The 57671-nt window shown below is 48.6% G+C and carries 48 protein-coding genes (1 of these 48 running past the window's edge); 18 read left to right on the forward strand and 30 right to left on the reverse strand.

Annotation, left to right across the window (positions count from 1 at the left end):
* Nucleotides 1-214: 214 nt before the first annotated feature.
* The gene (locus ACO0LE_RS16410; RefSeq protein ID WP_422961416.1) at nt 215-1270 is read left to right on the forward strand and encodes an acyltransferase family protein; all 1056 of its coding nucleotides are present in this window, start codon (nt 215-217) and stop codon (nt 1268-1270) included.
* A gap of 10 nt (nt 1271-1280) precedes the next feature.
* Here ACO0LE_RS16410 and ACO0LE_RS16415 read toward each other — a convergent pair whose 3' ends face one another.
* Both ACO0LE_RS16415 and ACO0LE_RS16420 read right to left on the reverse strand, forming a co-directional pair.
* Complete coding sequence (locus tag ACO0LE_RS16415; protein WP_422961417.1) at nt 1281-2996, reverse strand: DUF885 domain-containing protein; 1716 nt, start codon at nt 2994-2996, stop codon at nt 1281-1283.
* A gap of 96 nt (nt 2997-3092) precedes the next feature.
* Nucleotides 3093-6257, reverse strand: a complete 3165-nt coding sequence (locus ACO0LE_RS16420) for a PAS domain-containing sensor histidine kinase (RefSeq protein WP_422961418.1) — start codon at nt 6255-6257, stop codon at nt 3093-3095.
* 211 nt (nt 6258-6468) lie between these two features.
* Here ACO0LE_RS16420 and ACO0LE_RS16425 point away from each other — a divergent pair, with 211 nt between their 5' ends.
* Nucleotides 6469-7128, forward strand: a complete 660-nt coding sequence (locus tag ACO0LE_RS16425; RefSeq protein ID WP_422961419.1) for a hypothetical protein — start codon at nt 6469-6471, stop codon at nt 7126-7128.
* Between the two features lie 85 nt (nt 7129-7213).
* Here ACO0LE_RS16425 and maiA read toward each other — a convergent pair whose 3' ends face one another.
* From maiA to ACO0LE_RS16440, 3 genes are all read right to left on the reverse strand, one after another.
* The gene (gene maiA / locus ACO0LE_RS16430) at nt 7214-7870 is read right to left on the reverse strand and encodes a maleylacetoacetate isomerase (RefSeq protein WP_422961420.1); all 657 of its coding nucleotides are present in this window, start codon (nt 7868-7870) and stop codon (nt 7214-7216) included.
* Nucleotides 7871-7889: 19 nt separating this feature from the next.
* Nucleotides 7890-8582 carry a fumarylacetoacetate hydrolase family protein gene (locus ACO0LE_RS16435; protein WP_422961421.1) on the reverse strand — a complete coding sequence of 231 codons (693 nt, stop codon included), beginning with the start codon at nt 8580-8582 and terminating at the stop codon, nt 7890-7892.
* Nucleotides 8583-8650: 68 nt separating this feature from the next.
* Nucleotides 8651-11194, reverse strand: coding sequence for a DUF349 domain-containing protein (locus ACO0LE_RS16440; RefSeq protein ID WP_422961422.1), 2544 nt, complete (start codon nt 11192-11194; stop codon nt 8651-8653).
* A 297-nt stretch (nt 11195-11491) separates the two neighbouring features.
* Between ACO0LE_RS16440 and ACO0LE_RS16445 the strand changes: the two genes are divergently transcribed.
* Together ACO0LE_RS16445 and ACO0LE_RS16450 are read left to right on the forward strand one after the other, a co-directional pair.
* A complete protein-coding gene (locus ACO0LE_RS16445) occupies nt 11492-12811 on the forward strand; it encodes a TRZ/ATZ family hydrolase (protein ID WP_422961423.1) in 1320 nt (439 codons plus the stop codon).
* A gap of 55 nt (nt 12812-12866) precedes the next feature.
* Entirely contained in the window at nt 12867-14696 is a 1830-nt protein-coding gene (locus ACO0LE_RS16450; protein ID WP_422961424.1) for a M14 family zinc carboxypeptidase, read from the forward strand.
* Nucleotides 14697-14721: 25 nt separating this feature from the next.
* Here ACO0LE_RS16450 and ACO0LE_RS16455 read toward each other — a convergent pair whose 3' ends face one another.
* Complete coding sequence (locus ACO0LE_RS16455; protein ID WP_422961425.1) at nt 14722-15153, reverse strand: hypothetical protein; 432 nt, start codon at nt 15151-15153, stop codon at nt 14722-14724.
* A gap of 451 nt (nt 15154-15604) precedes the next feature.
* Here ACO0LE_RS16455 and ACO0LE_RS16460 point away from each other — a divergent pair, with 451 nt between their 5' ends.
* Nucleotides 15605-16117 (forward strand): hypothetical protein, encoded by a 513-nt coding sequence (locus tag ACO0LE_RS16460; protein ID WP_422961426.1) that lies wholly within the window; start codon nt 15605-15607, stop codon nt 16115-16117.
* Nucleotides 16118-16167: 50 nt separating this feature from the next.
* Here ACO0LE_RS16460 and ACO0LE_RS16465 read toward each other — a convergent pair whose 3' ends face one another.
* Nucleotides 16168-16824, reverse strand: a complete 657-nt coding sequence (locus ACO0LE_RS16465; RefSeq protein ID WP_422961427.1) for a DUF1345 domain-containing protein — start codon at nt 16822-16824, stop codon at nt 16168-16170.
* A 183-nt stretch (nt 16825-17007) separates the two neighbouring features.
* On the opposite strand from ACO0LE_RS16465, the gene ACO0LE_RS16470 reads away from it, so the two are divergent.
* From ACO0LE_RS16470 to ACO0LE_RS16480, 3 genes are read left to right on the forward strand one after another with little or no spacing between them, the layout of a single operon-like run.
* Complete coding sequence (locus tag ACO0LE_RS16470; RefSeq protein ID WP_422961428.1) at nt 17008-17340, forward strand: hypothetical protein; 333 nt, start codon at nt 17008-17010, stop codon at nt 17338-17340.
* Nucleotides 17337-18203, forward strand: coding sequence for an HDOD domain-containing protein (locus ACO0LE_RS16475; RefSeq protein ID WP_422961429.1), 867 nt, complete (start codon nt 17337-17339; stop codon nt 18201-18203). The genes ACO0LE_RS16470 and ACO0LE_RS16475 overlap by 4 nt, the downstream gene beginning before the upstream one ends.
* A gap of 38 nt (nt 18204-18241) precedes the next feature.
* Nucleotides 18242-19225 carry a GGDEF domain-containing protein gene (locus tag ACO0LE_RS16480; protein ID WP_422961430.1) on the forward strand — a complete coding sequence of 328 codons (984 nt, stop codon included), beginning with the start codon at nt 18242-18244 and terminating at the stop codon, nt 19223-19225.
* 112 nt (nt 19226-19337) lie between these two features.
* Here ACO0LE_RS16480 and ACO0LE_RS16485 read toward each other — a convergent pair whose 3' ends face one another.
* The 9 genes from ACO0LE_RS16485 to ACO0LE_RS16525 all read right to left on the reverse strand — a co-directional run bounded on the left by ACO0LE_RS16485 (nt 19338) and on the right by ACO0LE_RS16525 (nt 30003).
* Nucleotides 19338-20021: an OmpW/AlkL family protein gene (locus ACO0LE_RS16485; protein WP_422961431.1), complete on the reverse strand. Its 684-nt coding sequence runs from the start codon at nt 20019-20021 to the stop codon at nt 19338-19340.
* Nucleotides 20022-20183: 162 nt separating this feature from the next.
* Nucleotides 20184-21431, reverse strand: a complete 1248-nt coding sequence (locus ACO0LE_RS16490; protein ID WP_422961432.1) for an SGNH/GDSL hydrolase family protein — start codon at nt 21429-21431, stop codon at nt 20184-20186.
* A gap of 249 nt (nt 21432-21680) precedes the next feature.
* Nucleotides 21681-24797 carry an efflux RND transporter permease subunit gene (locus ACO0LE_RS16495; RefSeq protein WP_422961433.1) on the reverse strand — a complete coding sequence of 1039 codons (3117 nt, stop codon included), beginning with the start codon at nt 24795-24797 and terminating at the stop codon, nt 21681-21683.
* Nucleotides 24798-24800: 3 nt separating this feature from the next.
* Nucleotides 24801-26015 carry an efflux RND transporter periplasmic adaptor subunit gene (locus ACO0LE_RS16500; protein WP_422961434.1) on the reverse strand — a complete coding sequence of 405 codons (1215 nt, stop codon included), beginning with the start codon at nt 26013-26015 and terminating at the stop codon, nt 24801-24803.
* A 246-nt stretch (nt 26016-26261) separates the two neighbouring features.
* Nucleotides 26262-27365, reverse strand: coding sequence for a hypothetical protein (locus ACO0LE_RS16505; RefSeq protein WP_422961435.1), 1104 nt, complete (start codon nt 27363-27365; stop codon nt 26262-26264).
* Nucleotides 27366-27472: 107 nt separating this feature from the next.
* Entirely contained in the window at nt 27473-27949 is a 477-nt protein-coding gene (locus ACO0LE_RS16510; protein WP_422961436.1) for a DoxX family protein, read from the reverse strand.
* Between the two features lie 89 nt (nt 27950-28038).
* Nucleotides 28039-28740, reverse strand: coding sequence for a putative DNA-binding domain-containing protein (locus ACO0LE_RS16515; RefSeq protein WP_422961437.1), 702 nt, complete (start codon nt 28738-28740; stop codon nt 28039-28041).
* A 128-nt stretch (nt 28741-28868) separates the two neighbouring features.
* Entirely contained in the window at nt 28869-29735 is an 867-nt protein-coding gene (locus tag ACO0LE_RS16520; RefSeq protein ID WP_422961438.1) for a DUF692 domain-containing protein, read from the reverse strand.
* A gap of 16 nt (nt 29736-29751) precedes the next feature.
* The gene (locus tag ACO0LE_RS16525; RefSeq protein WP_422961439.1) at nt 29752-30003 is read right to left on the reverse strand and encodes a DUF2282 domain-containing protein; all 252 of its coding nucleotides are present in this window, start codon (nt 30001-30003) and stop codon (nt 29752-29754) included.
* 253 nt (nt 30004-30256) lie between these two features.
* On the opposite strand from ACO0LE_RS16525, the gene ACO0LE_RS16530 reads away from it, so the two are divergent.
* Together ACO0LE_RS16530 and ACO0LE_RS16535 are read left to right on the forward strand one after the other, a co-directional pair.
* Nucleotides 30257-30535 (forward strand): hypothetical protein, encoded by a 279-nt coding sequence (locus ACO0LE_RS16530; protein ID WP_422961440.1) that lies wholly within the window; start codon nt 30257-30259, stop codon nt 30533-30535.
* A 130-nt stretch (nt 30536-30665) separates the two neighbouring features.
* The gene (locus ACO0LE_RS16535) at nt 30666-30881 is read left to right on the forward strand and encodes an RNA-binding S4 domain-containing protein (RefSeq protein WP_422961441.1); all 216 of its coding nucleotides are present in this window, start codon (nt 30666-30668) and stop codon (nt 30879-30881) included.
* A 93-nt stretch (nt 30882-30974) separates the two neighbouring features.
* On the opposite strand, the gene ACO0LE_RS16540 is transcribed toward ACO0LE_RS16535, so the two are convergent.
* From ACO0LE_RS16540 to edd, 7 genes are all read right to left on the reverse strand, one after another.
* On the reverse strand, nt 30975-31391 hold the full coding sequence (locus ACO0LE_RS16540; RefSeq protein ID WP_422961442.1) for a hemerythrin domain-containing protein: 417 nt from the start codon (nt 31389-31391) through the stop codon (nt 30975-30977).
* Nucleotides 31392-31717: 326 nt separating this feature from the next.
* Nucleotides 31718-31918: a YjfB family protein gene (locus ACO0LE_RS16545; protein WP_422961443.1), complete on the reverse strand. Its 201-nt coding sequence runs from the start codon at nt 31916-31918 to the stop codon at nt 31718-31720.
* 27 nt (nt 31919-31945) lie between these two features.
* On the reverse strand, nt 31946-32500 hold the full coding sequence (gene mobB, locus ACO0LE_RS16550) for a molybdopterin-guanine dinucleotide biosynthesis protein B (RefSeq protein ID WP_422961444.1): 555 nt from the start codon (nt 32498-32500) through the stop codon (nt 31946-31948).
* A gap of 145 nt (nt 32501-32645) precedes the next feature.
* Entirely contained in the window at nt 32646-35426 is a 2781-nt protein-coding gene (gene ppc / locus ACO0LE_RS16555; RefSeq protein WP_422961445.1) for a phosphoenolpyruvate carboxylase, read from the reverse strand.
* 279 nt (nt 35427-35705) lie between these two features.
* A complete protein-coding gene (gene pgi / locus ACO0LE_RS16560) occupies nt 35706-37352 on the reverse strand; it encodes a glucose-6-phosphate isomerase (protein ID WP_422961446.1) in 1647 nt (548 codons plus the stop codon).
* A gap of 178 nt (nt 37353-37530) precedes the next feature.
* Nucleotides 37531-38169, reverse strand: coding sequence for a bifunctional 4-hydroxy-2-oxoglutarate aldolase/2-dehydro-3-deoxy-phosphogluconate aldolase (eda, locus tag ACO0LE_RS16565; protein ID WP_422961447.1), 639 nt, complete (start codon nt 38167-38169; stop codon nt 37531-37533).
* A gap of 68 nt (nt 38170-38237) precedes the next feature.
* A complete protein-coding gene (gene edd, locus ACO0LE_RS16570) occupies nt 38238-40100 on the reverse strand; it encodes a phosphogluconate dehydratase (RefSeq protein ID WP_422961449.1) in 1863 nt (620 codons plus the stop codon).
* 394 nt (nt 40101-40494) lie between these two features.
* On the opposite strand from edd, the gene zwf reads away from it, so the two are divergent.
* From zwf to ACO0LE_RS16595, 5 genes are all read left to right on the forward strand, one after another.
* The gene (zwf, locus tag ACO0LE_RS16575) at nt 40495-41964 is read left to right on the forward strand and encodes a glucose-6-phosphate dehydrogenase (protein ID WP_422961450.1); all 1470 of its coding nucleotides are present in this window, start codon (nt 40495-40497) and stop codon (nt 41962-41964) included.
* Complete coding sequence (pgl, locus tag ACO0LE_RS16580; protein ID WP_422961451.1) at nt 41951-42640, forward strand: 6-phosphogluconolactonase; 690 nt, start codon at nt 41951-41953, stop codon at nt 42638-42640. The genes zwf and pgl overlap by 14 nt, the downstream gene beginning before the upstream one ends.
* A 230-nt stretch (nt 42641-42870) precedes the next feature.
* Nucleotides 42871-43773 carry an SIS domain-containing protein gene (locus ACO0LE_RS16585; protein ID WP_422961452.1) on the forward strand — a complete coding sequence of 301 codons (903 nt, stop codon included), beginning with the start codon at nt 42871-42873 and terminating at the stop codon, nt 43771-43773.
* A gap of 162 nt (nt 43774-43935) precedes the next feature.
* On the forward strand, nt 43936-44778 hold the full coding sequence (locus ACO0LE_RS16590; protein WP_422961453.1) for an HDOD domain-containing protein: 843 nt from the start codon (nt 43936-43938) through the stop codon (nt 44776-44778).
* A 140-nt stretch (nt 44779-44918) separates the two neighbouring features.
* On the forward strand, nt 44919-45860 hold the full coding sequence (locus tag ACO0LE_RS16595) for a DedA family protein/thiosulfate sulfurtransferase GlpE (protein ID WP_422961454.1): 942 nt from the start codon (nt 44919-44921) through the stop codon (nt 45858-45860).
* Between the two features lie 141 nt (nt 45861-46001).
* Here ACO0LE_RS16595 and ribA read toward each other — a convergent pair whose 3' ends face one another.
* The 3 genes from ribA to pepN all read right to left on the reverse strand — a co-directional run bounded on the left by ribA (nt 46002) and on the right by pepN (nt 50708).
* Entirely contained in the window at nt 46002-46634 is a 633-nt protein-coding gene (gene ribA, locus ACO0LE_RS16600) for a GTP cyclohydrolase II (protein ID WP_422961455.1), read from the reverse strand.
* Between the two features lie 314 nt (nt 46635-46948).
* Nucleotides 46949-47950 (reverse strand): class 1 fructose-bisphosphatase, encoded by a 1002-nt coding sequence (locus ACO0LE_RS16605; protein ID WP_422961456.1) that lies wholly within the window; start codon nt 47948-47950, stop codon nt 46949-46951.
* 79 nt (nt 47951-48029) lie between these two features.
* A complete protein-coding gene (pepN, locus tag ACO0LE_RS16610; protein WP_422961457.1) occupies nt 48030-50708 on the reverse strand; it encodes an aminopeptidase N in 2679 nt (892 codons plus the stop codon).
* Between the two features lie 373 nt (nt 50709-51081).
* On the opposite strand from pepN, the gene ACO0LE_RS16615 reads away from it, so the two are divergent.
* On the forward strand, nt 51082-51738 hold the full coding sequence (locus ACO0LE_RS16615; protein ID WP_422961458.1) for a hypothetical protein: 657 nt from the start codon (nt 51082-51084) through the stop codon (nt 51736-51738).
* Nucleotides 51739-51791: 53 nt separating this feature from the next.
* Here the strand turns inward: ACO0LE_RS16615 and ACO0LE_RS16620 are convergent, their stop codons facing one another.
* The 4 genes from ACO0LE_RS16620 to ACO0LE_RS16635 all read right to left on the reverse strand — a co-directional run bounded on the left by ACO0LE_RS16620 (nt 51792) and on the right by ACO0LE_RS16635 (nt 56241).
* Nucleotides 51792-53948, reverse strand: a complete 2157-nt coding sequence (locus ACO0LE_RS16620; protein WP_422961459.1) for a DUF1631 family protein — start codon at nt 53946-53948, stop codon at nt 51792-51794.
* Nucleotides 53949-54041: 93 nt separating this feature from the next.
* Complete coding sequence (locus ACO0LE_RS16625; protein WP_422961460.1) at nt 54042-54197, reverse strand: hypothetical protein; 156 nt, start codon at nt 54195-54197, stop codon at nt 54042-54044.
* Nucleotides 54198-54269: 72 nt separating this feature from the next.
* Nucleotides 54270-55256, reverse strand: a complete 987-nt coding sequence (locus ACO0LE_RS16630) for a quinone oxidoreductase family protein (protein ID WP_422961461.1) — start codon at nt 55254-55256, stop codon at nt 54270-54272.
* A gap of 67 nt (nt 55257-55323) precedes the next feature.
* Entirely contained in the window at nt 55324-56241 is a 918-nt protein-coding gene (locus ACO0LE_RS16635; protein WP_422961462.1) for a DMT family transporter, read from the reverse strand.
* 277 nt (nt 56242-56518) lie between these two features.
* Between ACO0LE_RS16635 and ACO0LE_RS16640 the strand changes: the two genes are divergently transcribed.
* Together ACO0LE_RS16640 and ACO0LE_RS16645 are read left to right on the forward strand one after the other, a co-directional pair.
* Nucleotides 56519-57232 carry a GAF domain-containing protein gene (locus tag ACO0LE_RS16640; protein WP_422961463.1) on the forward strand — a complete coding sequence of 238 codons (714 nt, stop codon included), beginning with the start codon at nt 56519-56521 and terminating at the stop codon, nt 57230-57232.
* Between the two features lie 72 nt (nt 57233-57304).
* Nucleotides 57305-57671, forward strand: partial view of an S-(hydroxymethyl)glutathione dehydrogenase/class III alcohol dehydrogenase gene (locus tag ACO0LE_RS16645; protein WP_354334331.1) — the 5' portion only. The gene runs 740 nt beyond the window's last position; 367 of the gene's 1107 nt are visible here — the first part of the coding sequence; its start codon is at nt 57305-57307; its stop codon lies off the right edge, out of view.

The raw sequence follows: 57671 nt of genomic DNA on the forward strand, positions 1-57671 counted from the left end.
CACGCTTAACTACCCGCTTCTAACTCTTCACTTCTAAAACCTGTATCAACTACTTCACTTTCTTTTCTCCCCCCGCCTCTCGACGGGAGCCGAACTATAGCAAATACCACACACCATTGCAAGGACTATGTCTAAAAATATTCTTCATTAGAAATGGTCAATATTAAAACCCGCTTTGTTACTATCCAAAACACGATCGGCCAATCACATATCAATGACAAACTTCCAAAGACATCAGTACCACACGCTAGATGGCATGCGCGGAATAGCCGCGCTATTGATAGTTTTGTTTCATACGTCCAATTATTTTGCGGGGCTATTTTTTCCTGAGAGTTACCTGGCTGTTGATTTGTTTTTTGTTCTAAGCGGATTTGTCATTGCAAAAGCATATGCACAACGCCTGGACGAGGGAGTATCGACTTACTCTTTTATGTGTATACGTTTGATCAGGCTTTATCCACTCTATGCAATGGGAACTTTGCTGGGAATTATTTTGGCAATAGCGAGTGTTATTGCCGGAAACAATGCCGCCAATTGGAGTATCACGACCTTATTGCTCACTAGCATATTGGCAATACTCGTTCTACCATCCCCGTTGACACCTCAGCTCTACGGGATTAACGCACCATCCTGGTCGCTACTATTTGAATTATTTGCCAATGCGCTTTATGCGATGTTTTATCGGTTGCTTAGCATCAAGAAATTAATCCTCATCACATTTTTAGCAGCGATTGGATTAAGTATTTGTGCAGTTAAATTCGGACATCTGGATCTAGGGTACCAATGGTCTAGTGCCGTCGGCGGCATTCCCAGGGTGACGTATTCTTTTTGTGTCGGTCTGCTCATCGCAGCCTACAGGGGCCAATCTCTCCGCTTGAAGCTACCCAGTTGGTTTGTTCTGGAACTTTGCGTAAGTTTGCTATGCATGAGCCCGCCAGCAGATCTACGGCCTTTATATGATCTCGCAACGGTTTTATTTCTGTTCCCTTTATTGGTATTGATCGGAAGCAGAACAGAATCAGACAAGAAATGGATTAAAACCAGTTATGCAACATTAGGTTCTATTAGTTATGGGCTTTATGTGCTGCATGTTCCTGCGACTCATTTAATTGACATTGCCTGCAAAAAATTAACTGGCAAAGAATTTGCCGCCTACGCGCCAATCTCAGGAATTATCTTCCTGCTTACTTTGGCACTAATAACCCGGTGGCTCGATCGCATCTATGACCAGCCAATCCGAAAAAAACTAACGCAACTGCTGAAATATTGAGCTCACGTGCTCATTTCATGTCGGGATAAGGACTTTTACCGCCCTCAGAAATAAAGCGATCGATACGTTGCTCTAGTACCGATAGCGGAACAGAGCCCAACTCCAAAACTGTATCGTGGAAATTGCGGATATCGAATTTTTCCTTCAATGCAGCTTCTGCTTTGCGACGAGCCTGCCAGATAGTCATCTCACCTAAATAGTATGAAAGAGCCTGTGCCGGCCAAGAAATATATCGGTCAACTTCCGTTTCAACTTCATGCATGGAAAGTGCTGTGTTTTCTTTCAAATACTGCTGCGCCTGCTCCCGGCTCCAGCCCTTAGTATGAATACCGGTATCAACGACCAAGCGAGCTGCCCGCCAAGCCTGATAACTTAGCATTCCAAATAATTCGTAGGGCGAGTCATACATGCCCATTTCAACACCAAGCCGCTCAGCATATAAAGCCCAGCCTTCTCCGTAAGCCGATAGAAAAGCCTGCCGAAACTCGGGCCGCCCCTTTTGTTCCATCGCAACGGGCATCTGAAATGCATGTCCCGGTGCCGACTCATGCAAGGTCAATGCAGGCAAACTATATAAACCTCGCGATGGTAAATCATATGTATTGACTAGGTAAATCCCAGGACCGCCGCGCCCTGATGTGTAAAACGGTGCTTGATCATCAGGAACCGGCTTAATGGCAAAGCGTCTACGCGGCAAATAGCCAAAATAAGCGGCGGCCTTACCATCAAATTTCTTCGCAATAAACGCGGCTCTCATCAATAATTCTTCAGGCGTCTTTGCATAAAACTGAGTATCAGATCTGAGAAATTGTAAAAAAGCTGGAATATCTCCTTTAAAACCGGATTGACGAATCACTTCACCCATTTCTCGCCGTATCTTCGCAATTTCATTCAGACCGATCTCATGAATATCGCCTGGAGATAGTGTTAAGGTCGTAAATTCTTCTATTTTTGACCGGTAGTAAGCCTTGCCATCTGGGAGGCTTTCTGCGCTTAGGTCTTGCCTAGATTGAGGAAAATATTCAGTTCGCAAAAATTGCAATAATAGTTTGTGCGAAGGAAGCACGAATTCTCGTACCGCCTTGATAGCAGCCTCCCGTAAACGAACTTGTTCTGTTATTGGTACAGAATCAGGCATCTTAATAAAAGGAGCGAAGTAAATATTACTCTCTATATTTGACGCATTAATAACCGACTCAACAGATGCGTCACGCCCCAGCAAAGTCACGCGCGGCGGAGTGAAACCTCTCTGCAAACCCGATCGCATATTTTCAATTTGCTCAAAAAAATAGCGCGGCATATCACTTAACTGCGCAAGATAATGATCGAAATCCAGACTACGTGACATTGGTACTTTAGCGATATAAGTCAGATCAGACCAAAAAGCAGAATCGGCATTGAGCGGCTTTTCATAGTCACGAAATTCCTGGCTACGGAGCAAGCTAGAAATCTGCATTTTATAGACGGTAAAATCAACTTCCTCAGAAGTAGACAACTCAGCAGTATTAATTTTATTCAGCTGATCGACAACGTCGGCCCAATAACGTCGCTTAGACTCCTGCACGAAATAACTGACCCTTGGCAAGCTGGCAGATACTTTTTGCACAGACTCTTCATCGACCTCACCGGTCTCGGCTTGCCGCCAAGCCCATTCTTTGATGTAAATTTCTTTAAATCGATTACTGGCAGTATCACTTTCGGCATAACACTGGACACTCGACAACAAGATGATGCAACAGGTGATTTTAGTAAGTGTTGTTCTCATGAATACTTATCAATATTGATGTCTATCTAAAATCAACATCATGACTTACACAAAAATTTACTTATCGGCACGATAAGGATCAACTTCAGGAGAAATCTCTGGTGCAACCAGCGGCAATACCATCGTGAAGCGAGTGCCTTTCCCGATGTGACTTTCCAGATCAATTGAGCCCCCCAATACACCGGTGACCAGGTTATACACGATATGCATACCCAGTCCAGAACCGCCCTGCCCCAGTTTTGTAGTAAAAAATGGATCGAAGACGCGCTTTTGATCTGCATCTGCAATGCCGTTGCCATCATCCGCAAACACAATCTCCACATGTCCGGCATCACGAAGACGGCTTGATATCCGCATCTCGCCACTCTCTTTGCCGTCAAAGGCGTGATTCAACGCATTTGTCATAAAGTTGGTAATAATTTGCCCAAGAGGACCTGGAAAACTGTCCATGGCCACATCTTGAATTAAATCAGTTTTCAAAACAAAAGTGCCTTTATGAAACATAGGCATCAATGTCGCAATAACCTCCTCTAGAGCCGATTTTAAATCGAACTGCCGTCGCTGATTGCTAGACTGATCCACAGCAACTTGCTTAAAACTCCTGACCAGTTCACGCGCAATACCTAAGGTCCTCATCAAAAGTGCGGTACCAGTTCCAGCGCTCTGTAAATAGCTATCCAAGGTCGAGCGACGTAATTTACCCTCCTCAATATCTTGTAGCAATTCTCTGGTTTTATCCTGCAAAGTACTGGCAACGGTGACACTATTGCCGATCGGCGTATTTAGCTCATGCGCAACGCCTGCCACAAGAGAGCCGAGCGCCGCCATTTTTTCGGAGCGGATCAATTCATCCTGCGTCCTCTTCAGCGACTCCATTGCTTCAGCGAGTTCTATATTCGCCTGCTCAAGCTTGATCGTTCTTAGCCTGACTCTGGCCTCCAGTTGCACCGTCATCTCGCGTACTTCCTGCTCAATCTGGTATTGTCGAGTGACATCATGCAAGCCAAAAATAAACACTTTTTCGCCGTTCATCGTAAACAGCCGCGCCGACAATAAACAAATCAGCACCTGCCCGTTTTGGTGGCGATGATGTATTTCAAAACGATCGACACGCCCTTCGTTAAATAGCAACTGCATCATGGCATCGCGCTGCTCATGTTTTTCCCAGAATTGCAATTCGAGTACCGTTCTACCTACAACATCGCCGCGCAAATAGCCGAACAAATCGAGCCACACATCGTTGACCTCGATGAATAAGGACGAGTTCACACTAACAAGTCCTAACGCGATTGGGGACAACTGGAAGATCGTCGAGTATTTATATTCATTCTCACGCAAAAGCAATTCAGCTTTTGCTCTTGCCATCTCGGCGGCAATTTCCTGATCAATATTATGAGAGGCCAACAAAAGATAAGTCTCATCACCTGCAATAAATTTAGAGCCAGAAACACGGCATTGAAAAATATGTCCCGCCTTATGACGAAAGGCGATTTGCATCCCCCTCACTTCCCCATCCCGCTTGACCAGCTCAATCATCTTTTGACGCTGATCCAGGGACGCCCAAAGATGCAGATCTCCGGACGTGCGTCCAATCGCCTCTCCGCGCGTATAACCCGACAAAGGCTCCCAGTTTCTATTTACATCAATATATTGACCATCAGCCATGCGGGTAATCGTCAGCGTGTCCGGAACCAATTGGAAGACCGTTGCCAGAACAGCTTCCCTTTCCCGCAAATTAACTTCGGCTCGCTTTCTTGCCTGTCCACTTTCACGAATTTCGGTAATGTCGCGCATTGCCGTCAACAAGTACTTCTGTCCATCGGATTCAAAGATTGTACAAAAAGCTTCCGCCAAGATCGACGCACCTCCCTTACCTCTAAGCCTGACCTCCTCACTGCCTATGCTATCCCCACGGTCTAAGTTCAATAACCTTTTGACGAATTGCGCTCTACCCTCAGTATCCTGCCAGAGACTTAAGTCATGCTCCGGATGTTTGTCAATTGCCTGATCGCGCTGCAAACCAAACATAGATAACCAGTGCGTATTAACATCTACCAACGTGCCGTTATCCATACGGATAATACTGATCGCCTCTGGAACAAGATCAAATATTTTGACAAATCTCTTTTCGCGCTCGCGAAGCTGAATCAAAGCCTCTTTGCGCTGATTTTCAATTCTATGAAATTCAGTCCGGTCCTCGACCAGATACATCACAAAAGACTCTCCGCCAACATCAAAACGCACACCGGAAATACTCACAAAATAATGGTGTCCCAGTTTATGCCTGTAGATTGCCCGAAGGTCATGCACCTCACCAGTAGTCCGTATAGACTCAAGCAATTCATCGCGCTGACTGGTATCGACCCAAAGCTGCAACTCTAATGAATATTTACCTAGAGATTCTTCACGGCTATAACCAGTCACCGCTTCCCAGTGTCTGTTTACTTCGACATAGCGGCCATCCCTTTCTTTGCAGATGACGAGTACATCCGGTACAAATTGAAAGACTTTTTCAAACAAAGCCTCTCGCTCTCTCAACACCCCCTCAGCTTGCTTACGTACGCTCATTTCATCTTGAATTGAGGCTGACAACATCTCGCTCTGCTTTCTCTGCTCCAGAATAGCGACTACCAATAAAAGCATGCCTATACTTAAGTCCAACAAACTGGACAACATGAAACCCCATGGCAGCAAATCACTGTTACCGCGAACAAAAGGAAAATCAAGAAGATGCATGCCTCTCAATGCAATCAATAGCGATACTGTCTTATACCCACCATTGCGATCAGTCTGCGGGACACGCCAAAAACTGACCGCCGATCCAATCAGCATGAGGCCAGCAAATGAATACACGGGAAATTCACGGAAAAGGCGATCAATTCCGGTCAGATGCGAGACAAAACTCAATAGCACCAGCAAGGAGAAGCACAAAATAATACGGGGAGTCGCAACAGATTTATGTAAAAAAATGCGCGTACCGTACCAAAAGGAACATGCGAGCCCTACCGTAAAAAAATCAACTCCCATTGCAGATAACGGAAATCGATAAACCTCTAATAAGGCGCAGAATTGACGAAGAGCAATGCAAGCATACGCAATCGCCCAGAATCGGGTGGCGCTGGCACTGACTTTGATGCGCTGCAAATACACCAGAACAAGCATGGTAATCAAGCTGATGCCAATTGCCCAAGCGATTGCAACGGGTAGAAAAAAAGACGGCATAGAGACTGTGCTCAGACGAGTGTAGGATTACCAAATACTACGATAATGAATATTACCACCGCGTATTTGCACTGACGTAATTTGACATAGAAAATATGCTAATTAGTTGTCATTTGTTAAAAATAGTGGTTCGACCTCTTGATTATCATAAGCGCTTCACATAAGATTAAAACAGAGAAAAAATTTAATTCAAGCAACAGGGAGAAAACTGATGAAGCTTCAGAACAGTAAGATGCCCGGCTTGTTAAACCTCCACGATAGCGATAGTCTGACACCACATTATTTAATGGCATCTGGCATCCATCTCCGAGGATTTAAGCAAACAGGCATGATTGCACGCCTGTCTGACAATTTGATCTCCAGCTGCTCCGTTGGTCAGAACGATGATGACGATCTCATTGATTTCTTGGACGAAGAGCTGGAAACGCAAGATCCCAAACTGGCAATGCTCCCTTGGAAAATCCTGATTGCCGATGATGACAGTAATGTCCACGACACGACCCTGCTTGCATTGAGTGGAGTGAAAATTCATGGTCGCCCACTTGAATTTCTGCATGCTTACTCAGCAAAAGAAGCGCGCCAGTTAGTCGTCGACCATGCCGATATCGCCCTCATTTTGCTGGACGTCGTCATGGAAACCGTTGATGCGGGACTGAAACTCGTCAGTGTCATCCGCAATGAGTTGGGTCGTCAGAATTTGCGTATCGTATTACGCACTGGTCAACCTGGCTATGCGCCGGAAAAACAGGTTAACTACGAATTTGCGATTGACGGCTACACAACCAAGTCCAAATTAACACGATCAATTTTGATCTCGGTGTTAAATGACACTCTCTCTGAGGAACCTCCTGCACAGAATTTGCCAAACTAGCTCATTACCGTTAAACCATTGCAAATAAAAAAGGATATTAAACAAACTAACATCCTTTTTTAATGTTCACGACTGACGGCCAAGCTTACTCAGCGTCTATCTGTTTCGCTGGAGATGCGTCAATAAAAGCTGGAAGCTGCATGCAATGCTGATTAATACTCATCAGAGTAGGCACCTGACTTAAATCACAGTTAAAGCGCTGAGCATTAAAAATCTGGGGTATCAGACAGCAATCCGCCAGACTTGGCATATCACCAAAACAAAAACGGCCAGCACACTGATCTTCAACCAGGCGCTGTTCTAAAACCCGCAATCCTGACGTACACCAATGTTGATACCAGGCGTTTTTTTGCTCATCGCTTAGTCCCAGATCTTTGGATAAATACTTCAATACCCGTAAATTATTTACCGGATGAATTTCACAAGCGATTCCAAGTGCAAACGCGCGAATTTTGGCGCGAACAACCGGATCCTTGGGCATTAGTGGAATATCCGGATACACCTCCTCCAGATATTCCATTATAGCCAGCGATTGATTAATCGAAAATTCCTGCCCCTGATAGTGATCCAGCAAAGCGGGCACCAGCGCGTCAGGATTAATTTGTTTAAACGTATCCGATAATTGTTCGCCGCCATTTTTTAACAGATGAACAGGAAGGATCTCATACTCAAGGCCTTTCAGGTTCAAGGCGATACGTACGCGATACGAAGCTGAACTGCGGAAGTAACTATAGAGCTTCATAAAATTTATTTAGGTAGTCTTAAGAAATACGGACTTTTAATTCGCCGACACCTGCAATACGTGCCTCCATTAAGTCACCCGGCTTTACCGCAGCAACTCCCTCTGGCGTGCCTGAAAATATCAAATCGCCAGGCTGCAATTCATACAAGGTGGATAAAGTGGAGATCACTTCCGCCACATTCCAGATCAATTTATTGACATCGCTGTCTTGCCTCTTCACTTGATTTACATCGAGATGAATATTGCCTTGTTCTATCCACCCAGTCTGTGACACTGGATGAATTGGTGAAACTGGAGCTGAAAAATCAAAACCCTTCGCCGTACACCATGGTCGTCCTTGCTCTTTAGATTCCAGTTGTAAATCCCTGCGTGTCATATCCAGACCTACTGCATATCCCCACACATGGGACATCGCAGTTCCGACAGTGATATTTTTTCCACCGACACCAATTGCCACGACGAGCTCAACCTCATGGTGCAGGTTATTCGTCATACTTGGGTAAGGCATTTCACCGATATGCCCGTCCAACACCGGTAGCACCGCGTCTGCCGGCTTCATAAAAAAGAAAGGTGCTTCACGGCCGGTCCAACCCATCTCTTTTGCATGCTCAACGTAGTTTCTCCCTACGCAGTAAATCCTGTGAACAGGAAACAGCAGATCTGAATTTGCTACTGGCACTACGGGTGTTTTAGGATCGAATACATAACTCATAGCATTTCCTTTCTTTTAATCTCTTTCAGTATCTTGTAGTTCCGTTTATTTTTTCGGCAAAGACAATGCTAAATATTGCTCGCTTTCAGCAAACGTGCCACGCGTTGTTGCTGAGACAAATCCAGGATCACAGGCATGGAATACAGTCGCTGCAACTGTTCAAGACTGGCGCTGTGCTTATTGCCAGATTTGAGAGTTTCCTGCAACACGTCGACCTGCATCTGTAAACGAAGCCTGGATAATTCCGCCGGGCTATCGATACCATTCAATATCTCTAGCTGCAATATGATTTTTCCTGCGATTTCAGCGTTAGCGGACAACCGATCAGCATAGCTCTCATCTCCCGACTCAACCGCTTGCATCCATGCGGCAAAGCGCTTATTTAATGTCTGATCGAGTAAGGTCAATACTGCTTTTTTCTGCGACAAATGATTCCAGTCAGCCACCCATTTTGCCAAGCTCAATTTACTCTGCTCTAGGTTCTCTGCCAGCTGACGTTCGACCTGCTGACACAAATCAAATTTTGACTGTAATTGATGTCTGGCTGCCTGAGCGTCACTTTCCCTTACCTGTTCAATCTGTTGTTTTAGTTGCGAACAAATTACCTGAAATTTTTTCTCAATCGCATCGTCCTCATTACGCGGGACCGCACCAGTCTCACGCCACGCCTGCGTGATCTCTCGCAACAATTGTTGGAGCTGGGACTGATTTTGCTGCTCCGTCGAGGCAATCACCTGCCCGACGCGCGCGCAAATTGCTAGTTTAGTTGCCAAATTCGATTTACGCTCTTCGTCAATCTGACCAATAGCCGCTTTCCTCTGGGTAAATAAGCCATCGCAGGCAGCGCGGAATTTTTCCCAAAGCTGTTGTTCCTCTTTGCGACGCAACGGTAAAGTGAGCGCCCGTTCTTGCCAGCGAGTTTGCAGCTGCTTTAACTGATCAACTGCATCACGACGTGCAGAATCAATTGCCGTCACTTGTTGAATCAATTGCTCTCTCAGATCAATCTCGGTTTTTCTTTGCAGATCCAGTGGCTGCGACAAGGATTGATGTAGAGCATTAAACGTGGCATCAAGACGCTGTTTGTGCTTACGGTCTACGTTGCCAGATTCGCGCCAGGTTTGTTTCAGTTCATTTAAAAAATGAGATATCGACTTCCAGTCCGAGCTTGCTAATAACGCATCGGCTTTGTTGCGCCAGCCTGTAAGTAGCGCGTCTGCTTTTTCCAGATTCTCTGACCGCACCTGAGCAAGTTGCTGGAAATATGCCGCAGCCGGTGCGTATGCAAGATTACAAGCAGTATCAAATCTATCCCAGATGTCTTTTGATGCGCCGCCAGTGCTTGCTTCCAAGGATTTCCAGCGCTCTCTCAAACCGCCAATTTTCTTTGCGAGTTCATTAGGCTCTAATTCTTGCAAGGGCAAATTTTCTGCAGCTTTAATCAATTCATCGCGCGAAATACTACCGCCCCATTTGGCCCATGACAAAAGCCGCCCTAATTCTGACTGAACTTTAAAGAGACGTTCTTTTTGGTCGCTGGCTAAGCTGCTGCGTTTTATATCAACACCACGCAAGGTATCACGCTCAATTTTCTGTGCCTGCAATGCACTACCCTGCTCGAGAGCAAGCTCCATCGCCTCTATTGCGTTAATGATTTGCTCTGTGCTCAATGCTGATAAGGCTGGTGTAGCTGATATAGCTGGCTTATTTTTCGCTTCCGACGGCACAATCACGGGCGTATTCTCGTCAGTCTGACTTATGGCAACATCCGATGACCGATGAGCATAGCTTTCAGCATCATCTACCGGTATTTGCTGCACCCTATCTGAACGGACTACCGCATCTTCAGAACTGCTTTTTTGCGTTTGTAGCCAAGCCCATTGCTGACGTACCGCTTGCATTTTTTCAGTAAAGTCTGACAGCAGATTCCTAGGCAGGCTGGGAGCTTCTGGCTCGGACAACAATTGATCAAATTCGTTTTGCCATTGATCAAGCTGCGCTACATGCTCTGTATCAGCAATCCCCATTGATGCCGCCAGCAGATGAGATAGATCAATGATTTTTCTTTGCAAAACCGTCTGCGACACAATCCTTGCCTGCAATGTTTGATACTGATGATCGAACTTTTGCTTCAGATCAACAGGGAATACGCTGAGCTTCGCGGTCAATTTATCCAGCTCAATAAGCTGTTGTGGAATCAGTTTTTCGTCATGAACTAACCGCCGCGCCTGTTCTACACATTGGATCGCCAGGTGTCGTTGACGATCCAGTGTCGCAATGTCATCCAGCCTGGATTGCATTAACTTCGCAACGCGTTTATCCGTATTACGCAAAGCGTTCGCAACTTTTCGTAATGCCTCCTGACTATACACGTGCTGCGCAGCGCTAAAACGTCCATCCGCAAAATCACAACTGAGTATGATCTCGACCAAGGCGTTTTCATCCTTCGTCAAGGTTTGTATGCGCTCCATGACTTCGGTGCGTTTGCCCGCAATCATTACGGCATTTTTCTGACGTTCACTCTCTTTTTGTTTACCCTCAGCTGAGGAAGTCACATCTGCCGGAGAGATGTTAGTAGATGCAGGTCGGCGCTTAAAGAGGAACTCAAACATGTGGATAGATAGAGAGAGGTAAATGAGCAAAGCACACATCATAACAATATCTGCCAGCCGCGACCAATATTGGCTCAGGACGTGCAAGCTGCCTTGGTCGCTATCGGTGATGAAAGCGGCGAACGTATAGGGGGAAATGATAGCGATCAACGTATGCGCCGGATAAATGTATCTCCCGATTTCATCGGGAGAATTGTCCCGGCATTGTTAATAAACCCCGATCACAGATGCGCCGCTATAATCGTGTTGCCCACATCGTTTTCATTCTCTGCCATAATTTTTTAAGGTGACATCGTCATGACAACAACAAGCTGCCTGTACCCGCAATTTTTGATTCCTGTTGAGCCACGTGGGACGGTATTGCTGGACCATGCCTTAGTGATGCAAGACGATAAAATCGCTGCCATCCTGCCTGCGGATCAGGCAAGGCAACAATTCCCGGAGGCGACCCATACGGTCTTGCCAAAGCATGCTCTGCTGCCTGGTCTGGTGAATCTGCACGCCCATTCGGCAATGAGCCTGTTACGCGGCCTGGCAGATGATTTGTCCCTGATGGATTGGCTGAATCATCACATCTGGCCTGCAGAAAAAAAACATGTGTCCGATGAATTCGTCTTCGACGGCAGTGTGCATGCGATGGCAGAAATGATCAGGGGCGGCACCACGACGGTCAACGATATGTATTTTTGTCATGAGGCGGTAGCCCGCGCCGGTATTCACTCTGGCATGCGGACGATCGTCGGTTGCAGCATCCTAGAATTCCCGACCGTCTATGCGAATGATGCGGATGAATACATCAATAAAGCACTCGCGGCGCGCCAGAGTTTTATCGGTCAGGACGGTGTCTCGTTTCGTCTGGCACCACATGCTCCGTACACGGTCGCCGATGAAACCTTTAATAAAATCATTGCCATCTCAGAAAAAATGGGCATGGACATTCATTGCCATATCCACGAAACACAAGACGAAATTGATACCAGTCTCAAGCAATATGGCATGCGGCCGTTACAGCGCCTGCATCAACTGGGCTTGCTAAGCCCAGCGCTGATCGCCGCCCACGTCGTTCATGCCAATGATGCCGAAATCGCTCTGCTGGCCAGGCAAGGTGTGCATGTCGCTCACAACCCTGCCAGCAATCTAAAACTTGCCTCAGGTTTCGCACGTGTTCACGCAATGCAAATGGTGGGTATTCAGGTTGGCATTGGCACCGATGGTGCGGCGAGTAATAATAAGCTCGATCTGCTCGGCGACTTACGTATGGCAGCCTTGCTGGCAAAAGCAGAGTCTGGCAACCCCACCGCCCTCAATGCCAGCCTCGCACTCGAAATGGCAACTATCGCGGGTGCCAGAGCATTGGGCATGGAACAGCAGATAGGTAGCCTCATCGCTGGCAAGCAAGCGGATGTCATTGCCATCGATTTATCGGCAATCGAAACGCAACCACTATTCGATCCGATCTCACAAATCGTCTACGCTGCCGGACGTGAACAAATCAGTCATGTCTGGGTGAATGGCACATGTCTGATGCGTGAGAGAACGCTATGCGGCCTGCAAATGGATCAATTACAAGATAAAGCGCGCTGGTGGCAAAGTAAAATCGCGACATCAGCCGCCTGAATCTCTCACCTAGAATAACTACCACCTGCCCTGACTAAATTCTGAGGAAACTCGTTTGATAAACTTATCCGGTATATCGCCCCTGCTGATCTTCGTTGCCACACTGACCGGTATTGCGGCAAACACTGGTGCAGCGCACGCTGCCAGCTCGTTGACACCCGCATTGGCATCCTCCTTGACAACGACATTGACGACAGTATCCGAACGATCCGGTTTCATCACAACCGGTCGCTATGATGAGGTCATCGCCCTCTGTGCTGAGTTTGAAAAAAACTATCCTGATGCCGTGCGCTGTCTGGAATTTGGCCGCACACCGGAAGGCAGGCCTATGCTGGCCTTAGTAGCGTCACGTAGCGGTGCATTGAGCGCAGCACAGGCGCTACAACAAGGTGTGCCGGTGACCTTGATACAAGGCGGTATTCATGCGGGAGAAATTGATGGCAAGGATGCCGGGTTTTTAGCGCTGCGCGAAGCTCTGCAAGACACCAATGCCAAAGGCGCACTGGCTAAACAAGTGCTGCTCTTCGTTCCCGTGTTTAACATCGACGGCCATGAGCGCTTTGGTCGCTGGAATCGCCCGAATCAGCGCGGTCCTGAAGAAATGGGCTGGCGGACTACCGCACAGAATACCAACCTGAACCGTGATTACGTAAAGGCCGATTCTGTCGAAATGCAGGCGATGCTGAAACTGATCAATGACTGGGACCCGCTGGCGACCATTGATCTGCATGTCACGGACGGGGCGAAGTTCGAACATGATATTTCTATCCAGGTTGAGCCGGTCAACTCTGGCAATGCCGGACTGCGCCAGTCTGGCAAGCAATTCCGTGACGCAGTGATCGCCGATCTTGCAAGGCAAGGCTCCTTGCCTCTGCCGTTTTATATGTCGTTTGAAAAAGAAGATGATCCGATGTCGGGTTTTGTTGACGCCGTTCCGCAACCGCGTTTCTCGCACGGTTATTTCGCCTTACGCAATCGCTTCGGCATGCTGGTAGAAACCCACTCCTGGAAAGACTACGCAACCCGGGTACGAATTACCCGCAACACCGTGATTTCGGTGCTAAATCAGGTGGCGGCACATGGTGCAGAATGGCGAAAACTGGCTCTGGCAGCCGATCTGCAAGCAGCGGCGCTGGCGGGCAAAGAGGTGCCTGTCAGCTACCAGACAACACAAAAGACCACGCCGCTTGCCTTCCGTGGTTATGCCTATACACGAACTCATTCCGAGATTTCTGGCGCTTTGATGACGCGCTATGACGAGAGCAAACCGCAAATCTGGAATGTCACTTTACGTAATGAAATCGTTCCGCAACTCAGCATCGTCGCGCCGCAGGCTGGCTATATTGTCAGTGCAGGATATGCCGACCTTGTTGCGAAAAAACTGGCGCAGCACGGCATCGTGTTCCGTCCACTCAAGTCGCCACTGCAAAAAACGTCGGTAGAAAGTTACCGCGCCAGCAAAGTCGACTTCAGCCCGCAATCCTTTGAAGGACGTCAGATGCTAAAGCTGCAAGGTGACTGGAAAACCGAAGTACGCGATCTCCCACAAGGCAGTTTATTTGTACCCATCGCTCAAGCCAAAGCCAATCTGGTCATCGCCATGCTGGAACCAAGCGCGCCGGATGCACTGGTCAACTGGGGCTGGTTCAATAATGCCTTCGAGCGCAAGGAATATATGGAAGCCTATGTTGCTGAGGACGTCGCACGTGAGCAACTGGCTGCCGACCCCGCATTGCGTGCTGAATTCAATCGACGCATCGCCACTGATCCGGCTTTTGCCAAAAGCGCTTCAGCGAGACTAGATTTTTTTGCCCGCCGCCATTCGTCCTGGGATGATCGTTTTAATTTATATCCTGTAGTAAGAACCGCGACGGTACCAGAATAAACTGCCCGCCTCCGGACTGGCCATCTCAATAAGGTGGCTGTCCCCACGTCAATGCACAGCTGAACACCATCAGCACGACATAAGGAAAGGCAACGGTGGGACGCATCGCCTGCGTCAGATATTCGGCGAATAAGCCGCTTACGCCGGGCCGGTCATTCAGCCACTCAGTATGCAATTGAAACGCTGTGCCGCATGCCTCCGCCGACTGTAAGCTGGATTCAATCCGCAAGATTCTCTCAGTAAGCCGTGCCTGTGATGTCCTGACAATCGCTTCTTGCAAGCATAATGTTGCAAGCAGGCCGAGCATCATCCACACGGTAAAGCTAAACATCGCCGTCACGACGAACAACGTAAAAGCACTCAATTTGATCCAGAGACAATTGCGCTCCAGTGTCTCGATATTCGTTTGCAGCACACGCCACTCTTGCTCTAATCCACTCCGGGCGTTGATCGTCATCTTATTTCCCCTCATTACTCATTGTTGATTCGTTATTGATTCGTTGTTGATTGCTAACTGCTTAGAAGCGGAAGAGTGAAAACATATACTCCCCCTATTTTTACCAAAAATACTGCCATTACCGCACATATTTATTAGGCGTTTAAAATATACTACCTATCAGTATATTAAATAATGGCGGTATCCTGATATCGTCGCCACCCAAAAAACTACCCGGCTCACAGCATGACTGTGCCTGAATTGCAAGCAGTTGTAACCGACATTGCGGGCTATGGCAGTGAAATTCCCGGACATCTCATAGGCAAAATCTGCCATAAAGAGATGTCCGCAGAAAGAAACTTTCTGTTGCACTTGTGTTGCGTGGCAACACAGATTTATCTCTCCTCATGTCACCGCAAGCGCACTCTGAAGCGTTATACGCATGTAGTCAACTTTCTGAATGGGTTTCATCATGCGTCTTACGACTTCCATCAAATTCCTTGCAATCGGCACTCTGTTACTCAGTGCCGGCATCAGCGGCACTGCTGCAGCACATGATTGGGATAGAGGCGACTGGCGCCCTCAGCCGTATTACACCAGAGAAGTCATACGTAATTACAACTATGTGTACTACCCGGCGCAGCAAGTCTATTACGCGCCCGACAGCGGCTACTGGTACTGGGCCAACGGCGCTAACTGGCAATTCGGCAACCGCCTGCCCGGCTATTTCAATATTGATCTGCAATTTGGCGGCGTACCTGTCGTGCTGCGCTCCGAACGCCCCTATGTTGAACATGTCTACGTGGAACAAGTATACGGACGTCCATGGCGTGACCGCTATTATCCACGCGGCTATTATGAACATCGCGACTATCGGGAGCATCATGAAAACCGAGAGCGTCGCGAGTTACGTGACGATCGCTGGAATAGAGAGCATAGTGAAGACCGGGACGATCGGCGTCATGGCGACGATCATCGCCGCTAAGTCGGCGTATCTGGTATGGCAGCCATGCTATGCCATGCTGATACTTCGACTTATGCACCGACCAGACTGGCAGCAATATTGATCGAGAAACCCAGAATCGCGACGTTAAATAAAAAACTGAGCACCGATTGCGCAAGTACCGTCTTGCGCATTTCCCGCGACATCACCGAGACATCCGAGGTTTGCACTGCCATTGCGATCGTGAACGAAAAATATAAAAAATCCCAATAATCAGGATTTTTTTCATCGTCAGGAAAATGCAGTGCGCGCTTGTTTTTGGGTGATCGATAAAACAGTAGCGCATAATGAAACGTAAACACCATCGCGAGTAAGCACCAGGAACCAAAGACCGTCATGCCGGTGAATGCATATTTCAACAAACGAACATCCTCTGTCATCCCCTTCATGTTGGCCAATTGAAAAACAATTGCAACCAGACTGGCTGTAGCGGACAAAGAAAGTATGGCCAATACCGCGACCGCACTCTCATCTTCTTGCATCGCTATTTCATTTACACTCTCATGGCTTGCACAGACCATAAGCCAGCCAATCAAAACAAGGTAAGTCCAAACGCCCACGTTCCAGCCGACTAATGCGCGGGTCATCCAGTCCAAACTATCCGGCAGCAGCCAACCTGTCACCAGCCCCAAGGCAAAAGTCAGAACCAGACGTGGTCTGCTATGAACAAATTGTTTTATCGGATGCATGAGAAAGCGGCCTGTGGAGGTGAGGGAAATTTTGCAATGCGGATTAATGCTGTTCGATGCTGATCGATATTGTCACGCAATATACTTACCGTAGTATATTAGAGCCTACACTGCTGAAGAGAAACAAAATCATGTCAATTGAGTGAAAATTTATTACACTATAAGCACCATGAGATCTCGATTATGAGCAAGCGTCATCAATATTTATCCTTGTCCGATATTTCCGCAGGCCGGGTACTGGCGGACGATTTGCTGGATAAACAAGGGCATGTGTTACTGCCTGCGGGTGTGATGTTGACTGACAGCATGCTGGCCTCGGTTGCCAATCATCATATACGCCAATTGTCTGTTTTTACCGAGAGTGAGCCAGATAAGGATCTGGACGAGGCAAGTGTGAATACGCTCAAACAACATCAATTAGCCCGTCTGGACATATTGTTCCGCCATATTGATGATCAGATGCCGACCAGTATATTGCTCGATTATTTGCGTGCTTACCGGACCGGTGACCTATGACTCCAGATATTCCTGCGCAAAGCAGCCAGCACTTGCTGCTAAACGATGTCGTTCGACACATCAAAAACTTACCGACGTTACCGGAAGTTGCGAGAGAATTGCTCTCTAATCTTGATGATGACAATATTAGTCTGGATGACATTTCAGAAAAAGTCTCTCACGACCAGTCACTCGCAGCAGGTGTATTACGCGTGGCAAATTCTTCTTTTTACGGTAGTAATTCCAAGGTCGTCACCATTCAGCAAGCGGTCTCCATGCTTGGCATGCGCCAGGTAAAAAACCTGATACGACTGACCGCGATCAGCAATAGCTTTCCGGCTTCCCGATGCAGGAATTTTGATTTTCAGGCTTTCTGGAGTCACAGCGTTGCAACCGCCGAATGTGCAGAACTGATCTCAAGAACACTGCACATGAAACATGATTTTGCGTTCACCGCAGGCTTGCTTCACGACATAGGAAGGCTTGTACTGGTCACACGCTTTCCTGCGCAATACGAACAGGCGATTCTGTACCGGCAGCAAGAGGACTGCTATCTGCTAGAAGCAGAACAGGCTGTAATGGGCATTGATCATGTAGTCGCCGGCCTGGCACTCGCTGATCAGTGGCAGTTTTCTGAAGCGATTCATGATGCCATTCGCGGTCACCACGATCCCGACATCGAAGGCCTCAATTCGGTTGCCTCAATAGTCCATATCGCGAATGCGATTGTGCACGGCCTCGACCTGAGTCTTATTGATGATGATCTCGTACCACTGATATCCCAAACCGCATGGAATACCGTAGGATTAGACAAGGCGGAGTATTTACGGATTTTTCGAGAGACTGAAATGCGCTTTGAGGCAATTAACGGCATTATTTTATAAATTTTTGACAGCAATTCATGTATTTGGAAAAAACCCTTTTGGAACCGCTCACCTGCTTCGGCAATGCTGATTATAAAATCGATCGCATTCATTTATTCCGCGATATTTCTGAGGAAAACCTTCATCTCATCGCAGATATTATTCAACAATGCGCTATCGTTAAAGCCAGTACTGGCCAGATCGTACTCGATGCTCACAGCTCCGGTGCAAGGTTGTATGTAGTGCTGCAAGGCGTACTAGGCATCACCAGACAAGATGCCGGCAGCAATCAATTGGAAACAGCGATTACGCAGTATCTGCCGGGAGAATGCGTTGGTGAAATCTCGGTGCTAGACGAGGAGATTCACTCTTCGACAATCAGCGCACTGGCGGATAGCGAGCTGCTGGTCATCGAGGCAGAAACCTTGTGGCGCTTGATTGACGAATCGAACGGTGTCGCTAAAAATTTACTACAGTTGCTGTCGTTTCGTATCCGCGCCGCCAATGCACAAATCCGGAATCGCCAGAAAGTCGGAGAATTTTATCGCCAATTATCGATGGTGGATGGTCTGACTGGTCTGCACAATCGTGCCTGGCTGAATAGCCAGCTCCCCGGAATGATAGAACATGCTCATGCAACCGGCAATCCACTAAGTATCATCATGGTCGACTTAGATCACTTTAAGCGATTTAATGACGATTACGGCCATCTGGTGGGTGATGATGCGTTGCAAAGTGCGGCTAAAGTCATGAATGCCGGTCTGCGCCCCTCTGATTTTGCTGCCCGCTATGGCGGGGAAGAGATGATGGTGATTTTACCAGGTACGGCACTTAAATCAGCGATTGCTGTGGCAGAGCGGCTATGTACCAGACTACGTAAAACTCGGGTATTTGAAGAGCGCGAAAAACCTTTACCGCACATTACCGGGTCTTTTGGCGTAGCGACTTTATCAGTAGGACAAAATACTGCGGCACTGATTGCAATAGCCGATACTGCTTTATACCGCGCCAAAGATGAGGGTCGTAATCGCGTCGCCTCCTGAGACACAATACAGCGAAGGCCGACAAATACAAAAGCCTGCAGATATGTTGATATCCGCAGGCTTTTTCTATTTATTCTGACCGAAACTACATCGGGTCAGAATAACTTAAGGCTTAGAAGTGATAGCCAACACCGACTACAATCGCGACTGGATCCAGCTTAATTTCTTGCGTCTGACCAGTAGAGAAATGCGCTGTCGTTTTCAGGTAAGTTTTCGTGACTGCTGCGTCGACATACCATTTTTCATTGATAGCATACGCGGCGCCGATCTGACCAGTTACACCAAACTTATTATCAAGTTTAAATGTTGTTGGTGAGGAGCTGCCTGTATTGGTCAATGCGGTCAATTGTCCAGAACCTGTCTCCTTCTGGAAGTAAGCATAGGTCAAGCCGACGCCGACATAAGGACGGAAAGCAGATTTCGCCTGGAAGAAGCGATATTGTGCGAACAAAGTTGGTGGCAATACTTCGGAAGTACCCAGCTTGCCTGTGCCATTAATAGCACCCGCGCCGATCAGGTTATGTTTGTATGGCAAGCCCACTGCGAATTCCGCAGAGATATTGTCCGTAAACATATAGTTACCGACCAAAACAGGTTCAGTATCGCTACCGACGTCGGCCTTTGTACCTGGCAAAGCAGGCGCACTCAAATCACCACTTGTTACTTTTGGAGTGATTTGGTTAATACCAAATTTGGCTGACCACGTACCTGCGGATTGTGCTGAAGCAGCAACGCTCGCCGTCATCGAAACAGCGATTGCCAACAGCTTCATCGCAGTGTTAAAACTTTTATTCATATTGTCTCCCGATCCTTTTGACTGATGACACCTAAGTTAGTCATCTACATAATTCGATAAAGTTGCTTGCCTCATCAACATCATCGTTTCAACATAAAACTCGGTGATGTTGATGCGGCAAATCGCAAAGGTTCTTTCTGACCTTGCAATCAGGCCATGGGCTTACAGCCAGCCTTTTGCAACCATTTCTTTAGATACATAACGTGCCAACAACAAGTAACCATATGGTGTCGGATGTACGGAGTCAGCGTACTGGTAGTTGTCCACTGAGCCAGAGATCGTGTTTGATTTGTTGCAGACCAGTGAGGATCCCAGAGGATTTTTCGCTGCTGTTAAATCACAGGCTGGTGTCCTCACGTTCGTCAGGCCATAAATCGCAGGATTGGCGAATTGATCACGATTGATGGTGTAAGCATCAACATACAAAATGCTGGCATTGCCATCGAGACCTGCTTTCAACTGGGAATTGAATGCATTCACCATGTTGAAAATCAACGTTTGTGTGGAGGCATCTGTACTCAAACCAAACGGTGTCTGGCTAATATCAGGCAAGTTCACAACAGTGACGTATTTAGCACCCTTACCGACGATCAGCGTTTTAACATAGCCAGCCAATTCAGCACCAGCTGTACCCATTGCAGTCACAACCAGTGGTGCATTAGTTTGTACGAATGCACCTGCTGCGGCTGCACCGACAGTCGGCGTCAATTTAGCAACAGCCGCCGCCTGGCAGTTAGTTGCCTGGGCATCAGTAGGAACGCAAGTACCAGCAGCGATATCTTTTTGAATCTGACCTGGTACAGCCGCAGTGACGGCCGCAGTTGCTGCCGCAGTTGCCCCGGCAGAGAACGTTGCCAGCTGGATGAATACATCGTTACCGCCAGCCATGACGAATACGATTTCGTCACCCTTAAAGGCACCGCCGTTGATTGCAAGATGATTCCGTATTTGTGTAATAACAGGTACGGTCAATTGGCCAAGAACTGCATTGGAACCACCCAGCAATTTGTTGCCTGGACCAACTGGATTAGTCACGCGGGAACCGCCTTGTGCATACGACGTGCAACCTGCGTGGTTAACGACTGGGACATTGAAACCTTGTGACGCCAAACCTAATAAGCCAGTTTGTGCAGGGCAAGGTGCTGGCAAGCCTAATTGAGCAGCCATCAACTCGGTCCAGTTTTTAGCATTGTTCTTACCGTTTGCGTCTACATCATTGACGCTGTATTTGCCACCTTTTAATGCCGCAACCGTACCGACTGCGTAGGTGCCAACGTCGCTCAGGCTATCGCCGAACGAGACTTGGGAGCTAAATTTGACCTTGGTAGTTTGATCACCTCCACCGCCACCGCCGCAACCAGCGAGTACAGCTGCTGCAAGCAATGCCAGTGCAAAATTGGATTGACGCATTTTGTCTCCTAATGGGAATATTTTTTAAAAATTAAGTGAACGGTCGTGCTAGTCACCGTGCGCTCAGTATGTCATCAGGATTTTTACCTGAATAGAGAAAATTACAATTCTAGAGTAAACATTCTTTTAAAAACAACGCGCTTTTATTCAAAAATAAAAACGCGTTGCCAGATGCACAATTATTGCAAATAAACAACATGCAATCAAGACTTATTTTTCAAGTCCTCTTATTTTTAAAGTTTATTATTTTCAAATCTTATTGATATCCAGCGCCGTATCGGCAATCCGGCTATATCTTGTGAAATAAGCCTGTGCCTGACGTCCCCACTTATCTAAGTAAGTATAGGCAATCGGAACCACTAATAAGGTGAGCAAAGTGGACGTAATAATACCGCCTATCACAGCACGTCCCATAGGAGCTTGCGATTCTGCTCCCTCACTCAAACCGATCGCCATCGGTAACATACCAAAAATCATTGCCAGCGTGGTCATCAGAATCGGACGCAGCCTGACCTGACCTGCCGCCAGGATCGCATCATGTTGTGTCATCCCTTGTTTCTGAGATTGATTGATAAAATCGACCAGCAAAATCGCATTCTTGGTTACCAAACCCATCAGCATAATAAAACCGATGATGGAAAAAATATTCAAGGTACTGCCGGTAATTAATAAAGCCAGCAATACGCCGATCAGAGAAAAAGGCAGCGAGGTCATGATCGCCAGTGGTTGCAGAAAACTACCGAATTGCGATGCGAGGATCAGATAAATAAAGATCACTGCAATACCCAGCGCGGCCAATGCAGCGTTAAAGGATTCCTGCATCTCCTTAGTCTGTCCTCCGACATCGAAGCGATAACCGGCTGGCAGCTCAATCGTTTTGACCAGGTCCTGAACTTCTTTACCGACATCTCCTGCCGGACGGCCTTCGACATTGGCATAGATTGCCGCACGACGCTGCAAGTCCTGGCGCTTGATAACTCGCGGACTGGTTCCCGGTATGAATTGAACTACCTGACGCAAGGGCACCATTACTGGCGTGCCGGTCGCGTCAATCTTGCTACTTGCCAAATACAAATCAGCAAGGTCAGAGATTTTCTGACGACCCGATTTAGGAAGCTGTACGTTGATTTCGTAATTCTGCCCGTCTGGAGCCAGCCACTGACCAATCGTGTCACCGGCAACAAATGGTCGCAAGGCGGCGCCAATTTGCTGTACGGACAAGCCCAGATCATTCGCCAGTTCATTATTGACCTTCACCAGCACTGTCGGATTGGCTCCCGTCAAACTACTTTCCAGATCTGCGATGCCCTTGATTGCGCTGAGCTTCAGCATGACTTGATCGATAACGCCTTGGAGCTTATCCGCATCTGGTCCTAGGATTGCCACATAAATAGGTTTATTAAAACCGACGCCAAGTTCAATACCGGGAACTGATTTCAAGCGTTGACGGATAGCAGATTCAATTTCTTTTTGTGGCTTACGGGGACTGATGCGAGGTTGGGTCAGCTTCAGATTAATCTGCGCCGCATTGCGTTCGCCTTCCACACCGACGCTGGTATTCATCGTCACTATTTCAGGTATTTCTTTCAAAATCGCTTCAACCTGCATGGTCTTTTCGTTGGTGTAGATCAGGCTGGAACCAACTGGCGTTTTAAGATTGAGTGAAATTTGACTGTCATCTGTTTCCGGCGCGAATTCCGTCCCAATAAACGGTAGCAAAAAGAAACTGCCGACAAAAAGTGCGAAAGTGAGTATTAGTGTTGTTTTACGGCGTCGTAATACCAGCTCAAGAATACGCCCGTAAAGGTGATGAAGTTGATCGATCCCGTGCTCAATCCGCTCCATCATGCGCGCCAGCCATGGGAAGCGGCTAAATCGGCCTTCAGCTGGATCATGCCAGACCGAAGACAACATTGGATCTAAGGTAAAACTTACAAACAGGGATACCAGAACCGCGACAGTGACGGTAATACCAAATTGTAAAAAGTAGCGACCAATCATGCCATTCATAAAGGCCACCGGCACAAACACCGCAACAATCGCAAATGTCGTTGCCATGACCGCGAGCCCAATTTCATTGGTACCGTCTTCAGCCGCTTGCTTGTGTCCTTTTCCCATCCCCAGATGGCGAACAATATTTTCCCTGACGACAATCGCATCGTCGATTAAGAGACCGATACAAAGAGACAGCGCCATCAAAGTCATGAAGTTCAAGGTAAAGCCAAATGCCTTCAATGCAATAAAAGTGGCAATCACCGAGATCGGCAAGGTCAGGCCGGTAATGATCGTGCTACGCCAGGAATGCAAGAACAAAAACACAATCAGGATCGTTAATCCGGCACCCTCAAGAATCGTTTCCTTAACCCCGCTTAATGACTGTTTTACGTTGTCTGCGTTGTTATAATTGACGTTCATGACAACATCCGCAGGCAATCTCTTTTTCAGATCATCGATGGCCTCCATGATGCCATCTCCAACTTCTACAATATTGGCGTCCTGAATCTTGGTAACTGACACGCCGATTGCCCGCACACCGTTGACACGCGAAATCGACAACTCTTCACGTTCACCATCCTGAATATCGGCAACCTGTTCCAGGTATACCGGGGCGTTGGCGCGACGGGCAACGATAATTTTATTGAATCCGCGCGGGTCAGTTATTTTTGCTTCCAGGCGCACCAACTGATCTTTAGCCCCTTGGGTGATTAATCCTGCCGGCATGTTCTGGTTCGTTGACTGGATTGCTGCCAGCACTTCATTCACACCGACGTGATTAGCAGCCATGCGATCAGGATTCAACTTGACTTGCACTTGACGGACAACCGCACCCCGTACATCGACACGACCGACACCGGCGACACTCTGTAGCTTTTTCGCGATGATCTGGTCGGTCAGGTTAGATAATTCACGCAAGTTTCTTTCCTGAGAACGGATCGACATTTCCACAACAGGACGCTCATTACCGTCGCTACCACCGCGAACAATAAACGGATCTTTTACGTCTTTAGGAAAACCCGGGCGTATCTGGGCAACCTTGTCGCGTACTTCCTGCAGCACTTTATCTGGATTTACGGACAACTGAAACTCAGTCCAGATGCCTGCACGCCCCTCATAAGAACTTGCCATAATCCGTTTAACGCCGCTGATCGTATTCAATACATTCTCGACCGGCTTGGTAATGTCGTTTTCAACAATTTCAGGTGATGCTCCCGGATATTGCACCTCCATCCAAACGCCAACAGACTGCACGTTTGGCATTTGCTCCAGGCCCAAACCTTTATACGAAAACAATCCCAAAACCATCAGCGCTACCATCACCATGGTGGCAAAAACCGGATTCTGGATACTGACTTTGGTGATCCACATAGCTTAGCCTTTGACTTTATCTGAAGTCACGTCGGCTGCCGGGACCGATGCAATAGCAGCTTTAGGCATACTGACTTTGCTGCCGGGCTTAATACTGTCAAGCTTGGTCGAAATAATCTGCATACCCGGTTCCAGCCCCTGAGTCACCTGAACCACACCCTCATCTTCATTGCGCAGGCCTAGTTTGACTACCTGCTGCTGAATCTGATTATTGACTATGAGATAAACCACATCGCTACCATTATGCTGGCGTACCGCCGTCACGGGCATCACAGGTAAAGCATTGGTTTTTTCCAATGTCAGATTACCTTTGGCAAACATGCCGCCTTTCAATACACCATCCATATTCTCAACGCTCACATAGACCAGCATCGAGCGAGACCCAGCCTCAGCAGACGGATTGATACGGGCAACTTTGCCGATAAAAGAACGGGAGCCAAAACCATCTACAGAGAATTTGACATTTTGGCCAATTTTGACACGGGGAATTTCGCTCGAAGGCACTTGTGCCTCAAGGATCAACTGAGCGAGATTGACGATACTGAATAAGGGGCTATCTGGCGAGACCTTATCACCAGCCTGAACGCTGCGTTTACTGACGATACCGTCAACGGGAGATTTCACCAGTGTATCGGCGACAGCAAGCTGTGCGACCTCCCTCTGTGAGGTTGCAGACTTCAGGCTGGCATGCGCCAGATCCAGACTATTCTGTGTTGTATCAAACGCATTTTGAGAAATGTAATTCTGCTTGAGCAAGGCTTCATTTGAGTGACGATTTTTTTGCGCCAATGCCAGGCGAGCCTGAGCCTCATCGACAGCAGCGTCTTGGATATTGAAACGAGCACGTAAATCCGCGCTGTCAAAACGGGCGATCACTTGTCCCTTCCGGACCGGCATTCCCTCTTGCACCAAAGTTTCATGCACTTCAGCAGCAACCTTTGCCCGCACAGTAGTCTGGCTTGCTGGCATCAGTGAGCCGGATATAGGTAGGTTCAGGCTTAATTCGCGTGCTGTGATTTTCACCACATCAACAGCTGCCAGCTCATAAACCGGCTCTTTCTTAGCCATCGCTTTTTCACCGTCTTTCGCCTGCGCTGTAGTCGTCTTGGTGTACATAATCCAGCCACCGCCGGCAATTAACACAGCAATCAAACCCATTACAGGAAAACGCCAGCGACGTTGTGATAGTGAAGACAAAATGGGAGTGTCTATATTCATGATCTGCTCTTGTATTATTTTTTATAAGTGGTGTAACTACTTAGCTGCAATGCGCTCATCGTTATTTTTATAGTGGCAATTTGCACTACTCAGACCTAGCTTATAGAAATAAGTTCGAATTACAAGACTATTTAACGAATGAAAATTAGATCAAATACAAATCACCAAATACAAAAAAGCACGGATCCCAATCAAATGGGTATCCATGCTTTTTTATTTTGTATGCGTTTTTTGTATTTGAAAAATTTATTGCTTTTGACCAGTAAAAGAACCGCCGTAAGTCGGTGATGCCACAAAATTCCATTTACCAGATACCGTGCCGGAAGAAGAATTAATACTGCCAGAAAACAATGCCGAACCCGCAGATCCATTGGTCGTCATTGAGACAGAACCTCCAGTCCCAACATTACCAGAGACACCGAACGACAATTTATCAGTATTTGAATATCCTGAACCTGTTATTGCCCCCGCTGGAGACACGTTCACATTAAATGTTCCCGAATCATAACCACTGTAGCTTCCTGCATAAGCGCCAGCAAAGTTTTGAATTGGTATGGTTGCACCACCAAAACTAAAACGAGTTAAAGGAATCGACGTTCCGTTGGGCAAAACCAAAGTTGCTGACGTTGAATTATTAAAGGTCAAGCTAATTGCACCGACATTTGCATTCACAACAGACGCGGGTTTATACGCGCCGGTCAGGGTTTGCCCATTGCCATATTGTTGCCAAACACCTTTGTAGCTGTACTGACTACTCATCGCGGTAGGGCCGGAAGCGTACCAGATCGGATTCCCCGCGCTATCGTACATATAGCCTGCCAGAAACATCGTGCCCTTTTGAATCTCAATCGAAAATCCCCGCCCGCCTTCCGCAGAATTCCACCACCAGCCAGTCTCTGGAGTTCCTGCGGCGGGAACGGCACTCGCACCGGAAGAAACAATGTCAAACCGTTCAATCGCGACAGTTCCGCCTGGCCAAGTCAAAGTGCCATGGCTAGGATCGCTAAAAGTCATGCTCACCGTGCCACTATTCATAGTGCCAGTGGTTGAATGATAGCTTCCGTTTAAAGTTTGCCCGCCAAGATAAGTCGTCAAGGGTGCGGTAAATGTCGAGCCCGTCATCAAACTCGGGCCAGCGGCATACCAGGTTGCTCGACCAGAAGGGTCGTATAGATACCCGGCCATAAACATACTGCCGTTTTGTACTTCAAGGGTAAAGCCTCGACCACCCTCAGCAGGATTCCACCACCATCCGCTTTGCGGAGTAACTGCATAAGAATTACCGGCAAAAGTAAGTAAGGTCAGCAGAGTAAATAATGATTTGAAAAAAAACTTAGATATGTTAACCATAAGATATTTCAGGATGTCATTTTAAAGAAACAATATTTTATGTCATTTTTATATGATTTAATCTTATGGCAATCAAGAAAATCAAAAAAACAGCCGAATTAAATTATTCAAGTTGATTGGTTACGCTTGTAATAGGAATTAATCCAGCTGTCCAAAGAGAACTTTCCCGCACCAAATACCAAAAAAACCAGAAGTAGCAATCCCCAGTACAAATGATCATTAATCGCTGCAGGGCATTCAAATTTCCAGAGTTGAGGATAAGAAATCACTGCCATCGTGTTCACGACAAACAGTCCAAGCGCCGCAGGACGTGAAAATAATCCTGTGATCAGAAGTAAAGGCAAAAACAGCTCACCGCCCGCGCCCATGAAAGCGGCTAATTCAGGAGGTAGTAAAGGTACGGCATATTCTTCGCGGAACAAAGACAGTGTTCCCTCCCAATCCTGAACTTTGATCATTCCTGCTTTTAAAAATTGCCAGCCGACGAAAATACGCAGCCCAAGATTCAGCAAAGCGCCGCCCCATTCTTGTAGCAGGTGATCGAATTGCGTGGTCAGTTGATGTAAGCGTAAAAATTGATTCATATTCTTCCCCGTTTAATTGATTGATATCAGGATTCCTGTAGATCATTAGTCGGAGTTGACGAGGAGTTCTTACAATATATCTTTGCCATTTAACTGGTTAGAACAAATAATTCCCACTGAAACCATTGCTGAAGGCGCTCGGTAATCGGGAATTCCGCATCACATTCGACAGCAAGTTCTAGAGCTTGACCAAGAATGCTTCCCTGCGACAAAGCTTGCAAAGCGGCGTAAGACGCGGTATCGATGACGTGAACAGCAGGCGTCCAGTTTTGACGATGAATCAAGATGTGATTTTTGCGCTGTATCTCTGAGAGAAACATCTCATTGCCGATAATTTGGTGGGCAAGCCAGATATCAGCGCTAGCCCAGTCCGATACAATTAATTGACACGAAGGATGTAGTTCCAGCGACGCATCAGCAAACTGCGCACCGAAGCGGCTGATTAACTCTGGCAAACGTAACGTGGATTTATCCTCGGCATAATAGGCCTGATGTAACAGCCACTCTACTCTTGCGACATCTGGAAAGTAAGGATAGTCCGCAGACAAACCAAGTTCCTCATCTTCCAGAAAAGTCGCCAGAGAAACACCGAACTCGTTCAGGTCACCCGAAGTTGATGGATAGCGGCGACCATATTCTCTCGCCATTTGTGCAAAAAATTCTTCACCGACTAATTGATGGAGTACGGGATAGACATTTTTCAAGGTCTGGCTCCAGATTGCCGTCAGATTGCCCCGATAAGTGGCAAGCCGCGATGTGATCTGTGAGGGCTTGGTGCTAAATATATTCATCGCTGCATTTGACTCTAAAACTGATTCAGCAGTAGATACAGGAGCAATCAAGCACTCAGAAAATAGCAATTGCAATTCAGTCAGTGTAGCTCTATTGGCCAGCCTAAGCGGGGATGGATTGTTCAATGTCATGCAACCACCTTGGCATTAGCGCGGTATAAGTCAGCTTTGGCAGCCTCCGCCAGTACCACCGGTAATGCAGGAATATCCGTATCCCATTCAATCAATACCGGAATATCTGGGCTGAACAGTGTGCAAGCTTTTTCATACAATTTCCAGACTTCAGGAGCAACGCTGCAACCGTGATGATCGATAAGGCAATCGTCACTGCGCAAATGTCCTGCGAGATGAATCTCTCCGATCACGCCATTTGGAAGATGGGTCAATTCCATTAGCGCAGCATCGGCGCTCTCGCCGTGATTATGCTGATTGACGAAGAGATTATTCACGTCCAGTAAAATGCCGCAGCCGGTACGACGCGCAAGTTCGACCAGAAACGTAGCCTCAGACATCTCATCTTCGGCAAAACGCAGATAGGTCGATACGTTTTCAATCAAGACGGATCTTTGCAACAAGTTTTGCAACTGATCAATACGTTCGCACATCAATGCCAGAGCATCTTGTCTTAATGGGAGGGGAAGCAAATCGTTTAAATGACGCCCCGCAATAGCACCCCAGCATAAGTGTTCGGATACCAGAGCAGGCTGAATTCGATGTACCAGTTTTTTGAGTTTATGCAGATGAGTTTGGCTAAACCCCTGCGCGGAGCCCAGACCAAGCCCCACACCATGCAGGCTGACAGGGTAATCCTGGCGTAAAGTCTGCAATACATGCAGATCATAACCGCCATCACCAAAATAATTTTCTGAATGCACCTCTAGCCAGCCAATATCGACAGTGGCATTGAGAAAATCACGATAGTGCTGACTGCGCAAACCAATCCCGACGCCGAGGTCAGGATTGACTTGCTGCAATGAGTCGGCAATAAGGCTCAATTACTGCGTTGCCGATTTATGCTTTGCTTTCGACCTTGCCGCCCATTTTTTCACAAGTACCGGCCGGGACTTTTTTCCACTCATTTGGATCCATGTCTTTCTTGCCCTGACCTGCGCAGGAATGAGAACCTGTTTTGGTTGCGCAATCGTTTTGACCAGCTTTAGCGATACCAAAACATTTTTCTGTTTTTGCTGGCTCTGCTGCCAACGCCACTGTAGAACCCACTAAACTTGCTAATGCGACTGCGATCAATGCCTTGTTATTCATGTTTATCTCCTGAAAAATTTAAAGAAAGAATCGTAAAAAAGACTAATAAAAATCACTTACGATCAATAGTCGGGCAAAGCCAGAATACCTTACACATTTTTTGAGAAAATATCGCCATCTACTTTTCTCATAGCTGCTATCGATATCCTGCTTTGATCTTTACGCAAGGCTTTGACGATCAGATTCACTATAATGGTAAAAATCCGCGAACGATACTATCACGACCGCTTCACCATCAAAATAGTCCTCCTAAATGTCAACTCAAAATCTGATGCACTTAAGAGAGACAATCGGATTGCTACAACAGCAAGATCTGTCCGTTGTGCAATTCTGCCAGGAATGGCGTGTTGATCATGCTGTGACGCAGCAACTACCGCAAAGGTATGCAGAGGTGATGGAAAATTTATTGGGTAGATTGGAATCAGGCAGCCTGTTTAGCGAAGAAAGCTGTTCATTCAGTCAGCATGAGCTGTTAGCTCAGCTTGCTCTATGGTTGGACAAAGCTGAAATTCAGATAGTGAAGGCAATTTAGTGTACCTGCCAGCCGCTCACCAGACATGCGGAGCCCGGCAGATGAGTCGGCAGGAGATTTATTCGGGCATTGCAAAAAAGCTTTTATAGTCCGCAACGATCATAATCTATGTTAACCAATCAGGAACATTATGCAAGACCTTAGCTTTAGCCTCGAAGGTGAATTTGTAGAACTCAACCAGTTATTAAAACTCGTTGGCCTGTGCGACAGCGGCGGCGCTGGCAAGGTCATCGTCTCCAGCGGTTCAGTGAAAGTAGACGGAAAGCAAGAATTACGTAAAACGGCCAAAATCCGTGCGGGTCAAATCGTGATCTTGGGTGACGTCCGGATTAAAGTCAGTGCTTAATTAATGAGTGCTTAAGTACCGGAGTGCTTAACTACTGATCTCTGCATCGGCCGGTAGATTCGTCTGCCGGCGAAAAATGTCCTTAAGCTTTACCTATGCTGGCTGAGCTGCCGTAATCGCCTCAGTTGTCATAAAGCGGGCCAGCATATTGTCCATCGTATCGACATGGTGTTCGAACCATAGCGGCAATTCTTCGGCCAGCCTTGCTGCCAGATCCATCTCCCCTGCTTCGACTATACGACGGCGGACCTCACGCATCACTTGCAAGACAGCATCATGCTCAGTCATGTGACAACCAGCAGGCGGAAATGCATTGCTCGTCATCCACTGATTTTCTTGTTCAAAATGCTCGACTGAGTGCGCAATTAAAGCGTCTAGTCTTGCAATGAACGTATCGGGGTTATCCTCTGACAATGCCGCGCATAACATCACGAACTCCTGATGTGTCTCGTCCATTGGCTCGTACTGCAACTTTAATCGGTCAGACCAACCCCAGTTGGTATCGCTCATACTTATCCTTTTTTGCTCGATCTATATATCGGTGAAATTATTCTGAAAACGATGATTGAACCGTATTGAACAGACAATCCTGCAATCACCCGGCATCAAAACGTGCCACTGAGAATACCGCGAACCTCAATGCTCGCTTGGCTCTCCGGACAATACTGAGTGATCAAGAGAGATCAACTATCCTTTTTAGGATTATCACTGATCCAAGATTTTTTCGCTTGAGGCAGGATAAAAAAACCCTCATCAATTTCCTTCTCCTCGCAATCATAAAAAAAGCACAGCGGCTAAGGCTGTGCTTTTTTGCTACGAATGATTAACTAGATTATCTAGGCTGTCGTATTGATGTTTCTTCCGAGATTTGGTGGCAAATTCGATATCGCTTTATTATCCGGGATCGCTTCGATCAATGCGGTCGCGCTTTCGGCGCTGACATCCAAGGCTTTTTTCAAGACGGCAACACTGACTGCTTGGCTAATGCCGACATCCGCCAAAGTTGTTGATACACTGGCAATTCCTGTAACATCCATGACAATCTCCCAGAACTTCGTATCTAGTTATCGGCGTACATCCATCCCTACTTTAGGGTCTTGCAAGAATAAATTTTTTGCTAAAGATGATTGAATCCAGGCAAGTATTTGCTCGGGCAGATTTAAATCCAGCCAGACCAGATCTGCCCTCAGACCTTCGGGCCTGAGGATATCTGATGCTACCGCGACAATGTGTGGATCATCTGGATATAAGGCAGGCTTGCCTAGGCCGGGGCGGTGGATTTCGATTTTAGCAACCGCTTCCCACTTATACCCCTCAATCAAAATCAAATCTGACGGCGCAAGTCTGGGCAGTAATTCCAGCAAACCCGGCTCGTTCTGTTCGCGCAACTCGCTGGTAATCGCGTAGCGAAATGGCGATGCAAGCAAGACTTCATTTGCCCCCGCGCGGCGAAAGCGGGCGCTGTCTTTGTGCGAGGGTTCCAGAATAATGTCATGGTGGCTGTGCTTGACCACATTCACCTTCAAACCACTGCTGCAAAGAGCAGCAATCAGATATTCCAGCAAAGTCGTTTTACCGCTGCCGGACCAGCCGACGATACCAAGTAAATGGTTTGACATCCAGATTCCTAAATCAATGTGGTCCGTTTTTACACGTTTGCTCGACCAAGTTTAGCAAACAAGCGCACAGATTTTACATTGAATTATTGTTCCTGCACCTGGTGCAACTCACGCAATCTCAACAAGTATCCATCAGAATCACTGGTCAGCCGCTATTTCGCAAACCTGCCGCAATACCATTAATGGACAAGTGAATACCGCGACGCACGCGCTCATCCGGGTCGCCGTTACGATAACGCTCAAGCAATTCAACCTGTACGTGATTCAAAGGTGAGAGATACGGAAAGCGGTTACTGATCGAGCGTTTTAGCAAAGGATTTGCCGACAACAATTCGGACTGGCCAGAGATTGCTGTCAACGCAGCAATCGCTGCCTCATGCTCAGCCTTCAGACGCGGGAAAATCCGGTCGCGCAATGCCTCATCTTTCACCAGCTGGGCGTAACGACTGGCGATTCCAATATCGCTCTTGGCCAGCACCATCTCCATATTAGACAACACCGTTGAGAAAAATGACCAGGTCTTAAACATCGCCTGCAAGGTCTGCAAACCATTCTCCGGATGGGCCTTCAGGTAACTTTGCACCGCGGAACCAAAACCAAACCAGCCAGGTAGCATCAGGCGACATTGTGACCAGCTAAATACCCAGGGAATAGCGCGCAGATCTTCAATCGCGGTCGATTTTTTACGTGATGCCGGACGACTGCCGATATTCAATCCGGCGATCTCAGAGATCACGGTAGACTCCCAGAAATATTGCTCAAACCCTTCAGTCTCGTACACCATATTCCGGTACGCGCGGAAGGCGTGATCCGACAACTCTTCCATGACTTTTAAAAACTCTGCGGGCGGCTCTGGCTCTGAGTGCGACAGCAAACTGGCTTCCAGCGTTGCCGCTGCCAGCACCTCCAGATTACGGCGGCCGACTTCCGGATTGCCGTACTTCGCGGTGATGACTTCACCTTGCTCAGTCAAACGTATCTGTCCTTGCACCGCACCCGCCGGCTGCGCCAGAATCGCCTGATAACTAGGTCCACCACCGCGACCGACCGAGCCACCGCGACCATGGAATAAGCGCAGGCGCACCTGATGTTTGGCAAAGATCGTGACCAGATCCAGCTCAGCCTTATACAACTCCCAGCCGGAAGTCAGGAAACCGCCGTCCTTGTTACTGTCCGAATACCCGAGCATGACTTCTTGCGCATTTCCCCGGCTTGCCAGCAAGCGTGCATAAGCAGGCAATGCTAACAATCTGTCCATCGCAGGCGCACTGTTTTGCAAGTCGCCAATCGTCTCAAACAAAGGAATGATATTGACGTCCAGGCTGCCTTCGAGAGGATGCAATAAGCCCGCTTCTTTCAATAGCACCGCCAGCTCCAGCATATCGGAGACGCCATCGGTCTTAGAGATGATGCAATTGGGTACCGCACCTTTGCCATAGCTCAGTTGCGCTGTGCGCGCACCACGGTAGATCGCCAGTTCGGACTGCGTTTCTTCTGAATACTCGAGATACGGCGACGCCAATGGCCGGGTTGATGCAATTTCTTCTGCTAGCAAGACAACGCGCTGTTCTTCGTTCAGTTGCAGATAATTGGTACCTGGATTGGCGGCCTCCAGCAATTCTGCAACAACACGCTCATGCACATCGGAATTTTGACGCAAATCAATCGGTGCAAGATAAAAGCCAAATACCCGCACAGCGCGGCGAAGATGGCGCAAACGACCACGCGTTAAAGCGGCAGAGCCGTTATCAAATAAGGACTGGTGCACGACATCGAGATCGGCTACCAATTCTTCTGCACTTGTATAAGCCTCAGCATCGCCAGATGCAAGAATCGCCGGCTCCGCATCAAGCAATTGTTTGTAGGTCTTTGCCAAGCGTGCATAGATGCCGCTGACAGCCAGGCGATAGGGCTCATCCGAGCGGTGTGGAGAATGATCTGGCGAACGCTGCGCCAATGCCAATAAGTCTGGTGAAACATTCACCAGCAACGTTGCCATCGACAGCTGCGAGCCCAGCGTATGTAGTTCACCGAGATAAAAAGTGAACGCGCGGTTCGATTGCATTGCCAGTGTTTTTTCTAATACGCTGGCGGTGACAAAGGGATTGCCATCACGATCGCCACCTATCCAGCTTCCCATCTTCATGAAACTAGGCAAATCAATTGCCTGCATATTGCCCTCTTTGCTGCTCAGCAGGTCTTCCAGTCCCGCATACAGACTTGGCAATTCGCGCAAGAATGTATAGTCATAAAAACTCAGACCGTTTTCGACCTCATCAAGCACTGACAATTTAGAGGTGCGCAGCATACGGGTCTGCCACAAAGTCAGTACAGCGCGGTTGAGTGCTTCTTCATTCGCAGCTGATTCTTCCGGCGTCAATTGCATACGGTCACGCTCATCGAGCAGGCGTGTAATCACCATCTGACAATTCAAAATACTTTTACGCTGCACCTCGGTCGGGTGCGCCGTCAGCACTGGACTGACTTCCGCAGTCTGAAAAAAATCAAGCAATTGCTGCGTACTATGTCCTGTGTTGTACAACGACTCAATCGTATGCGCCAGACTACCGGCACGCGGTGCCGAACCAGCGATCAGATGCTTGCGGGTGCGGCGGATGTGATGCTGATCTTCTGCCAGATTGACCAGATGCGAAAAATAACTAAACGCCCGAATCACTTGCGTAGTCTGGTCATTCGTCAGCGTATCGAGTGTCGACTCCAGCGCCTCACGCGCCGCCTCATCGGCATCACGACGAAAGCGGATCGAATTTTGTCGTACTGTCTCAATCAGATCAAAAATCTGGTCGCCGTGCTGATTGCGCACGGTATCGCCCAGTATGCGGCCAAGGCGGCGGATGTCGTCACGCAGGCTTTGGTCTTTGTCGTCTTCGGTCAGATCGATTTTTGGATGGAGATGAGCATTCATAAGGGCAGATTTTATGAGACGAAAGGAAATCGGGAGATGAAAAATTTTATCGATCTTTGTATGCCTTACACCAATCCGGCACGCCAGCATGTGCTACGAAACTAGGGCTACAGCAACGTTGTAGCAGAGTCATACCAGCGTTAAACATACAAACATCAGACTACCGCAAAAACATGACGGACAACTTACAACAATTCAGAGCGCTCTGTTCAGACCATACAGATAGTCGATATTTCTGTGTTTCGATGCATGTGTATTTCGTTACTGCTATGCCGCTTTCTATGCCGCTTTACTAGATTGCATCGTCAACTTATCGCGCTTACCGATGGCATTTAACAAACCACGGGTAGAGCTATCGTAATCTTCTTTAACAGAGGATGGATCCAGGCTGATCAGCTGTTGCGCCAGCGATTTACCCAGCTCGACACCCCACTGGTCAAATGCATTGATATCCCAGATCACGGATTGCACAAATACCTTGTGCTCATACAAAGCGATCAGTGCGCCGAGTGAGCGCGGCGTCAATGAATCCAGCAACAAGGTCGACGTCGGACGATTGCCTTCAAAGACGCGCGGCGCCAGTACCTTTTCAGGTAAATCACCCAATTCGGCACGCACTTCGCCAATATCTTTGCCCCATGCCATTGCCTTGGATTGCGCGAAGCAATTGGCGAGCAAGGCTTTATTGTGGCTTGGCAACCCCGCATCATCATCAGCGACCACAATAAAATCCGTCGGGATAATCGTCGCGCCCTGATGCAACAACTGAAAGTAAGCATGCTGACCATTGGTACCTGCTTCGCCGAACAAAATCGGTGACGTGGCGTAATCGACGCGCTGCCCTTCTCTGGTCACAGACTTGCCGTTGCTCTCCATTTCGAGTTGCTGCAAATACGCAGGCAAGCGCGTCATTCGTTGATGATACGGTGCAATCGACAAGGCTTGCAGACCGAGGAAATTAATATTCCAGATACCGATCAATGCCATCAATACCGGCAGATTATGCTCAAGCGGCGCTTGCGCAAAATGTAGGTCCATCTCATGCGCGCCAGCCAGCATTTCTTCAAACCGGTCGGCCCCTACGTACAGGGCAATCGACAGGCCGATCGCACTCCACATCGAGTAACGGCCACCAGCCCAGTTCCAGAACGGAAATACGTTTTCTTCAGCGATACCGAATTCCGCAGCGGCTTTCACATTGGTACTCAGCGCGACAAAATGCTGACGGATCTGATCGGCAGGACAACCGTGCGCCAGCATCCATTCACGTGCAGTACGGGCGTTGGTCAATGTTTCCATTGTCGTAAATGTCTTCGACGCCACCACGAATAAAGTCGTCTCAGGATCAGCATTCTTCAATGCGTCAGCCACATGGCGGCCATCGACATTCGACACAAAATGCAGGGATAGATTTTTTTGCGACCATGGTGCCAGTGCAATGCAGGCCATTTGTGGACCGAGATCAGAGCCACCGATCCCGATGTTGACAATCGTACGTATCGCTTTGCCGGTATAACCAAGCCAGCGACCTTCGCGCACGGCGTCGCTAAAAGTACGCATCTGCGCCAGAACCTGATGTACGTCTGCGGCAATATTGTCGCCATTCAGATAAAACGATTCACCTTTGGGCAAGCGTAATACCGTGTGCAATACCGCACGATTTTCGGTATGGTTAATTGCTTCGCCGCGCAACATCGCATCGCGACGGCTCTCGACATCTTGCTGCCTCGCAAGCGCCAGCAAATTCAGTTTCGCCGTGGTATCCATACGCTGCTTGGAGTAGTCCAGCAAAATGCCGCAAGCCGATGCAGAAAAATGCGTGAAACGCTGCGGATCGGCGCGAAATAATTCTTTCAGACCAGGCAGATTAGTCGCGCGTTGTTGCAGCAAACACCAAAGAGGAGTGCGGGAAACAGAGGTAACCATGATCGATTGCTTCAGAGTGACGTGGAGATCAAAAAAATGAAAAAAGAGCCAGCTTACGAATCACTTTATAGGGAGTATCTGATTATTACCCTCTTAACCGCTCCTGTTTATTAGTGCGTTAAGAAAAATAAACTTATACACCCTACCAGTATAGTATTTCAGGTAGTAGCTAAACGGCTTACTTACCCGCCGCCGCAGCCTGCGCCGCCAAATTGGCGATAGCCTGCCAGTCGCCCGCATTGATCAGATTGGCCGGACACATCCAAGAGCCGCCGACACACAGGATATTTTTTTGTTGCAGCAACGCGGGCGTCGCCTCAACCGTGACGCCGCCAGTGAGGCAAAAACGCACGTCAGGGAAAGGACCGCCTAAAGCTTTGGCCATTTTGGTACTGCCGACGATGTCGGAAGGGAACAACTTAACCACATCAAAACCATGCTCCAGCGCCAGCATCAGGTCACTCGCACCACCGACACCGGGGAAGTAAGGTAAGCCTGACTCTGCCGCTGCCTTTGCCAGTGCCGGTGTAATACCAGGACTGATGCCGAATGCAGCACCAGCGTATTTCACGGCATCCAGTTGCGCATAGGTCAAAATCGTTCCGGCACCGACCGTCACATCCGGGCAAGCTTTCACCACTTCACGCAATACCGTCATTGCATTCGGCGTACGCAGTGTTATCTCAACCGCTGGCAAACCGTTTTCTGCCAGAGTCGTTACACAACGAATCGCCTGATCCACATCATCCGTCACCAGAATCGGCAAGACGCGGATTTGTTCTAATTGCTGAATGATGCTTTGTTTGGTGTGAATCATTTTGGTCTCGCTCCCGTTGTATAGGTGAATGATGCTTTAATTGCTTAGTCGCTTAGCCGCTTAATCGCTTAATCAATAAACAAGGTTGATGCCCCATGCTCAGGCGCTGTCACGACCCGTCGCTGCGCGGCAAACAACTCACGGCCGTAATCAAAAGTCTCGGTAGCAGATGGCTGGCGCACTGTACGACTTGCCCATTCCGCCTCATCGACCAGAGCTCGCAACTCGCCCGTATGAACATTGACTTCAATCAGATCGCCATCGCGTACTTTGCCTAGCGGTCCGCCCTGGGCAACCTCGGGACTCACATGCAACGCCGCAGGAATTTTCCCGCTGGCACCGGACATACGACCATCCGTCACCAGCGCCACCTTATAACCCGCCGACATCAGACTGCCGAGCACTGGCGTGAAGTGATGCAGCTCTGGCATTCCGTTCGCCTGCGGTCCCTGAAAAATCACGACAGCGACAAAATCCTTGTTCAACTGACCTGCTTTATATGCACCAACTAATGCGTCCTGTGACTCAAATACAATCGCCGGCGCACGCACGATCCATGCGTCTTCCGGCACGGCAGAAGCTTTCACAATCGCACGACCGAGATTGCCCTGCAACAGACGCAAACCGCCCGTCGCAGCAAACGGCTCCGTCACATTCCGCACGACGTCTTTATTTGTAGAAACTGCAGGAGAAGCTTGCCACTGAACTTGATTGCCAGCAGCGCCTTCGACTAGGGCCGGGCGATTGATATGCCCTGCCAGACCTTGATCGCCATATACCGTTTTAACATCTGCGTGCATCAGGCCAGCAGACAGCAATTCACGAATGACAAATGTCGGTCCGCCTGCATCTTCAAACGCATTCACGTCTGCTGTGCCGTTCGGATAAACACGGGACAGCAACGGGATCACTGACGACAATTCATCAAAGTCCTGCCAGTCAATCAGAATACCGGCAGCACGCGCTACCGCAATCCAGTGGATCGTATGATTTGTCGAGCCACCAGTTGCCAGCAGAGAGATCACGGCATTGACGATGGTTTTTTCATTCACCAATTCGCCAATCGGTGTGTAGTTGCCGCTCTGCTCGGTCAATTGCAATACGCGCTCGACCGCCGCGTCGGTCAGTACGTGGCGCAGAGGATCGCCCGGATGGACAAAAGCAGCACCAGGCAGATGCAAGCCCATTGCCTCCAGCAGCATCTGATTACTATTTGCGGTTCCGTAGAAAGTACATGTACCAGCGCTGTGATACGCCGCGCTCTCGGCCGCCAGCAGTTCTTCTTTAGTTGCCTTGCCCTGGGCGTAGCGCTCACGCACGGCAGCTTTTTCTTTATTCGACAGGCCAGATCCCATCGGGCCGGCGGGAATAAAAATAGTTGGCAGATGGCCGAATGCCAGCGTACCGATCAATAAGCCCGGCACGATCTTGTCGCAGATTCCCAGACATAAAGTCGCATCAAAAGCGTCATGCGATAAAGCCACCGCGGTCGCCTGCGCAATCACATCGCGCGAAAACAGCGACAACTCCATGCCAGGACGACCTTGTGTCACGCCGTCACACATGGCAGGCACCGCACCGGCGACTTGCGCGGTGCCGCCAAAGCGTAAGGCTGCCTGGCGGATTTGTTGCGGATAGGATTCGTAAGGCTGATGCGCGGACAACATGTCGTTGTAGGCAGTGACGATACCGATATTCGGTTTTTGCGCCTGATTCAGCCAGATCTTGGTGCCGCTATCCATCGCGGCATTGGCATGCGCCTGATTGGCACAGGACAGACTTGCGCGGCGCGGACCACGTCCCGCCATTTTCTGAATCCGCGCCAGATAGGCGCCGCGTAAAGTCTTGCTGCGCTCGGCAATACGCTGCGTGACGCGGGCGACGACAGGATGAATTTCTGGTGTAATCAGTGCGGAAGTAGATGTTCTCATGGCAGACTAGCCTCATGCTTTTTTCGGATACTGTAAAGATAGCATAAAACCTAAATTTCTGTAACAAACTTTCATTTAATCAAATATCTTCATGAATTTCACGTAAAAATGACAAATTTATCGTAATGAAACTACATTTCTGAATAGATTCTGGCATAATCAAGAAAAATAAACGCAATGCGCAAGGTACATAAATGCGTTTCATCAGTGGGCTTTACAAGCATAAGTAAGATAAGCATGAATAAGCTAAGCAAAAAAGTGCTCTCAGGAGCTGCTGAGTACCCTGAATACAGCTAAAAAGCCCGGGCAACATAGGGCGTACACTGTGCTATCGCAATGCCTGCTTATTCTGTCGGTATCATCATTTACAACTCAGAACAACCTTGGAGTCAGCATGACCACATTTGTATTGTTTGGCGGCACCGGCGATCTCGCCAAGCGCAAGATTATCCCTGCCCTGTATAGCGCCTTTGTCAATGGTCGTCTGGATGCTGACTTTCAATTTATCGGTGCCGCACGCGAGGCCTTGTCCGATGAGGATTTCCGCAGCCGTGTCGCGGCCAGCATAGAATCGTATGGCGCCAAGACCGAGGATAAAGATGCGGGTCACAGCGAAAAAACAGCCGCCTTCCTGGCGCTGACGCATTACTCCAAAATCGATGCGCGCGAAGCCAGCGACTTTGATGCGCTTAAAAAACAAATCAAAACCAGCGATACCAATGCGACGCTGTTCTATCTGGCGACCGGCCCCGATCTGTTCGTCCCTATCGTAGAGCAACTCTCCAAGCATGGCCTGGTCGAAGGCAACGCCCGTGTCGTACTAGAAAAACCGCTGGGCCGCGATGCTCAGTCGGCCAAAGAGATCAATGCTTCATTACGCAGCTATCTGCGCGAAAACCAGATCTATCGTATCGATCATTACCTCGGTAAAGAGATGGTGCAAAATCTGCTGGCCTTGCGTTTCGCCAATGCGTTTCTCGAGCCGCTGTGGAATCGTAAATCGATCCAGGACGTACAAATTTCGATCTCAGAACAAGTCGGTGTTGAATCACGCGGCGACTTTTATGACCGTACCGGTGCTCTGCGCGACATGGTGCAAAACCATTTGCTGCAACTCGTCTCTATCGTTGCAATGGAACCGCCAGTCAATGCCAATCCCGATGCGATCCGTGATGAAAAAGTTAAAGTGCTGCGCGCCCTGCGTAAATTTACTCCGGAAGATATCAGCAAAAAAACCGTACGCGGCCAGTATCGCGCTGGTGCGGTTGATGGTCAGCCAGTGATTTCATATCAGGCGGAACCTGGCGTACCCCCTGCGTCGCGCACAGAAACCTTTGTTGCAATCAAGGCAGAGATCGATAATTGGCGCTGGGCTGGCGTGCCATTTTATCTGCGCACCGGTAAGCGCATGGCGAGTCGCAGCGCTGAGATCACGATTAATTTCAAACCGATTCCGTATTCCATTTTTGGTAGTTCACAAAGTAATTTACGCTCGAACCGCCTGGTCATTTCTTTGCAGCCGGAAGAAAGCGTACAACTGTTTTTAAAAGCCAAAGAACCAGGTGAAGGCATACGCTTATCCGATGTCGCCCTGAATCTGGATTTTGCCGAAGCCTCAAATTCACGCAGGGTCGAATCCTATGAACGTCTGTTGCTTGATGCGATGCACGGTGATCTGACGCTGTTCGTGCGTGATGATGAACTCGGTGCAGCATGGGCGTGGATTGACCCGATCATGACTGCATGGCAGAACGATAGCGAAGGACTGAAATCCTATATCGCCGGCAGCTGGGGGCCATCGGCGTCCAGTTATTTGCTTGCGCAAAACGGTGCGGCCTGGGGTGAAGAATATGTTGAAGGCTGAGACCATGGTGCTACATAGCTTTGCCAGCTTTGAAGAACTCAGCGAAGCCCTGGTTGCTGAATGGTTAGGCATTATCGATACCGCAGCATTGGCGCGGCTCCCAGCCTACTTTGCCCTTGCAGGCGGCTCCACGCCTGCGCCTCTGTATCGCCGGCTCGATCAATTGCTGTCGCATCGTGACAGCAATAATGTGAAATTGGTTGCGACCGATGAGCGTTGGGTGGATGATGCGGATGCGCAAAGTAATGAAGGCCTGTTCAAACAAAGCATGGCGCAATCGTATGGCAAGCAATGGAAATTGATCTCGCTGAAAAATGCAGCGCGTACGCCAGAGGTAGCGACAGAAGCGATCAGTCATCGTCTGGACGAACAGATTCCGCAAGCGTTCAGCGCGGTCTTGCTCGGCATGGGTGCGGATGGACATATTGCCTCGCTATTTCCCGGCGCACCAACTCAGCATGATGACCTGGCTTGTCTGGCGGCACTGCACCCACAAACCCGCCAAAGCCGCATGTCTCTGTCGCTGCCACGCTTGCTGAATACAGACAGAATCTGGCTCGTGATCACCGGCGCAGAGAAGCGCCGTGTTCTGGAAAATGCAGCAGAAACATCTTTACCCGTCGCTGCGTTATTGCATGAAGCCCATTGCGATGTTGACGTATTTTGGTGTCCATAATCCGAAATTGCTCATAAAGATTTGAGATGATGACAGGAACATTTGCAGAGGAAGTTTTGGTATAAATTTTGATGTGAATTTTGCTATGACTGCGGCGCTCATTGAGAATCGTGAGCAAAGAAGAGCATCAACCACACCACAATCGGCAAATACACCGTCAGCGCTCAAATAGCACCTTAGGCGTGCCTGATGGACAATCTCGGATAACAATAAGTGATTATAAAAAAGCCATGCCAAATTCTGTATCCCGTCTTCTCGATCCCAAGCCGATTCCATCTGAAAAAGGTTTGCTGGCGCGCATACGTACTGCCAGTACGGCGCTGAGTCGTGCCGAGCGGCAGGTTGCGGAGTTTTTATTACAGAAGCCGCATGATGCACTGGAGATGTCGATCCGTGTTCTGGCGCAGGCTTGTGATGTCAGCGAGCCGACGGTTGCACGATTTTCGCAGTCAATGGGATTTGATGGCTTCAAGACCTTTAAACTCGCATTTGCCAAGAGTCTGGCGACCGGCATTCCGTTTTTGCATCTTGACGTCAATCAGGCAGATTCGGTACGTGATGTGCTGCCAAAAGTATTTGACCGCACCATTGCCGCATTGATGGAAGCTCGTAATTCAGCCAACACTGCAAGTTTTGAAGCCGCAGTCAACCTGCTGTCACGCGCACGCCGGATTGAATGTTATGGTCTTGGTTATTCAGGTGCGTTGGCCATCGATGCGCAGCTAAAATTTTTCCGGTTCGGCATTCCTACGACTGTCTTTTGCGATGCCCATTTACAGGCGCAATCCGCCTCCTTGTTAAACAGTGATTGTGTGGTCGTCGCCTTCTCACGTACCGGTCGCACCCGCGACATGATACGCAGCGTACAACTCGCCAAAGGCGCCGGCGCCAAAGTGCTGGTGCTATGCGCCAGTGGCGGCCCGCTGGCGGAACTCGCTGACGTCCACATCAGTGTCGACGTCGAAGAAGATCCCGACATCTATACTCCGATGACCTCACGCCTCGCCCACCTGACCTACATCGACGCCCTCGCCGTCGCGGTCACTCTGCAGCGAGGCCCGGCAGCAATTGATATGCTTGAGCGAGCCAAGGCCAGTATCAGCGAAAAACGACTCGATTCTAAAGTTGACTAATTCATTTCTGATCCAACTCATGGCCGCGTCAAAACTACCAGCGCCCAGTCCACCCTGTCGCATAAATTTCACAACACGAATTAAACACAAATGTTTGCAAACAACTCATAGGTTTTTTTGGGGATTTAGGTAATACTTCAAAAAAACGGAGGAGTTAGGCGCATGACAGCAATTGCGATTGAAGAAATCATCCAAGAGGTCAAAGACTTACCAACTTTACCCGCAGTCGTGATGGAATTGTTAAATAATATTGACAAAGAAGATCTCGACGTTCAGGACATTGCTCAAAAAGTAAATCGGGATATGGCGCTCACGGCAAAGACCCTGCGCTATGCGAACTCTGCGTATTACTCCACCATGGTGAAGGTTGGAACAATACCGCAAGCCATTTCCTTACTGGGCATTGACGCCTTTAAACAAATCGTTATGACTGCAGCATTGTCAGGCTGTTTTCCTGAAAACAACTGTGATGGTTTTAGTCACAAAGAATTTTGGCGTCACTCTAACGCAGTAGCCATTGCCGCAAAAATTCTGGCAAAGAGACTCAGTTTCAACCTCGACCTCGCCTTTACTGCCGGCCTGCTACACGATATCGGTGCATTAGTACTGGTTACCAATCATCCGGCGCAATACTCATCATGCATTGCGTACAGGAACGAACATCAGCTTACGCAAATAGATGCCGAACAGCATTTATTAGAAGTAGATCATGCCCAAGTTGGTGAGGCACTAGCAAAAGAATGGCAGTTTTCAGACGCCATGATAAAAGCGATTGCAGGACATCACAAACCAGATACACCTGGCCTGGGATTTTTGGCGACCATCGTTCATGTCGGAGACGGGATCGCACATGCATTGCGTATCAGTACAACTCCCGATCATACCGCTCCGGAAATAAGCGGCCAGTCGTGGGAAAGTCTGGGACTAAGTCAAGAGACTCTGCAACAGGTATTGGCAGAAGCACAAATTGAATTTGACAAGTTAAACGCTGAAATCGACGTGTAGAACTGATGAGTGAAGATGGCTGACTGATCTCTCCTTTATCAGAGCTAATTTACCCTGCCCAAACAAAAATCTCAGACCGTCATACAATGATGTTTCACGCTTTTTGCGTCAACACAAAAGAAGTAATGTAGTGTCCCAACATGATGCAAACTCTGATACAACTCGCCCATCAATACGGCCTGATCATTGTCTTTAGCAATGTCTTGCTAATGCAATTGGGGCTGCCGATTCCGACGGTGCCGACGCTGATTGTGTCAGGCACACTGGCGGCCGATGGTCACGTGTCTCTGGCGGCCTTGCTGGCGGTAACGGTATTGGCAAGTCTGATCGGTGACACGGTGTGGTATCTGATTGGGCAACGTCACGGTTTGCGGGTCATGACTTTTTTATGTCGACTGTCGCTGTCACCGGACTCCTGCGTACGCCAGACAGAGACGCGTTTTGAACGCTGGGGATTGACAACGCTGCTGGTGGCAAAATTTATCCCTGGCCTGTCCCTGATCGTCGCGCCGATGGCGGGAGCGTTGCGCTTGCCTCGACTGGCATTTTTATTCTTTGATGCGATCGGAATATTTTTATGGGCAAGCCTGGCAATCGGCTTTGGCTGGTTATTCCATCCGGATATTGAGCTGATCAGCCGTCAGTTTATGAAACTGGGTAATGGCGCGCTGCTGATCGCCGGCATCGCTTTGCTCGCTTACATCAGCTATAAATGGTGGCAGCGCTGGCGCTTTCAGAAAATTCTGGCCATCGCCCGCATCAGCGTCAATGAGCTGGTCGACATGATGGATTCTGGTAACACACCGGTGATCGTCGATATCCGTTCACCATCGGTGCGTACTCTCGACGGAAGGCATATTCCGGGGGCAAAGCTGATTGCGCTAAATGAGTGGCAAACACTGATCCCGCATGTCAGGCCAGAGAGCGATATTGTGGTGTATTGCAATTGTCCGAACGAAGCCTCAGCAGCACAGATGGTAAAACTGTTGATGGGACGTGGCTATAAACGGGCGCGGCCATTACTTGGCGGCTTAGATGCCTGGGTAGAGGCTGGTCACGAAATCCATACCTATCCATCATGACCGCTTAGCCGAAGATAAGCTGAGGGCGTAACTGTGCGATCTGCATAATCTACTAACCTACGACCATAATGCATCAGGGGCATGAGCTGGTTTCAGATCAGGCCCCCGATGCAGTGTCAAATCAAGACCGCCCAACGTCCATCACAGTTCTGGCTGTATCAGGTGCCCTAATTTGGTTGCCTTGGTGCTGAGATAGCGCTCATTATGCGGATTACGGCGGATGATCAACGGGATGTGTTCTTTGACTGTAATTTTCAGACCTTCCATCGCGGCAATTTTGCGAGGGTTGTTCGTCATCAGTTTGAGTGAGCTGATCCCCAGATGTTTTAACATTGGATCGCATAAGCTGTAGTTGCGCAGATCTGCGGCAAAACCGAGTTGCTGATTTGCCTCGACGGTATCGGCACCCTGGTCCTGCAAGTGGTAAGCGCGTACCTTGTTCAGCAGACCAATCCCACGGCCCTCCTGACGCAGATACAGCAACACGCCGCGACCCTCTTGCGCAATTTTTTGTAATGCCATTTCTAGCTGAGGTCCGCAATCACAGCGCAAGCTAAACAAAGCATCGCCAGTCAGACATTCGGAATGTATACGCGCCAGCACTGGCTCGCCGTCTGCAACGTCACCCAAGCTTAAAGCGATATGCTCTTTGCCGGTATCCGGCTCCACAAAGGCATGCATCTGAAAAGTTGCCCAGGTCGTCGGCAAATTGCAGGACGTTACGTACTCTAATGCCTGAGCTGAAGTACTCACAGGCGTCTCAATGCTAGACATAAATTTCTCACGGATTATTCTGAATGGACTTACGCGAAATGATTTGCTTTATTACTATTTCTGTAATGATGGCGATGAACCGCATTGGCAAGAGTATAAACGACCGCGGACTTTTGCACCCTGATGGCGCACAAGCTCTAGAGCGGTTCGTCCAAATCACCTGACTTTATCTACTTACCTGTAAGATATATGGGCACATGCGGAATTTCCAAGCATACTTAGGCATCAATAAAAAAACCCACGATTTTCGTGGGTTTTTGATAAGAGAGCAGATCTGTTTTTACTTTTGCTCTTATTGAATTCTTGAAGTTGCCTTATTCCTGATGGTAACGCGTGACCAGTTCCACTTCATTTTTTGAGCCGAGAAAAACCGGCACGCGCTGATGCAGTTTTTCAGGCTGAATATCCAGCATACGCTGCTTGCCGTCGGTCGATGCGCCACCTGCCTGCTCAACGATGAAAGACATAGGATTAGCTTCGTACATCAGACGCAGTTTGCCTGGCTTATCCGGTTCACGTGCATCCGCGGGGTACATAAAGATGCCGCCGCGATTCAGAATACGGTGAACGTCCGCCACCATTGATGCAATCCAGCGCATATTAAAATCCTTACCACGCGGACCAGTCACACCAGCCTGCATCTCATTCACGTAACGGGTAACCGGGGGATGCCAGTGACGGGTATTCGAGGCATTGATCGCATATTCCTTGGTGTCTGCTGGAATCTGCATATTGCGTTGCGTCAGTACCCAAGAGCCCATTTCACGATCCAGCGTAAAGCAATTCACGCCATTACCCGTGGTGAGTACCAACACTGTTTGCGGACCATACGCGGCATAACCGGCAGCGACCTGCTTATTACCCGCTTGCATAAAGTCTTGTTCAGTCGGTGCAGCCATGCCCTCAGGTGCTTTCAATACGGAGAAAATCGTACCGATGGATACATTCACATCAATATTGCTGGAGCCATCCAGCGGGTCGAACAGCAGCATGTATTCGCCCATCGGGTAGCGATTTGGAATCGGATGAATGCTTTCCATCTCTTCCGATGCCATCGCTGCCAGATGACCGCCCCATTCGTTTGCTTCCAGCAAAATCTCATTCGACAGGATGTCTAGCTTCTTCTGTACTTCGCCCTGAATATTTTCGGTACTTGCTGTTCCCAGCACCTCGCCTAAAGCGCCCTTACCAACAGCGTGGCTGATGGTCTTGCAAGCACGTGCAACAACTTCGATCAATAGCCGCAATTCGGCAGGAATAGAATTGTTCAGGCGTTGTTCTTCAACCAGATATTGCGTGAGACTGACACGTTTCATGAGTTTCCTTTGTTATCCCGGCGGTTCATTACCTAGGATAGATTCGTCAATAAATTCATCAATAATATAACCGTCACGATTAAGAAGCCAAAGCCTTGCTGACGACTTCCAGCACATCTTTCGACAGGTTCTTGGTATCCGCAACTTTCTGCAGCGCGACCTTCATATGGGCTTGCAAATTCTTTGGATACTTCTTCCATCGATCCATGCTGCGCGCCAGACGTGCGGCGACCTGGGGGTTGATTTTATTGAGCGAGATCACCAGTTCCGCCCACAAAGCATAGGCACTGCCATCCGCCGCATGAAACCGTGATGGATTCGCATTGCAGAAGCTGAACACGAGACTACGCGCGCGATTAGGATTGTTCAGGGTGAAGGCCGGATGCTTCATCAATTCGCGGACTTTTGCCACATCCGTCGTACGCGCCGTACCTTGCAGCATGAACCATTTATCGATTACCAATGCTTCTTTTTTGAATTCTTTATAAAACTGATTCAACGCTTGCGCAGCGGACTTGGTATTTTTTACCGAGCCTGAAAAATTCGTCAACGCAGTCAATGCTGCCAAGCGATCGGTCATGTTTTCTGCCTCTGTAAATTGCGTTTTAGCCAGATCAAAAGTGGCATCATCCGGCCATTCCAGAAGATAAGAGAGGGACAGATTTTTGAGTCCGCGCTTAGCTGCAGAAACTGCATCCGGGCTGTATTTGCCCGAAGTCAGATTCTCTTCATAGGCGGTCAGGAAATCGGCTTTCAAATGCTGGGTCAGGCTAGCGCGCATGAATTTTCTGGCTTCGTGAATCGCTTGCGGATCGACGACGCTAAACTCCTCGGCAATCATCGCTTCCGAAGGCAAGGTCAGGACCAGTTCGCGGAAAGCAGGATCCAGTGTTTTGTCGTTCAATGTTTTACGTAACGCATCGACGAACATCGTATCAAGCTCCAGCGTTTCGGCTTGCTGGACTGCCTTGGTCAGTTTTACCAGACGGCGTGTTGCAAGGCGCTGCCCTGCTTCCCAACGGTTGAACGGGTCGCTGTCGTGCGCGAGCAGATGACCCAGCTCTTCGTCACTATAATTAATTTCCAGAACCACCGGCGCGGAGAAGTTACGTAAGATCGATGGCGTCGGCTGTTCTATAATTCCCGTGAAACGGAAAGTCTGGCTCGCCTTGGTCAACTCTAATACCAAGGTAGCTGGTGCATCAGTAGAACTGACACCGTCAAGCTGCAACGGCATATCCTTTCCCGCTTTATCCAGCAAACCAACCGCAACTGGAATATGGAAAGGCAGTTTTTTAGCCTGGCCAGTCACTGGCAAACTCGATTGCGTCAACGTAATGTCATAGGTCTGAGCTTCTGCATCAAATCGGGTCTCGACCTTCACACGTGGCGTACCTGACTGGCTATACCAGCGCTCAAATTGTGTCAGATCACGGCCAGATGAATCGGCCATCGCAGCGCGAAAATCATCACATTCCACCGCCTGGCCATCATGCCGCTGGAAGTACAAATCCATGCCTTTACGGAAACCGTCATGTCCCAGCAAGGTGTAGTACATGCGCACAACTTCTGCACCTTTTTCATAAATCGTGACGGTATAAAAATTATTGATTTCGACAAAGGAATCAGGACGTACCGGATGTGCCATCGGGCCGGCATCTTCAGAGAATTGCACCTGCCGCAGCAAACGCACATCTTCGATACGCTTGACAGCACGGCCAGTGGCGGTGCCAACCAGATCGGCAGAAAATTCCTGATCACGGAAGACGGTTAATCCTTCTTTCAGGGACAACTGAAACCAGTCGCGACACGTCACGCGATTACCGGTCCAGTTATGGAAATATTCGTGACCGACTACGGATTCAATACCGGCGTAATCAACGTCAGTAGCAATGCGCGGATTCGCTAGGACAAACTTGGTATTGAAAATATTCAAGCCCTTGTTTTCCATCGCCCCCATATTGAAATCGCCAGTCGCGACAATCATAAAACGATCGAGATCCAGCTCGAGGCCGAAGCGTTCTTCGTCCCAGCGTATGCTATTTTTCAGGGAGTCCATGGCATGCTGGGTCTTATCCAGATTACCGTCCTCTACCCAGACTTGTAACAAGGCTTTCCGGCCGGATTTGAGCTTGAATTTTTCTTCCTGGCAAACCAGTTTTCCGGCAACCAGTGCGAACAGATAGGACGGTTTTTTGAAAGGATCTTCCCATTTCGCGTAATGACGGCCATCGCCGAGATCCCCCTCCTCAATCAAATTGCCGTTGGACAGCAAAACTGGATATTTCTTTTTATCTGCACGCAGCATCACGGTGTATCTAGCCATGACGTCAGGGCGATCCGGGAACCAGGTGATTTTGCGGAAACCTTCTGCCTCGCATTGGGTAATAAAATTATGATTCGATGTGTACAGTCCGGACAAAGAGGTGTTCTTGACCGGCTTGATCAGTGTTTCAATTTCCAGCGTGACTTCATCAGGCGCGTTCGCGATACGTAGTATCTCACCTTCGATTTTGTAGGCGGATTTTTTCAGATTGACGCCGTTCAGGCGCAATTGCAATAATTTAAGTGATTCACCGAACAGAACAATATCTTTTTCGCTGCTATCGTGATTACGGCGCATGACCATTCGGGTAGCGACATGTGTCGCGTCCGGATCGAGATCAAAACCCATTTCAACAGTATCAACCCAATATCCGGGAGCGATGTAATCTTTGCGGAAGATTGTGACCGGTGTATCAGCAGTGTCTGTACGCATGAGTTCGAATGCCTTGTAAAAATAAAAGCGAAAAAGGGAGCGCTGGACTAGCTCAAAATTATTCTGGCAAGAGGTATCTGCAAAGACAATACAGGTGTACCGCAATCGGAGACAACTCGATCAAAACAGTTTTATGCACGTAAGTAGTCAACATAGCGCAAAGACCGGTATTTTACCAAGCTGTACAGTCAGTCTTCATCTGCTTTAGGCATAACCATAGAAAATTTGGTAAAAAATCAGATTAATTCGACTATTTGCCAAGTATTTCACTCTCTTTTTCATCTTGCTTGCGACAGGCTCGCGTGACAAAACGTAACGAGACGAACTTACTGCGGCTTATATCATCTAAAATTAAAACGAAAGGAGATTTGCGATGAAAATTACACGTCACTATTGCCTAGCTACTTTATCCCTGTGCGCCGTTCTCTTCACGACGGGATGTGCTACGACGGTGAGTAGCCGGGTCAGCGTTTTTCACGAATGGCCAGCGGAACTGAAGAATAAGAGCTTCGTCGTTGATAAATCGGAGAAGCAAGCTAACAGCCCGGAATTTAAAGCTTATGAGCAATTACTACTCGAGAAGCTAAACCAAATTGGTCTGATCGAGGCAAATTCGGCAGATGCAGCCAGTACCACCGGTGCAGCACTCTCCGTGACGATGAACTACGCTAGCAACCTAAGTGAAATCCAGTTGTCGTCCCCCTGGGATTTAGCTCTGTATGATCCATTCTGGCGCATGCATTTCAATCGGGGGATGGTTTTATACCGACGCCCTTTCTTTTACCCACGGTATTACACCGACAGCCTGCTAATGCAGGACATCAGTGTGCGCCGTTATTATCTGCATCAGCTTGAAGTGACTATCACGGATAAAGTGAGCGGTAAAAAAATGAGTGAAATCAAAGCCAGCACGGAGCAATTGAATCCCGAAATCAATACCAGCATGCATTACTTGATGGATAGCGCGTTCTTGCACTTTCCGGGCGTGAGTGGCTCGACGGTTGAGGTTGAATTACCGGCAGAAAAATAAGGAATCTCAAGTAAAAAAAGCGACTCAGGCGAGTCGCTTTTTCGTTAATCATGCTAGTCTGGAGGATCCCGTAGAGCCTCTAACAAAGCTCTGTCCACCACAGAATCCGCGACAATCTGTACGGCTTCACCGTCACGGAATTTATGCGCCAGCTCTTCGCTGGAAATTGAAAACGAGTCATGCCCCTGGCGGTTCGTAAAAATATAACGCGTCCGCTTAGGACTAACCCAGGCGAGTTTAAAGCGGGCGGTAGAGCCATTGGCGCGGGTAAAATCAATCCAGACGCCACGCTCCATCGTCTCAAGTGCCAGTGTCCATTCATCTGCCGGCTGTTCGTTCTGATCTTGTACGTGACGATTCAGACGACGCTCGCTTGCACGTTGCGCGATATTTACAGCGATTTCTAATTGCCGGCGCGGCGATAATTCTAATGGTGCACGTGCAATCGCGGCATGGCGCTCAGCCAGTTTGGAAAAGAAAATAACCCGGTCCGGCTCATCCCATTTAATCGCGTTCAGCCAGGCATTTAGTAGAGTCAGCATGGCGGGTAATTTGCTGACTAATTCTTTGCGTTCTTCGGCACTGTTCTTCGGCTTCAGGCTCCAGATCAGATCGTCCATGGTTTTGAGCGCGTTTTCCAGGGCGTTCGGCTTTTGATCCTTGACGCTATGTGCAATCGTCAGAATCCGTATCCACTGTTCTTGCAGGAAAGTTTCTAGGAAACCGGCCACCTCCCCGGTCTCAACCCGCAAAGACACATCATTCTCGGCGAACTCACGCGCCAGACGCATCTTCTCTTGTTTGAGCGCTTCTGCTACCGGCTGGGTAATGGCCTCTTCGGTTTTTTGCTCTTCTTCCTTCAGGAAGTTTTCCAAATCCGATACGACATCAGAAAACAAATCAATTTGCTGATCAAACTCTTGCTGAACCCGCTCAACAATACCCTCGATCATCTGGTACAGGGGATCTTCGCTGCTGCTATTGGTGTTCAACAAAACACTGGATTTCGCTAGGGTATCAATCAGCACACGGGCTGGATGAGAATCCTTGAAAAAGAAATCCTTGTCCATCAAGGCGACCTTGAGCGTCGGGATTTGCAACTGACCGATGAGACCCTTGATATCCTCAGGAATGCTCGGATCATTGAAGACAAAATCAAAAATCCGTGCCAGCAGCTCTATCGTATTCTGATCAATGTGGGTGAGATTGTCGGTCGGCGCCTGCTGCGATAACTGGCGCAGCGGCGAAGCGCTCATGCCACCGGCAATCGATCCAAGGTTGTCGTTCCGTTGAATGCTGGTCAGGTAATCAAAGAATTGCCTGTCAATGGTAACGGTATCGGCTTTTTCACCATAATGACCTGCATTGCTCTGGTTGCCGGTCCATGCCAGCGCATGATCCTTCCCCGTTGCCTCGGCGTTCACAGGCTGACCGGAGAATATATTCCTCAGCTTGTTGTGCAGATACGGGTCACGGTCAGCGATGTCTTCCGAACGTGCAGATTCGTTTTTTCGCTGATTTTTTTTGAATGAGTCAGTGATGTCTGGCAAGATACCTCGCGCAATCAATGCGTCGTTAACTTCGGTCAGAATTGGCTGCAATTGTAAAAACAATTGCGGTTGCATCAAGCGTAACACTAGATGATGCGATTCGGGAGTGGGGTCGAATTCCATCCACGCTTGATACACTGCATGAACAAATATTTCTGGCCTGAACGGATTCTGCGACACGCTGATCGGCGTGCGGCGCAGGACATGGCCAATACGGATATTCAGCGCAACTAATTGCTCGGCATTACTGACTTCGAGAGCCTGACACAGATTGCGCATCAGGACTTTACTTTCCATTTCCTCAAAAGTCACTAGAGAAAAATCTTGCTTCTCGTCGTCTTTTTTCGTTTTTTTGCGGGTATTGACGGTACTGACTTCTTTTGCCAGTGCCGCGTTAATCTGACCGGCGACCAAACGATAAAAGCTTGTGCCATTTCTTTTCAGCAACTGATACGACTGAAAGCTGGTGCTCGCCTCCTCAGGACGCACGGTCTGGTCCGAGATTTTGAACAAGGCTTCGCTTAATCGCGTGGAAAATGCTTCCAACTGGGAAGACACCCGGTTGGTTGCGACCGGTACCAGACTTTGTAAAATTAATAAACGGCTTGAGCTGGAGAACTCACTTTTTTTTGTTGTATTGTGAAGTGGAATGGTGTCCATCGCGTGGGTCCGTTACTGGTTTCAAGGATGGCTGCCACGATTTTTTATCGTGTCATCCATCATTGACTGAAGGCAATATACGTTTACCTTTTTTTAATTAGAGTAAATCGCTTCCGATGCAAAAGTAATAACGACGATCAACATAACCGCCAGGACAAGAACAATCAATAACCGCCCGAATTTCGGGCTACCGTCGGAGGAATCTTTGCTGATTTGCTCATGTTGTTCCTGTTGCTCTGGCGTGCTCATCGTATCTCGTCAGTAATATCTCAGATTCAGGATGTTAACAGACACGGCTCAATATGGTGGAGAAGTATTGCGTTATGGAATCAGGATAGTCGAACCTGTTGTTTTTCGCGCTTCCAGATCGCGATGTGCCTGTGCAACATCACTCAGGGCATAACGTTGCCGTATGTCAATTTTCACTTTACCGCTCTCTACCATAGAGAACAAATGCGCCGCCATTTGCTCCAGATCAGCGCGTTTGGCGGTGTAGCTCATCAGACTCGGGCGTGTAATGAACAGGGAACCCCGCGATGCCAGCTCTTGCAAGCCAAATGCCGGAACGGGTCCAGACGCACTGCCAAAACTCACCATCATGCCCAGAGGTGATAAACAGTCTAGCGAACCGGTAAATGTATCTTTGCCGATGGAATCGTATACTACCGGCACACCTTTGCTCTCGGTGATTTCCTTGACCCGCTCGACAAAATTCTCTTTGTTGTAATTGATCACATGCGTACAACCGTGCGCCTTTGCCAGCTCAGCCTTTTCGTCGGAACCAACCGTGCCAATCATATTGACACCGATCGCCCGCGCCCATTGACTGGCAATCAGGCCGACTCCGCCAGCCGCGGCATGGAACAAAATAGTCTCGCCGCCCTTGAGCGGAAAAGTCCGGTGGAACAAGTATTGCACAGTTAAACCTTGCAACATCATGCCTGCCGCAGTCTCAAAGTCGATACTGTCCGGCAGTCGCACCAGATTATCCGCCGGCATTATCCGCGCCTGGGCATAGGCGCCGTTCGGACGCCCTGCATAAGCCACTCGGTCGCCCGGCTTAACATAAGTCACTCCCTCGCCGACCGCCTCGACAACACCCGATGCCTCCATCCCCAACCCAGCAGGCAGAGGCTGAGGATACAAGCCGGTACGGAAGTACACATCAATAAAATTCAGACCACAAGCGGCGTGTCGAACGAGTGCTTCTCCGGGGCCGGGTTGCCCCAGCGTCACATCAACAAATTCCATGACCTCTGGTCCGCCGGTTTGCTGAATTCTGATTGCCTTGCTTGTCGATGTGCTCATGGTCGCTTCCGCTGGTTAAAATGAATGAAGAATGAATGAAGAATGGATGAAGGATAGACTGCTCACGCTATTTTTTAATCGATAACAGATACATCCCGCCAATGACTAATACCGTCCCCGCCAGTTGCCAGCTGGTGATCGGTTCGTTTAAGAAAAACGCACCGAGGAATAAGGTAGATACCGGCCCTATCATGCCCGCTTGGGACGCGGTCGGTGCGCCGATCCGCTGCACAGCGATCATCGTTAGAAACACCGGTAACACGGTACAAAAAATCGCATTTACCAGCGATAGCCAATATACCGCAGAAGGCTGTACCAGCATGCCAACCGGACGCAATACAAAAAACTGACCGATGCAGGCAACGCTAGACACACACATCGCATACGAAACCAGCCGTAAAGTCCCGAGCCGCACCACCAGCTGGCCCGACTGTATAAGGTATAGGGCATAAGAAATCGCAGCGCCAAGAACCAAGGCCGCTCCCAGCATCACATCAGCACCGCCAAATTGCAGATCATGTAAAAACACTAGCACGATTCCCAGATACGACACGCCTAGGGCCGCCCACTCGATAGGGCTAACTTTCCGCTTTAAAAAGAATACTGAGATTAGCAAAACAAATGAAGGCGTCAAAAACAGGATCAGCCGCTCCAGCCCCGCCATAATGTATTGCAAACCTAAAAAATCTAGGAAGCTTGACAAGTAATAACCGATCAGACCAAGGCCAACCAGACGCCAGCGATCTGCCACCGTCAGGGCTCCGCCCTTATGCGCCTGCCAGATCGCAATCGCTGCAAATACCGGCAATGAAAACAGCATGCGAAATGTAATCAAAGTCACCGCATCAACGTGATATCGATAGATCAGTTTTGCGACAATCGCCTTAGTGGAAAATAAAACTGCGCCAGTGATGGCAATGGTTAAACCGATCAGATACTGGCGTCGATCATGGGCACTGCGTTGGGGAGTAAGCGAGGTAGTCATGCCAAATATTGTAAAGGCATATGCGATTACGCGTACGCATAGCAAATACACCTTGCCTACTAACGGCGAATGGGTGACAGAATCAATCAAGGTAAAAAAGATCGTACTCACTATATGCTGTGGAATATCGCATTCACAAAGCTGTGCTGAGCAAACAACGCCCCGTCCGGAAAAAGCGGGGCATTAGCTTCCATGATTTTTCAGCGGTCAGCCTGCTAGCACGTTGATATGAGACATCTGATAAACTGGAACGCTCTTCAGATACTCGGAAAGACCAATGTCAATCGCATTTTTTATGGTAAACAGCGGCATCGATCAAGCACAATTACCGCCTGATTTTGCGACGCAAATTTCCAGCTACCAAGAACAATTGCAGCAGTTCATTGAATCAACAAAGCAAACGACGCAAGTTCAGTGGCAATATCAGGTGCCAGAACTGGGTGAAGGCGGATCATGCTCTTTGTTTGACCAGCTATCGTCAACACCATATGATTTGGCCGCCCGCCTAGGCGGACAAACGGCTGACAATCTGCGGCTGTTGCAACAAGTGACGGCGCTGGTCAAGTTTTATCAGCAACAGAGTGGCAGTCAGTGGTTTGGCGTTTATAAAAAAATTGATCAAAAAATCGACCATACAGATACAGGGTCAGACGGTAATGCTGTGTTGGTGAAACTAGCCTACTTTGGTGCCGCATCACGTGCCGAATTTCCACTCACGCCCGAATTTGCTGCCATCAGTAATAACAGCACCGTCGGCATCAGTGGCAAAGGCCGGATTATCAATAACGTCAGCGCCTATCTTGCGACTGGCGGCGAGTATTACACCTGCGATCCTAAAGTGCAGGCAGAAGCATGCTTACCAATATTGGCAGCAGATGGTCGCGTGCTGGGGATTATCGATTCAGAAGCATTCACACAGAATATTTTTACCGGCGCAGAGCTCGCCTTGCTCGTCGCAGTAGCTACCAGTTTGTCTAGCATCCTCAGCTAAAATTACAGCTAGCTTGTAGCCGTTCTAACCTATTACAGTTCTACTTATCACCTATCACGACAAAGGACAGACATGAAAACCAAAGCAGCAGTCGCATGGCAAGCCGGCAAACCGCTAACAATTGAAGAAGTTGAACTGGGCGGCCCAAGAGCAGGTGAAGTCCTAGTCGAGATCAAGGCTACCGGCATTTGCCACACCGATTACTACACTCTGTCTGGTGCCGATCCTGAAGGCATTTTCCCGGCTATTCTGGGGCATGAGGGCGCAGGCGTCGTGGTCGATGTCGGCCCCGGTGTTAAGAGTTTGAAAAAAGATGATCATGTGATCCCGCTCTATACGCCTGAGTGCCGTGAATGCAAATTTTGCCTCTCACAAAAAACCAATCTCTGTCAGGCAATCCGCAGCACCCAAGGTCGCGGCCTGATGCCAGATGCGACTA

It is taken from the genome of Undibacterium sp. Xuan67W, from assembly GCF_049340165.1.
GTDB lineage: Bacteria > Pseudomonadota > Gammaproteobacteria > Burkholderiales > Burkholderiaceae_D > Undibacterium.

Coding starts and splice junctions, on each gene's coding strand:
- pgi (WP_422961446.1), bottom strand. CDS start 37,352: ATGGTTACCTCTGTTTCCCGCACTCCTCTTTGGTGTTTGCTGCAACAA.
- ACO0LE_RS16510 (WP_422961436.1), bottom strand. CDS start 27,949: ATGAATCAATTTTTACGCTTACATCAACTGACCACGCAATTCGATCAC.
- ACO0LE_RS16605 (WP_422961456.1), bottom strand. CDS start 47,950: ATGAAACGTGTCAGTCTCACGCAATATCTGGTTGAAGAACAACGCCTG.
- ACO0LE_RS16525 (WP_422961439.1), bottom strand. CDS start 30,003: ATGAATAACAAGGCATTGATCGCAGTCGCATTAGCAAGTTTAGTGGGT.
- ACO0LE_RS16420 (WP_422961418.1), bottom strand. CDS start 6,257: ATGCCGTCTTTTTTTCTACCCGTTGCAATCGCTTGGGCAATTGGCATC.
- ACO0LE_RS16515 (WP_422961437.1), bottom strand. CDS start 28,740: ATGAATATATTTAGCACCAAGCCCTCACAGATCACATCGCGGCTTGCC.
- ACO0LE_RS16530 (WP_422961440.1), top strand. CDS start 30,257: ATGTCAACTCAAAATCTGATGCACTTAAGAGAGACAATCGGATTGCTA.
- eda (WP_422961447.1), bottom strand. CDS start 38,169: ATGATTCACACCAAACAAAGCATCATTCAGCAATTAGAACAAATCCGC.
- ACO0LE_RS16545 (WP_422961443.1), bottom strand. CDS start 31,918: ATGGATGTTACAGGAATTGCCAGTGTATCAACAACTTTGGCGGATGTC.
- ACO0LE_RS16490 (WP_422961432.1), bottom strand. CDS start 21,431: ATGCGTCAATCCAATTTTGCACTGGCATTGCTTGCAGCAGCTGTACTC.
- zwf (WP_422961450.1), top strand. CDS start 40,495: ATGACCACATTTGTATTGTTTGGCGGCACCGGCGATCTCGCCAAGCGC.
- ACO0LE_RS16435 (WP_422961421.1), bottom strand. CDS start 8,582: ATGAGTTATGTATTCGATCCTAAAACACCCGTAGTGCCAGTAGCAAAT.
- ACO0LE_RS16410 (WP_422961416.1), top strand. CDS start 215: ATGACAAACTTCCAAAGACATCAGTACCACACGCTAGATGGCATGCGC.
- ACO0LE_RS16640 (WP_422961463.1), top strand. CDS start 56,519: ATGTCAATCGCATTTTTTATGGTAAACAGCGGCATCGATCAAGCACAA.
- ACO0LE_RS16590 (WP_422961453.1), top strand. CDS start 43,936: ATGACAGCAATTGCGATTGAAGAAATCATCCAAGAGGTCAAAGACTTA.
- maiA (WP_422961420.1), bottom strand. CDS start 7,870: ATGAAGCTCTATAGTTACTTCCGCAGTTCAGCTTCGTATCGCGTACGT.
- ppc (WP_422961445.1), bottom strand. CDS start 35,426: ATGAATGCTCATCTCCATCCAAAAATCGATCTGACCGAAGACGACAAA.
- ACO0LE_RS16635 (WP_422961462.1), bottom strand. CDS start 56,241: ATGACTACCTCGCTTACTCCCCAACGCAGTGCCCATGATCGACGCCAG.
- ACO0LE_RS16455 (WP_422961425.1), bottom strand. CDS start 15,153: ATGACGATCAACGCCCGGAGTGGATTAGAGCAAGAGTGGCGTGTGCTG.
- ACO0LE_RS16465 (WP_422961427.1), bottom strand. CDS start 16,824: ATGCATCCGATAAAACAATTTGTTCATAGCAGACCACGTCTGGTTCTG.
- ribA (WP_422961455.1), bottom strand. CDS start 46,634: ATGTCTAGCATTGAGACGCCTGTGAGTACTTCAGCTCAGGCATTAGAG.
- ACO0LE_RS16470 (WP_422961428.1), top strand. CDS start 17,008: ATGAGCAAGCGTCATCAATATTTATCCTTGTCCGATATTTCCGCAGGC.
- ACO0LE_RS16540 (WP_422961442.1), bottom strand. CDS start 31,391: ATGAGCGATACCAACTGGGGTTGGTCTGACCGATTAAAGTTGCAGTAC.
- ACO0LE_RS16630 (WP_422961461.1), bottom strand. CDS start 55,256: ATGAGCACATCGACAAGCAAGGCAATCAGAATTCAGCAAACCGGCGGA.
- ACO0LE_RS16615 (WP_422961458.1), top strand. CDS start 51,082: ATGAAAATTACACGTCACTATTGCCTAGCTACTTTATCCCTGTGCGCC.
- pepN (WP_422961457.1), bottom strand. CDS start 50,708: ATGCGTACAGACACTGCTGATACACCGGTCACAATCTTCCGCAAAGAT.
- ACO0LE_RS16535 (WP_422961441.1), top strand. CDS start 30,666: ATGCAAGACCTTAGCTTTAGCCTCGAAGGTGAATTTGTAGAACTCAAC.
- ACO0LE_RS16475 (WP_422961429.1), top strand. CDS start 17,337: ATGACTCCAGATATTCCTGCGCAAAGCAGCCAGCACTTGCTGCTAAAC.
- ACO0LE_RS16445 (WP_422961423.1), top strand. CDS start 11,492: ATGACAACAACAAGCTGCCTGTACCCGCAATTTTTGATTCCTGTTGAG.
- mobB (WP_422961444.1), bottom strand. CDS start 32,500: ATGTCAAACCATTTACTTGGTATCGTCGGCTGGTCCGGCAGCGGTAAA.
- ACO0LE_RS16505 (WP_422961435.1), bottom strand. CDS start 27,365: ATGGTTAACATATCTAAGTTTTTTTTCAAATCATTATTTACTCTGCTG.
- pgl (WP_422961451.1), top strand. CDS start 41,951: ATGTTGAAGGCTGAGACCATGGTGCTACATAGCTTTGCCAGCTTTGAA.
- ACO0LE_RS16500 (WP_422961434.1), bottom strand. CDS start 26,015: ATGAATATAGACACTCCCATTTTGTCTTCACTATCACAACGTCGCTGG.
- ACO0LE_RS16485 (WP_422961431.1), bottom strand. CDS start 20,021: ATGAATAAAAGTTTTAACACTGCGATGAAGCTGTTGGCAATCGCTGTT.
- ACO0LE_RS16495 (WP_422961433.1), bottom strand. CDS start 24,797: ATGTGGATCACCAAAGTCAGTATCCAGAATCCGGTTTTTGCCACCATG.
- ACO0LE_RS16595 (WP_422961454.1), top strand. CDS start 44,919: ATGATGCAAACTCTGATACAACTCGCCCATCAATACGGCCTGATCATT.
- ACO0LE_RS16620 (WP_422961459.1), bottom strand. CDS start 53,948: ATGGACACCATTCCACTTCACAATACAACAAAAAAAAGTGAGTTCTCC.
- ACO0LE_RS16440 (WP_422961422.1), bottom strand. CDS start 11,194: ATGTTTGAGTTCCTCTTTAAGCGCCGACCTGCATCTACTAACATCTCT.
- ACO0LE_RS16460 (WP_422961426.1), top strand. CDS start 15,605: ATGCGTCTTACGACTTCCATCAAATTCCTTGCAATCGGCACTCTGTTA.
- ACO0LE_RS16585 (WP_422961452.1), top strand. CDS start 42,871: ATGCCAAATTCTGTATCCCGTCTTCTCGATCCCAAGCCGATTCCATCT.
- ACO0LE_RS16425 (WP_422961419.1), top strand. CDS start 6,469: ATGAAGCTTCAGAACAGTAAGATGCCCGGCTTGTTAAACCTCCACGAT.
- edd (WP_422961449.1), bottom strand. CDS start 40,100: ATGAGAACATCTACTTCCGCACTGATTACACCAGAAATTCATCCTGTC.
- ACO0LE_RS16625 (WP_422961460.1), bottom strand. CDS start 54,197: ATGAGCACGCCAGAGCAACAGGAACAACATGAGCAAATCAGCAAAGAT.